At 67.9% G+C, this 57,070-nt stretch carries 55 protein-coding genes (1 of these 55 cut by a window edge); 16 read left to right on the forward strand and 39 right to left on the reverse strand.

The genetic code is table 11. The annotated features are described in order from the left end of the window. Positions 1-129: 129 nt before the first annotated feature. Entirely contained in the window at positions 130-1,662 is a 1,533-nt protein-coding gene (gene hflX / locus QCD70_RS07560; RefSeq protein ID WP_301214762.1) for a GTPase HflX, read from the reverse strand. 41 nt (positions 1,663-1,703) lie between these two features. Here hflX and QCD70_RS07565 point away from each other — a divergent pair, with 41 nt between their 5' ends. Next, positions 1,704-2,315, forward strand: coding sequence for a class I SAM-dependent methyltransferase (locus QCD70_RS07565; RefSeq protein WP_301214763.1), 612 nt, complete (start codon positions 1,704-1,706; stop codon positions 2,313-2,315). 7 nt (positions 2,316-2,322) lie between these two features. Here the strand turns inward: QCD70_RS07565 and dapF are convergent, their stop codons facing one another. The 10 genes from dapF to QCD70_RS07615 form a co-directional block, all read right to left on the reverse strand. Beyond that, positions 2,323-3,204 (reverse strand): diaminopimelate epimerase, encoded by an 882-nt coding sequence (dapF, locus tag QCD70_RS07570; protein ID WP_301214764.1) that lies wholly within the window; start codon positions 3,202-3,204, stop codon positions 2,323-2,325. Continuing rightward, the gene (gene miaA, locus QCD70_RS07575; protein WP_301215262.1) at positions 3,194-4,126 is read right to left on the reverse strand and encodes a tRNA (adenosine(37)-N6)-dimethylallyltransferase MiaA; all 933 of its coding nucleotides are present in this window, start codon (positions 4,124-4,126) and stop codon (positions 3,194-3,196) included. Before miaA ends, dapF begins: the two co-directional genes overlap by 11 nt. Before the next feature lie 22 nt (positions 4,127-4,148). Beyond that, a complete protein-coding gene (gene miaB / locus QCD70_RS07580; protein WP_301214765.1) occupies positions 4,149-5,693 on the reverse strand; it encodes a tRNA (N6-isopentenyl adenosine(37)-C2)-methylthiotransferase MiaB in 1,545 nt (514 codons plus the stop codon). Between the two features lie 46 nt (positions 5,694-5,739). Further along, positions 5,740-6,423, reverse strand: a complete 684-nt coding sequence (locus QCD70_RS07585) for a regulatory protein RecX (protein WP_301214766.1) — start codon at positions 6,421-6,423, stop codon at positions 5,740-5,742. A 40-nt stretch (positions 6,424-6,463) separates the two neighbouring features. Next, a complete protein-coding gene (gene recA / locus QCD70_RS07590; RefSeq protein ID WP_301214767.1) occupies positions 6,464-7,531 on the reverse strand; it encodes a recombinase RecA in 1,068 nt (355 codons plus the stop codon). 261 nt (positions 7,532-7,792) lie between these two features. After that, positions 7,793-8,017, reverse strand: a complete 225-nt coding sequence (locus QCD70_RS07595) for a DUF3046 domain-containing protein (RefSeq protein ID WP_301214768.1) — start codon at positions 8,015-8,017, stop codon at positions 7,793-7,795. Between the two features lie 100 nt (positions 8,018-8,117). Continuing rightward, complete coding sequence (locus QCD70_RS07600; RefSeq protein WP_055932059.1) at positions 8,118-8,426, reverse strand: helix-turn-helix domain-containing protein; 309 nt, start codon at positions 8,424-8,426, stop codon at positions 8,118-8,120. Positions 8,427-8,658: 232 nt separating this feature from the next. Next, positions 8,659-9,174, reverse strand: a complete 516-nt coding sequence (locus QCD70_RS07605) for a CinA family protein (protein ID WP_301214769.1) — start codon at positions 9,172-9,174, stop codon at positions 8,659-8,661. Then, positions 9,171-9,761, reverse strand: a complete 591-nt coding sequence (gene pgsA, locus QCD70_RS07610) for a CDP-diacylglycerol--glycerol-3-phosphate 3-phosphatidyltransferase (protein WP_301214770.1) — start codon at positions 9,759-9,761, stop codon at positions 9,171-9,173. The genes QCD70_RS07605 and pgsA overlap by 4 nt, the downstream gene beginning before the upstream one ends. A gap of 6 nt (positions 9,762-9,767) precedes the next feature. Then, positions 9,768-12,635: an FtsK/SpoIIIE family DNA translocase gene (locus QCD70_RS07615; protein ID WP_301214771.1), complete on the reverse strand. Its 2,868-nt coding sequence runs from the start codon at positions 12,633-12,635 to the stop codon at positions 9,768-9,770. Between the two features lie 77 nt (positions 12,636-12,712). Here QCD70_RS07615 and QCD70_RS07620 point away from each other — a divergent pair, with 77 nt between their 5' ends. After that, on the forward strand, positions 12,713-13,357 hold the full coding sequence (locus tag QCD70_RS07620) for a hypothetical protein (protein WP_301214772.1): 645 nt from the start codon (positions 12,713-12,715) through the stop codon (positions 13,355-13,357). Here QCD70_RS07620 and QCD70_RS07625 read toward each other — a convergent pair. The 10 genes from QCD70_RS07625 to hrcA form a co-directional block, all read right to left on the reverse strand. Beyond that, positions 13,344-15,020, reverse strand: coding sequence for a ribonuclease J (locus QCD70_RS07625; RefSeq protein ID WP_301214773.1), 1,677 nt, complete (start codon positions 15,018-15,020; stop codon positions 13,344-13,346). The genes QCD70_RS07620 and QCD70_RS07625 overlap by 14 nt on opposite strands. Positions 15,021-15,055: 35 nt before the next feature. Further along, on the reverse strand, positions 15,056-16,033 hold the full coding sequence (dapA, locus tag QCD70_RS07630) for a 4-hydroxy-tetrahydrodipicolinate synthase (RefSeq protein WP_301214774.1): 978 nt from the start codon (positions 16,031-16,033) through the stop codon (positions 15,056-15,058). A 48-nt stretch (positions 16,034-16,081) separates the two neighbouring features. Then, the gene (gene era, locus QCD70_RS07635) at positions 16,082-16,999 is read right to left on the reverse strand and encodes a GTPase Era (protein WP_301214775.1); all 918 of its coding nucleotides are present in this window, start codon (positions 16,997-16,999) and stop codon (positions 16,082-16,084) included. Beyond that, complete coding sequence (locus QCD70_RS07640) at positions 16,996-18,285, reverse strand: hemolysin family protein (RefSeq protein ID WP_301214776.1); 1,290 nt, start codon at positions 18,283-18,285, stop codon at positions 16,996-16,998. Before QCD70_RS07640 ends, era begins: the two co-directional genes overlap by 4 nt. Further along, positions 18,282-18,749, reverse strand: a complete 468-nt coding sequence (gene ybeY / locus QCD70_RS07645; RefSeq protein WP_301214777.1) for an rRNA maturation RNase YbeY — start codon at positions 18,747-18,749, stop codon at positions 18,282-18,284. The genes QCD70_RS07640 and ybeY overlap by 4 nt, the downstream gene beginning before the upstream one ends. Next, the gene (locus QCD70_RS07650) at positions 18,746-19,729 is read right to left on the reverse strand and encodes a PhoH family protein (protein WP_301215264.1); all 984 of its coding nucleotides are present in this window, start codon (positions 19,727-19,729) and stop codon (positions 18,746-18,748) included. The genes ybeY and QCD70_RS07650 overlap by 4 nt, the downstream gene beginning before the upstream one ends. Positions 19,730-19,775: 46 nt before the next feature. Continuing rightward, positions 19,776-20,138 (reverse strand): histidine triad nucleotide-binding protein, encoded by a 363-nt coding sequence (locus QCD70_RS07655; RefSeq protein ID WP_301214778.1) that lies wholly within the window; start codon positions 20,136-20,138, stop codon positions 19,776-19,778. A gap of 83 nt (positions 20,139-20,221) precedes the next feature. Beyond that, complete coding sequence (locus QCD70_RS07660; RefSeq protein WP_301214779.1) at positions 20,222-20,962, reverse strand: 16S rRNA (uracil(1498)-N(3))-methyltransferase; 741 nt, start codon at positions 20,960-20,962, stop codon at positions 20,222-20,224. A 2-nt stretch (positions 20,963-20,964) separates the two neighbouring features. Next, complete coding sequence (gene dnaJ / locus QCD70_RS07665; RefSeq protein ID WP_055932023.1) at positions 20,965-22,071, reverse strand: molecular chaperone DnaJ; 1,107 nt, start codon at positions 22,069-22,071, stop codon at positions 20,965-20,967. Positions 22,072-22,167: 96 nt separating this feature from the next. After that, a complete protein-coding gene (gene hrcA, locus QCD70_RS07670) occupies positions 22,168-23,190 on the reverse strand; it encodes a heat-inducible transcriptional repressor HrcA (protein ID WP_301214780.1) in 1,023 nt (340 codons plus the stop codon). A gap of 188 nt (positions 23,191-23,378) precedes the next feature. Here hrcA and QCD70_RS07675 point away from each other — a divergent pair, with 188 nt between their 5' ends. After that, positions 23,379-23,933 (forward strand): DUF4870 domain-containing protein, encoded by a 555-nt coding sequence (locus QCD70_RS07675; protein ID WP_301214781.1) that lies wholly within the window; start codon positions 23,379-23,381, stop codon positions 23,931-23,933. Positions 23,934-24,014: 81 nt separating this feature from the next. Further along, positions 24,015-24,395 (forward strand): DUF4870 domain-containing protein, encoded by a 381-nt coding sequence (locus tag QCD70_RS07680; RefSeq protein WP_301214782.1) that lies wholly within the window; start codon positions 24,015-24,017, stop codon positions 24,393-24,395. 16 nt (positions 24,396-24,411) lie between these two features. On the opposite strand, the gene hemW is transcribed toward QCD70_RS07680, so the two are convergent. From hemW to lepA, 3 genes are read right to left on the reverse strand one after another with little or no spacing between them, the layout of a single operon-like run. Beyond that, complete coding sequence (hemW, locus tag QCD70_RS07685; protein ID WP_301214783.1) at positions 24,412-25,635, reverse strand: radical SAM family heme chaperone HemW; 1,224 nt, start codon at positions 25,633-25,635, stop codon at positions 24,412-24,414. A 28-nt stretch (positions 25,636-25,663) separates the two neighbouring features. Continuing rightward, positions 25,664-26,317 (reverse strand): DUF1990 family protein, encoded by a 654-nt coding sequence (locus tag QCD70_RS07690; protein WP_301214784.1) that lies wholly within the window; start codon positions 26,315-26,317, stop codon positions 25,664-25,666. A 4-nt stretch (positions 26,318-26,321) separates the two neighbouring features. Beyond that, positions 26,322-28,175: a translation elongation factor 4 gene (gene lepA / locus QCD70_RS07695; RefSeq protein ID WP_301214785.1), complete on the reverse strand. Its 1,854-nt coding sequence runs from the start codon at positions 28,173-28,175 to the stop codon at positions 26,322-26,324. Between the two features lie 115 nt (positions 28,176-28,290). On the opposite strand from lepA, the gene QCD70_RS07700 reads away from it, so the two are divergent. Continuing rightward, complete coding sequence (locus QCD70_RS07700) at positions 28,291-29,184, forward strand: NAD-dependent epimerase/dehydratase family protein (protein ID WP_301214786.1); 894 nt, start codon at positions 28,291-28,293, stop codon at positions 29,182-29,184. Between the two features lie 34 nt (positions 29,185-29,218). Here QCD70_RS07700 and QCD70_RS07710 read toward each other — a convergent pair whose 3' ends face one another. Then, positions 29,219-30,877, reverse strand: coding sequence for an aminotransferase class I/II-fold pyridoxal phosphate-dependent enzyme (locus tag QCD70_RS07710; RefSeq protein WP_367316705.1), 1,659 nt, complete (start codon positions 30,875-30,877; stop codon positions 29,219-29,221). A gap of 213 nt (positions 30,878-31,090) precedes the next feature. Here QCD70_RS07710 and rpsT point away from each other — a divergent pair, with 213 nt between their 5' ends. Beyond that, positions 31,091-31,351, forward strand: a complete 261-nt coding sequence (gene rpsT / locus QCD70_RS07715) for a 30S ribosomal protein S20 (protein WP_055774365.1) — start codon at positions 31,091-31,093, stop codon at positions 31,349-31,351. 74 nt (positions 31,352-31,425) lie between these two features. Here the strand turns inward: rpsT and holA are convergent, their stop codons facing one another. The 3 genes from holA to QCD70_RS07730 are packed head-to-tail and all read right to left on the reverse strand — an operon-like array spanning position 31,426 to position 35,575. After that, a complete protein-coding gene (gene holA, locus QCD70_RS07720) occupies positions 31,426-32,412 on the reverse strand; it encodes a DNA polymerase III subunit delta (protein ID WP_441004931.1) in 987 nt (328 codons plus the stop codon). Then, positions 32,304-34,922 (reverse strand): ComEC/Rec2 family competence protein, encoded by a 2,619-nt coding sequence (locus QCD70_RS07725; RefSeq protein ID WP_301214792.1) that lies wholly within the window; start codon positions 34,920-34,922, stop codon positions 32,304-32,306. Before QCD70_RS07725 ends, holA begins: the two co-directional genes overlap by 109 nt. Beyond that, a complete protein-coding gene (locus QCD70_RS07730; protein ID WP_301214794.1) occupies positions 34,919-35,575 on the reverse strand; it encodes a ComEA family DNA-binding protein in 657 nt (218 codons plus the stop codon). Before QCD70_RS07730 ends, QCD70_RS07725 begins: the two co-directional genes overlap by 4 nt. A gap of 353 nt (positions 35,576-35,928) precedes the next feature. Here QCD70_RS07730 and QCD70_RS07735 point away from each other — a divergent pair, with 353 nt between their 5' ends. Beyond that, positions 35,929-36,141 (forward strand): hypothetical protein, encoded by a 213-nt coding sequence (locus QCD70_RS07735; protein WP_301214796.1) that lies wholly within the window; start codon positions 35,929-35,931, stop codon positions 36,139-36,141. Positions 36,142-36,171: 30 nt separating this feature from the next. Here the strand turns inward: QCD70_RS07735 and leuS are convergent, their stop codons facing one another. Next, positions 36,172-38,652, reverse strand: coding sequence for a leucine--tRNA ligase (leuS, locus tag QCD70_RS07740; RefSeq protein ID WP_441004932.1), 2,481 nt, complete (start codon positions 38,650-38,652; stop codon positions 36,172-36,174). 252 nt (positions 38,653-38,904) lie between these two features. On the opposite strand from leuS, the gene QCD70_RS07745 reads away from it, so the two are divergent. Continuing rightward, positions 38,905-39,504 carry a DNA-3-methyladenine glycosylase I gene (locus tag QCD70_RS07745; RefSeq protein WP_301214798.1) on the forward strand — a complete coding sequence of 200 codons (600 nt, stop codon included), beginning with the start codon at positions 38,905-38,907 and terminating at the stop codon, positions 39,502-39,504. Positions 39,505-39,516: 12 nt separating this feature from the next. Here QCD70_RS07745 and pabB read toward each other — a convergent pair whose 3' ends face one another. After that, a complete protein-coding gene (pabB, locus tag QCD70_RS07750) occupies positions 39,517-40,875 on the reverse strand; it encodes an aminodeoxychorismate synthase component I (RefSeq protein WP_301214800.1) in 1,359 nt (452 codons plus the stop codon). A gap of 18 nt (positions 40,876-40,893) precedes the next feature. Here pabB and QCD70_RS07755 point away from each other — a divergent pair, with 18 nt between their 5' ends. Then, positions 40,894-41,679, forward strand: coding sequence for an aminotransferase class IV (locus QCD70_RS07755; protein ID WP_301214802.1), 786 nt, complete (start codon positions 40,894-40,896; stop codon positions 41,677-41,679). Positions 41,680-41,686: 7 nt separating this feature from the next. On the opposite strand, the gene cydC is transcribed toward QCD70_RS07755, so the two are convergent. From cydC to QCD70_RS07775, 4 genes are read right to left on the reverse strand one after another with little or no spacing between them, the layout of a single operon-like run. Beyond that, complete coding sequence (cydC, locus tag QCD70_RS07760; RefSeq protein ID WP_301214804.1) at positions 41,687-43,342, reverse strand: thiol reductant ABC exporter subunit CydC; 1,656 nt, start codon at positions 43,340-43,342, stop codon at positions 41,687-41,689. Further along, positions 43,342-45,030, reverse strand: coding sequence for a thiol reductant ABC exporter subunit CydD (gene cydD / locus QCD70_RS07765; RefSeq protein WP_301214806.1), 1,689 nt, complete (start codon positions 45,028-45,030; stop codon positions 43,342-43,344). Before cydD ends, cydC begins: the two co-directional genes overlap by 1 nt. Before the next feature lie 4 nt (positions 45,031-45,034). After that, the gene (gene cydB / locus QCD70_RS07770) at positions 45,035-46,045 is read right to left on the reverse strand and encodes a cytochrome d ubiquinol oxidase subunit II (protein WP_301214808.1); all 1,011 of its coding nucleotides are present in this window, start codon (positions 46,043-46,045) and stop codon (positions 45,035-45,037) included. A gap of 2 nt (positions 46,046-46,047) precedes the next feature. After that, a complete protein-coding gene (locus QCD70_RS07775) occupies positions 46,048-47,484 on the reverse strand; it encodes a cytochrome ubiquinol oxidase subunit I (RefSeq protein WP_301214810.1) in 1,437 nt (478 codons plus the stop codon). A gap of 96 nt (positions 47,485-47,580) precedes the next feature. Between QCD70_RS07775 and QCD70_RS07780 the strand changes: the two genes are divergently transcribed. The 3 genes from QCD70_RS07780 to QCD70_RS07790 are packed head-to-tail and all read left to right on the forward strand — an operon-like array spanning position 47,581 to position 49,629. After that, positions 47,581-47,961, forward strand: a complete 381-nt coding sequence (locus QCD70_RS07780; RefSeq protein WP_301214812.1) for a BlaI/MecI/CopY family transcriptional regulator — start codon at positions 47,581-47,583, stop codon at positions 47,959-47,961. A 2-nt stretch (positions 47,962-47,963) separates the two neighbouring features. Next, positions 47,964-48,908 (forward strand): M56 family metallopeptidase, encoded by a 945-nt coding sequence (locus QCD70_RS07785; protein WP_301214814.1) that lies wholly within the window; start codon positions 47,964-47,966, stop codon positions 48,906-48,908. 49 nt (positions 48,909-48,957) lie between these two features. Further along, complete coding sequence (locus tag QCD70_RS07790; protein WP_301214816.1) at positions 48,958-49,629, forward strand: DedA family protein; 672 nt, start codon at positions 48,958-48,960, stop codon at positions 49,627-49,629. A gap of 52 nt (positions 49,630-49,681) precedes the next feature. Here the strand turns inward: QCD70_RS07790 and QCD70_RS07795 are convergent, their stop codons facing one another. From QCD70_RS07795 to QCD70_RS07815, 5 genes are all read right to left on the reverse strand, one after another. Next, positions 49,682-50,608, reverse strand: coding sequence for an ABC transporter substrate-binding protein (locus QCD70_RS07795; RefSeq protein WP_301214818.1), 927 nt, complete (start codon positions 50,606-50,608; stop codon positions 49,682-49,684). A 2-nt stretch (positions 50,609-50,610) separates the two neighbouring features. After that, a complete protein-coding gene (locus QCD70_RS07800) occupies positions 50,611-51,348 on the reverse strand; it encodes an ABC transporter permease (protein WP_301214820.1) in 738 nt (245 codons plus the stop codon). Then, the gene (locus QCD70_RS07805) at positions 51,345-52,031 is read right to left on the reverse strand and encodes an ABC transporter permease (RefSeq protein WP_301214822.1); all 687 of its coding nucleotides are present in this window, start codon (positions 52,029-52,031) and stop codon (positions 51,345-51,347) included. The genes QCD70_RS07800 and QCD70_RS07805 overlap by 4 nt, the downstream gene beginning before the upstream one ends. Beyond that, a complete protein-coding gene (locus tag QCD70_RS07810; protein ID WP_301214824.1) occupies positions 52,028-52,873 on the reverse strand; it encodes an ABC transporter ATP-binding protein in 846 nt (281 codons plus the stop codon). The genes QCD70_RS07805 and QCD70_RS07810 overlap by 4 nt, the downstream gene beginning before the upstream one ends. 136 nt (positions 52,874-53,009) lie before the next feature. Then, positions 53,010-53,669 carry a TetR/AcrR family transcriptional regulator gene (locus QCD70_RS07815; RefSeq protein ID WP_301214826.1) on the reverse strand — a complete coding sequence of 220 codons (660 nt, stop codon included), beginning with the start codon at positions 53,667-53,669 and terminating at the stop codon, positions 53,010-53,012. A 67-nt stretch (positions 53,670-53,736) separates the two neighbouring features. Between QCD70_RS07815 and QCD70_RS07820 the strand changes: the two genes are divergently transcribed. From QCD70_RS07820 to QCD70_RS07835, 4 genes are all read left to right on the forward strand, one after another. Beyond that, on the forward strand, positions 53,737-54,474 hold the full coding sequence (locus QCD70_RS07820; protein WP_301214828.1) for an SOS response-associated peptidase: 738 nt from the start codon (positions 53,737-53,739) through the stop codon (positions 54,472-54,474). A gap of 88 nt (positions 54,475-54,562) precedes the next feature. Continuing rightward, entirely contained in the window at positions 54,563-55,579 is a 1,017-nt protein-coding gene (locus QCD70_RS07825; protein ID WP_301215278.1) for an App1 family protein, read from the forward strand. 136 nt (positions 55,580-55,715) lie between these two features. Further along, positions 55,716-56,042, forward strand: a complete 327-nt coding sequence (locus tag QCD70_RS07830; RefSeq protein ID WP_301214830.1) for a DUF6504 family protein — start codon at positions 55,716-55,718, stop codon at positions 56,040-56,042. A 5-nt stretch (positions 56,043-56,047) separates the two neighbouring features. Then, a protein-coding gene (locus QCD70_RS07835) for a DNA polymerase III subunit alpha (protein WP_301214832.1) crosses the window boundary here: on the forward strand, positions 56,048-57,070 show its 5' portion. The gene runs 2,427 nt beyond the window's last position; the window shows 1,023 of its 3,450 coding nt (coding positions 1-1,023); the start codon lies at positions 56,048-56,050; its stop codon lies beyond the right edge, outside the window.

The raw sequence follows: 57,070 nt of genomic DNA on the forward strand, positions 1-57,070 counted from the left end.
GCCCGGTGCAATACCGGACCCAGGCCCTCGCGGCCTAGACTTTCAATTGGCCAGTCCAGCAATCCGGGACCAGTCCATGATCGGCGGGGCCCTTGTCGAGAGAGAAGCACACCTCGTGAGTTCTGCGAGTCAGCGGGCGACCGCGAACTCCTCGAGAGCCTGCTCGTACTCCGGGTTGACGAGCGCGCGCACCCGCGTTCCGCCTTCTTCGTAGTCGGTGCTCAGCACGGTGTTGTGGTCGTGCAGCAGCGCGACCAGGTCGCCACGCTCGTACGGGAGCAGCACGTCGACGGTGATGGTCGGTCGCGGCAGGGCCTGCTCGACCATCTCGAGCAGCTCGGAGATGCCCTCGCCCGTTCGTGCAGACACGAACACGCTGCGGGGTTCGAGGCCGCGCAGCACGATGCGATCGCTGTCTGAGATCAGGTCGCTCTTGTTGAAGGCCACGATCTCGGGGATGCCCCGCGCCCCGACTTCGCCGATCACGTCGCGCACGGTGGCGAGCTGGCTCGCGGGGTCTGGATGCGCGCCGTCGACGACGTGGATGATGACGTCGGCGTCGGCGACCTCCTCGAGGGTCGACCGGAAGGCCTCGACGAGCTGATGGGGCAGATTGCGCACGAAGCCCACGGTGTCGGCGAAGGTGTACTGCCGCCCGTCCTTCGCCGTGGTCTTGCGCACGGTCGAATCGAGCGTCGCGAACAGGGCGTTCTCGACCAGGACACCGGCGCGGGTCACCCTGTTGAGCAACGACGACTTGCCGGCGTTGGTGTACCCCGCGATCGCCACGGACGGCACAGCGTTGCGCTTGCGATTCGCGCGTTTCGCGTCGCGCGCCGGCTTCATCTCGACGATCTGCTTGCGCAGCCTCGACATGCGCGTGTGGATGCGGCGACGATCGAGCTCGATCTTCGTCTCACCGGGTCCACGCGATCCCATTCCGGCGCCCGCGCCTCCCACCTGGCCACCGGCCTGACGGGACATGGAGTCACCCCAGCCCCGGAGTCTCGGGAGCAGGTACTCGAGCTGCGCGAGTTCGACCTGCGCCTTGCCCTCACGGCTCTTCGCGTGCTGACTGAAGATGTCGAGGATCACGGCCGTACGGTCGATGACCTTGACCTTGACCACGTCCTCGAGCGCACGCCGCTGGCTGGGAGCGAGCTCGCTGTCGGCGATCACGGTGTCGGCGCCGAGGGACTGCACGAGGTCACGGAGCTCCTGTGCCTTGCCCTTGCCGAAGTAGGTGCTGGGGTCGGGTGTCGGCCGGCGCTGCAGGAGACCCTCGAGCACGACGGCTCCGGCGGTCTCGGCCAGTGCGGCCAGTTCGTGCATGGAATTCTCGGCGTCGGTCAGGCTGCCCTGGGTGTAGACGCCGATGAGAATGACGTTCTCGATGCGGAGCTGTCTGTACTCGACCTCCGTGACGTCTTCGAGCTCTGTCGACAGACCTACGACACGGCGAAGCGCCTGGCGGTCCTCGCGCTCACTCTGGTCGCCGTCGAATCCGGACTCCCGGCCCGTGGTATCACGCTGCAGCGCCTGCGCGGCGGAGTTGGTGAACAGCGAATAGCCGGCCGCCCGCGTATCCGCTCTGGCGAGCACCCTCGCGACCACGTCATCGGTGTCGCGAGCCTCTGTTGTTGCTTCAGTGTTTTCGGTCATCTGACTCAAGGATATCCCTCCCGGTTTGCTACTGTCCCTCTATGACGAATGAGCACTATTTCTCGGCCACCCCGGGGAGTCCGCTCATCCCGCGAGAGATCTCGGTGCGCCTCGCCGATACGGATTACTCACTCGTCACCGCCGGTGGCGTCTTCAGCCCCGACCGCATCGATACAGGCACCCAGGTGCTGCTCGCCAACACCCCTGCTCCCCCGCCCGGTGGCAATCTGCTCGATCTCGGGTGCGGCTGGGGCCCCATCGCCTTGACCCTCGCCCTGCTGTCGCCCCGAGCGCAGGTCTGGGCTGTCGACGTGAACGAGCGGGCTCTCGATCTGGTGCGCACGAATGCCGAGCGCCTCGGCCTCACCAATATCAACGCCGTGCTTGCGTCGGATGTTCCCGTGGACGTGCAGTTCATGACGATCTGGTCGAACCCGCCGATCCGCGTCGGCAAGGCCGAGCTGCACACCATCATGAAGACGTGGCTTCCCCGTCTCGAGGCCGGCTCGGATGCCTGGCTCGTCGTGCAGCGCAACCTCGGCTCCGATTCCCTGCAGCGCTGGCTTCAGGCGGAGTTCCCCGACGAGCTCCAGGTGACTCGAGCCGCCACGAACAAGGGCTACCGGGTTCTGCGGGCTCGCGCGTCGTCCTGACCGCGCATCACGCCAGTGACAGGTCGCCCTCGAACACGAGTTCCGCCGGTCCTGACAGCGACACGTGTTCGCCGTCTTCCGCCGCGAACATACGAACACCCACCGTTCCACCCGGCACATCGACTCGCCAGATGCTCGGCGCCCCGCGGCCGGCCCAGTGCCTCGTGGCGAGTGCGGCAGCCGCGATCCCCGTGCCGCAGGACAGCGTCTCTCCACTGCCGCGTTCGTGAACACGCATGGTGATGCGACCGACTCCGTCGGCGACCAGAGGCTCGTGGGGAACGACGAATTCGATGTTCGCTCCGTCAGCAGGCTCCGGATCGACCTGCGGGATGTAGGTCAGGTCGGCCGACGCGAGTTCGTCGCCGTCGGCGAGGGCGACGACGATGTGCGGATTGCCCACGTTGATTCCCTGCCCCGGCCGGGCCACCGCCAGGTTGCGGGCGCGCACGAGAGGTTCGCCCGACTCGAGTCGCCACCGCCCCAGGTCGACCTGGAAACCGGTGGTGCTGCGCTGCACATCACGGACTCCCGCCCGCGTGCCGATTGCGAGCGTGTCTCCGGTGTTCAGCTCGACGAGCCCGTTGTCGATGAGGTAACGGGCGTAGACCCTGATGCCGTTGCCGCACATCTCGGCGATCGAGCCATCGGCGTTGCGGTAGTCCATGAACCATTCGGCCGCGGGCTCTTCGGCGAGTGCGGCCTCGCCGTCGACGATGCTGCGTGATCGAACCGCTCGGATCACCCCGTCGGCGCCGACGCCGAAGTGTCGATCGCAGATGGCCGCAACCTGGGCGGGCGTCAGGTCGTTGGTGCCGTCGGCGTCGGTATAGAGCACGAAGTCGTTGCCGGTGCCGTGCCCTTTGGTGAAATGGAGTTCAGTCGCCATCATGCAAGCCTAGGGTCTCGTCGAGCGCACGGGCCGACGCGGCCGGGTCGCGGGCATCCAGTGTCAACGCGGAATCGTACCGCCGGAACCAGCCCACCTGACGGCGCGCGTATCTCCGCGTGAGCGCCTGAGTCGATTCGATGGCCTCCGCGGCCGTGAGGTCGCCGGCCAGCTGTGCAAGGGCCTGGGCGTATCCGATCGCCTTTCCCGCCGTGGTCCGAGGGTCGAGGCCTGCCGAGCGCAGCTGGTGCGCCTCCTCGACTATTCCGTCTCGCCACATGCCCTGCACCCGCTCGTCGAGGCGCACGACCAGCTCGGGTCGCGGCATCTCGAGCGCGATGATGGTCGAGCGGCGCCAGGCAACGGGAGCATCGGGAAGCGTTCCCGTCAGCGTGCTTCCCGTCATCTCGAGCACCTCGAGGGCTCGGACCAGGCGGCGACCGTTCTGCGAGCCGATGGCCTCGGCGGCAGCCCGATCACGGTTCGCGAGCCGCCTGTAGAGCGTTCCCGGCCCGTCGGAGACGAGCTCGGCCTCGAGACGCGCTCGGATCACAGCGTCCGTGCCCGGGAAGGTGAAGTCGAAGATGACGCTCGAGACGTACAGGCCCGAACCGCCGACCAGGATCGGAACGTGGCTCCTCATCAGGATCGCATCGATCGTGCTGCGAGCGGCCGCCTGATAATCGGCCACCGAGTTCTCGGCGGAGACATCGAGCACATCGAGCATGTGGTGCGGAATGCCTCTGCGCTCGCCGACTGGCAGCTTCGCTGTTCCGATATCCATGCCTCGGTACAACTGCATCGCATCGGCGTTGACGATCTCGGCCGTCAGCCCACGACGCGCGAGACCGTCTGCGAGGTCGAGCGCGAGCGCGGATTTTCCCGTGCCCGTCGCCCCGACGACCGCGATCACGTCTGCTATGGTCGCGTCACCGCTCGGACGGTTACCGCTCACCGTCGGCGAGGTCGTAGATGGGGACGGTGCCCACACGGAGAGTCGGGAGACCGAGCGACACAGGCCGCGGCCCGGCTGAGGCCGATCCGATCGGCTGCGCCGGGACTCCGCAGGAATCCGCCGCCGCGCGATCCCACGCGTCACCCGACCTCGTGCGGCGCACGCGGAGCGGTCGCCCATCGGAGTCGGCGATGAGGTGGAACGGCGCCGCCTCCGTCACGACGACGGTCACGACGTCTCCGGGCCGGGGAACCGCCGATTCGGCCGTGACTTCGAAGTGCACCAGACGGGAGTCCTCGGCCCTGCCGCTGAGACGATGGGTGTCGGAGTCCTTGCGACCCTCGCCGTTCGCGACGAGCACCTCGACCTCTCGGCCGATGACTCGCTGGTTCTCCTCCCAGGAGATGCGATCCTGCAGGGCCGCCAGCCTCTCGTAGCGCTCCTGCACCACCGCCTTCGGAACCTGGTCGGGCATGGTCGCCGCAGGCGTACCGGCACGCACCGAGTACTGGAACGTGAAGGCCGTGGCGAATCGCGCCTCTTCGACGACCCTCAGGGTCTCTGCGAAGTCCTCCTCTGTCTCACCGGGGAACCCGACGATGATGTCGGTGCTGATCGCGGCGTGCGGGATCTGCTGCCTCACCCGGTCGAGGATGCCCAGGAACTTGGCCGAGCGATACGAACGCCTCATCGCTTTGAGGATGCGATCCGAGCCGGACTGCAGGGGCATATGGAGCTGGGGCATGACCGACGGAGTCTCGGCCATCGCGTCGATCACGTCGTCGGTGAACGCCGCGGGGTGCGGGCTGGTGAAGCGGATGCGCTCGAGGCCGGGAATGGCCCCTGCCGCCCGCAGGAGCTTGGAGAAGGCGAACCTGTCGCCGAACTCGACACCGTAGGAATTGACGTTCTGCCCGAGCAGGGTCACCTCGACGGCGCCGTCGTCGACGAGGGCTTGGATCTCGGCCAGCACGTCTCCTGGACGCCTGTCTTTCTCCTTGCCTCGCAGCGCGGGCACGATGCAGAACGTGCAGGTGTTGTTGCAGCCGACCGAGATCGACACCCAGCCGCTGTAGGTCGACTCCCGTTTCGTGGGCAGGGTCGAGGGGAAGGTCTCGAGCGAATCGAGGATCTCGATCTGCGCCTCACCGTTGTGGCGGGCGCGTTCGAGCAGGCTGGGGAGAGATCCCATGTTGTGCGTGCCGAAGACGACGTCGACCCAGGGGGCCTTGGTGAGGATGGTGTTCTTGTCTTTCTGGGCGAGGCACCCCCCGACGGCGATCTGCATTCCGTCGTGTCGGCGCTTCACACTCGCCAGGTAGCCGAGATTGCCGTACAGCTTGTTGTCGGCGTTCTCGCGCACGGCGCAGGTGTTGATCACGACGGTGTCGGCCTCGGTTCCGGGGTCGGCCTTCACGTAACCCGCCGCCTCGAGCGACCCGGACAGCCTCTCGGAGTCGTGGACGTTCATCTGACACCCGAAGGTTCGAACCTCGTACGTTCGTGTGCGGGGCGGTGCGGTGACGCTGCTCATGGTGTCAGTTTACGTTCGACGCGGCGCGCGGCAGGCCCGGCCCTCGTCAGCGGAAGCGAACCGTGCTCGTGCCGGCCACCAGCGTCTTGGAGACGGCATCACGAACGACGCTGGACGGATATCCCTTGCGCTGCAAGAAGCTGCTGAGACGGCGCTCCGCCGTCGCCCGGTCGAGACGCAGGAGACTGGGAGCCTTCTTCTCTGCGAGCTCGAGAGCGCGGGCCAGTTCGTCGTCGTCGTCGAGGGCGGTCAGCAGATCGGAGACGATCTCCTGGCTGATTCGCTTCGCGCCGAGTTCACGCTGGATCTGGCTACGGCCGAACCCCTTGCGCCGGTGAAGTCGCTCGATCTCGCGTTCTGCGAACGCGTAGTCGTCGACATACCCCTTCGACCGGTAGATCGTGAGGAATCCCTCGAATGCAGAGGAGTGCACCCCGTTCGCGGCGAGGATCTCGGTGACCTGCCATTCGGACAGGTCTTTTCTTGCCAGGGCTCGCACCACCAGGTTCTCGAGATCGGCGAGCTGCAGTTCTTGTTCCTCCGCCTGCTCCGGGGTAAGCCCGGCAGTGTCGAGAACAGGAACGGCGACCGGACCGGAAGGGTGACGACCGGTCTGGCTCTGTTCGTCGGGCGAACCGAACAGAAAGGCGACCGGAGCCATCGTCTTCTCAGGGACGTCGCCCTCGGGACCATCGACTGTCTCGTCGGGGGATGGGGTGAATCTGACCACGGTCGCGGCCTTTCTGTTCGGTTCGATGAACGACGAAGGGTCAGGCGCCCTTGCGCGCCGGCGTCTTCGAGGCCAGGGCCACGGGCGCAGCCGGAGCGGCAGCAGTCTTCTCGGCGCCGATTCCGAGCTTGGTGAGGATCTTCGTCTCGATCTCTGCGGCGACCTCGGGATTCTCGGTGAGGAATCGACGGGAGTTCTCTTTGCCCTGGCCCAGCTGCTCGCCCTCGTAGGTGTACCAGGCACCGGATTTGCGAACGATCTCGTGCTCGACACCGAAGTCGATGAGGCTGCCCTCGCGGGAGATGCCGATGCCGTAGAGGATGTCGAATTCCGCCTGCTTGAAGGGCGGCGCCATCTTGTTCTTGACGACTTTCACCCGGGTGCGGTTGCCGACCGCGTCTGTTCCCTCTTTCAGGGTCTCGATACGCCGGATGTCGAGGCGGACCGACGCGTAGAACTTGAGCGCCTTGCCACCCGCGGTCGTCTCGGGACTGCCGAAGAAAACACCGATCTTCTCACGCAGCTGGTTGATGAAGATCATGGTGGTGTTCGTGGTGCTGAGGCCACCCGTGAGCTTGCGGAGAGCCTGGGACATCAGTCGTGCCTGCAGACCGACGTGGGAGTCACCCATCTCTCCCTCGATCTCTGCACGCGGAACGAGGGCTGCGACGGAGTCGATGACGATGAGATCGATGGAGCCGCTTCGCACGAGCATGTCGGCGATCTCGAGTGCCTGCTCACCGGTGTCGGGCTGAGACACGAGAAGAGCGTCGATGTCGACACCGAGCTTCTGTGCGTAGGCCGGGTCGAGCGCGTGCTCCGCGTCGATGAATGCGGCGATTCCGCCGGCCTTCTGGGCGTTGGCGATCGCGTGGAGCGTGAGCGTGGTCTTTCCCGAGGATTCCGGGCCGTAGATCTCGACGATACGACCCCTGGGAAGTCCTCCGACTCCCAGTGCGACGTCGAGTGCGATGGACCCCGTGGGGATGACCTCGACCGGCGCACGATCGTCGCTGCCGAGGCGCATGACGGACCCCTTGCCGAACTGTCGGTCGATCTGTGCAAGTGCGGTTTCGAGTGCCTTTTCTCGTGTGGCATCTGATGGCATTGCTGTCTCCTTCTGTCGTGCGCGGAATCCGTCGCGTGAGTTTTTCGCCTATAGGCTGTCGCGCCGGCGGACCGGGTGTCGACAAGGCGTTCGCATCGTGGTGTGCGTGTGATCCGACTGTAGACACGACCACCGACACGGGGTCGGGACGGGGCCTGACAGTGGACAACACAGCCAACACTTCTGCTGTGAAGGAGACTACACAGGTCTAGAACATATATTCGAGCGGCACGGGGCGTGTCGCCGCGAATCGATGAGGAATCAGGAGCGCGGGGCGGGCAGGCCGACACCGTGCCGGCGCGATTCGGGCACCCCGCTTGCGCGGCAGAGAGCCAGCCAGACCTGTCGCACCGGTACACCCTGCTTCAGCGCGTCGTCGGCTGTTCTGTCCGAGAGCTCGGCGATCACGAGGTCGCCCGTGACCACCCGGCCGTATGCCACACCGAACTCGTCGGCGACAGCCTGTCGGAATTCGCTCAGTCTCATGATGCCTCACTGCCCGGCTGCACCTACGGGCATAGCGAAGGGCCTCGTCACTTCAGTCGTGACGAGGCCCTCGCATGGTCGATCTCGTGCCGGAGTCGGACTACCGGGCGAGAAGTTTTGAATCGTAGCCCGCGACGAATTCGTCGGGGACGGTGTCGGGAATCGTGTCGATTCCCTCGATCACGGCGAGTCGGTCTCCGACCTCGCGCATGATGACGGAGATCGGCGTGTCGAGGGCCTCGGCCACCGACGCGAGGATCTCACTCGACGCCTCTTTCTGTCCACGCTCGACTTCGCTGAGGTACCCCAGGGCGACACTCGCCTTGCTGGCCACCTGCCGAAGGGTGCGACCCTTCTGGAGACGAAAGTCTCGCAGCACGTCGCCGATTTCTTGGCGAACTAAAATCACTGGACCCCTCCTTGCTGTTTGTCTTGCGTCAATACGATGCGACCGATCGGACAAAGCCCGACCGGTACTGTCTGAAACTCTAAACGACACTGAACCGTCTTTTCTGTGAATGACATCAGTTGTAACGAGATGGAAATGCCGTTCATTCCCGACTCCGACGAATGCCGCTTCCGGATAGTTGTCATCGGGTATTCGAGGCGGTCGGGCAGACGGATTGGACGAACGCCTCCGATCATGCTTCATCGGAGGACGTCGCGCGCACCGCATCGAGCAGCAGACGGACGGCCGCGGTCACCGTCTGCTGTCGGACGGCGTCGCGGTCGCCACGAAGCTGCAGCCCATGTGAGGACTCCGCACCGCGAGCGGCCAGACCGATGAACACCGTGCCCGCCTCATGGCCGTCCTGGGCGCCGGGGCCCGCCACGCCCGTGGTCGACAGTCCCCAGTCGGCGGGCCGCCCTTCTCCGAGGCGATCCCGCACTCCGGATGCCATCTGCACGGCCACGTCGGCATCGACCGGTCCGCGGGCTGCGAGGAGACGGGCGTCGACACCGAGCAGCGCGCTCTTGAGGTCTGTGGCGTACGCGACCACTCCCCCGCGCACCACATGCGACGCGCCCGGGATACGGATGAGCTCGGCCACCAGGAGGCCGCCGGTCAGCGATTCGGCCACCGCCACCGTGAGTCGCCGCGCGCGGAGCTCCTCGATCAGTGTGCGGGTCTCGTCAGGCCCGGCGAGGTCGGTCACGACGCCGCTCTGGCCGATCTGCTGAGGCGACGCGCCTGCACGAGGTAGTCGATTCCCGTGATGACCGTGAGCACGAACGCGATCGACATCGTGACGATGTTCACCCAGTCGAACCAGCTGCCGAGCAGCGAGGGGAACGGCACCAGGGCGAGCGAGATGGCGATGGACTGCGCCAGGGTCTTCAGCTTTCCCCCACGCGACGCAGGGATCACCCGATCGCTGAGGACGGCGAAGCGGAACACGGTGATGCCCACCTCACGCACGAGGATGATCGCCGTGACCCACCAGGGAAGCTCGGCCAGGATGGACAGTCCGACCAGAGCGGCACCCGTGAGGACCTTGTCGGCAATGGGGTCGAGCAGTTTGCCCAGGTCGGTGACCTGGTTGCGGGAACGGGCGATGTGTCCGTCGATGCCGTCGGTCGCGATCGCCACGATGAACAGGGCGGCCGCGGCGTAGCGCAGCGGTGTGTCGGCGCCGCCGTCGGCGAGCAGCATCCAGAAGAACACCGGCGCCAGCAGGATGCGGACGACCGTGATGATGTTCGGGAGATTCCAGTTGCTCACCCGCGGAGCGGCCTCGGTCACGTTCGTCTACTCTCTGCCGGTCAGGCCCCAGGCGTCCTCGTCTGAATCGCCCTCCTCCTCAGGGTACCGTTCCAAGCCTCTCGCAACGGGGTCGTCGGCGTAGGGGTCGTCGGCCGCGACTCCCGCCGGAGCCGATGCGGCGACGGACGCGGGCGCGGCGGACACAGCCGACGCGGGTGCACCACGCAGCATCGCGAGGATCTCGGGCAGCTGCTCGGCGGTCACCAGAACGTCGCGAGCCTTCGAGCCCTCCGACGGGCCGACGATCTCGCGCGACTCCATCAGGTCCATCAGGCGCCCGGCCTTCGCGAAGCCGACCTTGAGCTTGCGCTGGAGCATGGAGGTCGATCCGAACTGGGTGTTCACGACGAGTTCGGCAGCGGCCAGAAGGATCTCGAGGTCGTCGCCGATATCGGCGTCGATGTTCTTCTTGACGGCCTCGACCGCCACGTCGTCACGGTACTCCGGTCGCGCCTGGTGGGTGACGTGCTGAACGACGGTCGCGATCTCGGCCTCGCTCACCCACGCGCCCTGCACGCGGATGGCCTTGGACGAGCCCATGGGGAGGAAGAGCCCGTCGCCCTGGCCGATCAGCTTGTCGGCACCGGGCTGGTCGAGGATGACCCGTGAATCGGTGACGCTGGTGACCGCGAAGGCGAGACGGCTCGGCACGTTCGCCTTGATCAGTCCGGTGACGACGTCGACGCTCGGCCTCTGCGTGGCGAGCACGAGGTGGATGCCCGAGGCGCGCGCCAGCTGCGTGATCCGCACGATGGAATCCTCGACATCGCGGGGAGCCACCATCATCAGGTCGGCGAGCTCGTCGACGACGATGAGCAGGTAGGGGTAGGGCTTCAGCTGCCGGAGACTGCCCGCGGGAAGGATGATCTCGTTATTGATGACGGCCTTGTTGAAGTCGTCGATGTGCCGGAAGCCGAAGCTCTCGAGGTCGTCGTACCTCATGTCCATCTCTTTGACCACCCAGGCCAGCGCTTCGGCCGCCTTCTTGGGGTTCGTGATGATGGGCGTGATGAGGTGGGGCACGCCCTGGTAAGCGGTGAGCTCGACGCGCTTGGGGTCGATGAGCACCATGCGCACCTCGCTGGGCTTCGCGCGCATCAGGATCGACGTGACCATCGAGTTGACGAAGCTCGACTTTCCGGAACCCGTCGAGCCGGCCACGAGGAGGTGGGGCATCTTGGCCAGGTTCGCCATGACGAACTTTCCTTCGACGTCCTTTCCGACACCGATGGTCATGGGGTGGTTGTCGGAGGCGGCCTTCGACGAACGCAGCACGTCTCCGAGCGAGACGATCTCCCTGTCTGTATTGGGAATCTCGACACCGATGGCGCTCTTGCCCGGGATGGGCGAGAGGATGCGCACCTCGTTGCTCGCGACGGCGTACGACAGGTTCTTCGACAGTGCCGTGACCCGCTCGACCTTGACGCCCGGACCCAGTTCGATCTCGTAGCGGGTGACCGTGGGGCCACGCGAGAAGCCGGTGACGGTCGCGTCGACCGAGAACTGCTTCAGCACTTCGGTGATCGCGGCGACGATCTCGTCGTTCGCGGCCGAACGTGCCAGCGAGGGACCGCCCACCTTGAGGCTGGCCGCGGCGGGAAGCCTGTAGTCGGCGGCGGGTGTATCGATCTCGATACCTGACCCGACGGAGTCGTCGTCGAGTTCGAGCTCCGGCTGCACGACGCGAACCGGGGGCGGCGGATACGCCGACGACGACTCGGTGGCAGCGTCGTCGAGGAGGCTCGTCTGCGGAGCGGCACCCGGGCGGACCTCTCCGGTGAACCGTCGGACGGCGCGTTCGGCCGCCTTCATGTCGTTGAGAAGGCCGACCTGAGCCGCCTCGTCGTCGTCGGGGTCGGCCACGCTCGCAGCGCTGGCGAACGGCTCGTCCGACGCAGGAGTCCGGTCTTCGACACGGGGCGCCATCGCGGGTGCGTCGAACTCCGGGTCTTCTTCACGTTGGGAGGAGTTGCGCCTCCACCACGGGAGCCCGTCCGAGCCGACCTCACGGGCGGCGAGATCGATCTGTTCGGTCGTCAGCACGTCGGCCTCGGCTGCTTTCGACGCCTTCTCGGCCTTCGCGGCCCTCTTCGCCTCGCGGTGCTCGGCCTCGTCGGGGAACGCCGCTCCGAACAGGTATGCGTACAACTCTCGGAGACGCGATCCGATGCGGTTCGGAGGAGTCTTGGTGAGGATGAAGACGCTCAGGAGCAGGAGGGCCGACACGACGATGGTCGCGCCGATGGGGGTGATCAGTGCGACCAGTGGCGCCGCGAGGACCCACCCCAGGATGCCGCCTCCCGTGGCCAGCTGCCCACCCGATGGATTGGGCTGCCCGCCGTAGATGTGGCAGAGCGACGACACCGTGATGAGCATCAGCCCGAGTCCGATGCCGATGCGGCCGTTGTTGTGCACCGAACTCGGATGCCGGAACAACCAGGCGGCGAGCAGGAGCAGCACCACCGGCAGGGCGTAGGCCACCCGTCCGAACAGCAGCCCGAAGGTCCACGCCTCGACGGCGACGGCCACGGTGTTGGAGACGAGGAACCACTCGACGACCGCGCCGGCGATAGCCAGCAGCACGAGCAGGAACGGCAGTCCGTCGCGCCGCTCGGCCTTGTCGAGTTCTGCCGGCGAGAACGCTCGGAATGCGCCGCCGACGACGTGGGCCATGCCCAGCCAGGCACGCGTCACGAGTCCGGGGCCGTGATCGTCTTTCGCGGCGGGGTTCAGGCGCACGGTCTTCTGGGTCGCCGCAGCGCGCGTGGGCGTCTTTCGTGCGCCCGTGGACGCACCCGCGCGGCCGGAGGATGCACCGCGTGCGCGGGAGGTCGACTTGGTACTCGTAGCCATGGTGTCACGCTACCCGGGGGTGCCGACGATCGCCGGTTGCGCGGGCCGGGTGTCTGATTTCGGCGTAGCCTCGAGCCATGTCGCCTCGCCTCCGTCTCGTGCTGCTCGTCTCGGTTCCGGCCATGGCGTGCGCGCTCATCGGTCTGCTGCATCCGCACCATCTGACGGCCGACACGGCGGCGCGCTGGCAGCTGATGCACCTCGTGCTCATCCCCGTCTTTCCGTTGATCGGCTTCGCCCCGTGGCTGATCGCGCGTCGCACGAGCAGGGTGCTCGCCATCGTCGCCGCCGTGGCGGGATACGGGTTCGCCACGTTCTACACGTCGCTCGATCTCCTGGCCGGCGTCGCGGCCGGCACGCTCCAGCTGGCCGGCGTGACGGAAGGCAAGGCCCCGGTGTACGAGATCGCCCGTGAGGTCGGGCTCGTCGGCGTCGTCTCGCTCGTGCTCGCCTGCCTCGCTGCGACCGCCGCGGTCTTCGTGGCGCGACGGCTGCGCGCGCTCCCCGGTGGCGCTCTCGCCGTCGCGGGCGCCGTGCTCGTGCAGCCCGGCCACATCTACCCGGGTCTCGGAACCCTGGCCATGCTCCTCCTCGCCGCGGGCTTCATCGCACTCGCGGTCGAGATCGCACCCACGAGACGCGCCGCCCCCACGCCGGGAACGACCGAGGGCCCGGCGACGATCGCCGGGCCCAAAGTGAAGCGGAGCGCTACGCCTCGATGACGAGCGGCACGATCATCGGGCGGCGGCGGTACGACGTGTTGACCCAGCGACCGACCGTGCGACGCACGACCTGCTGCATCGCGTGCTGGTCGTGCATGCCGTTCTTGGATGCCTCGGCCAGGGCCGCGACGATCTTCGGCTTCACGTCGTCGAAGACGGACTCGTCTTCGGCGAAGCCCTTCGCGTGGATCTCGGGGCCGACCACGACGCGGCCGGTCTGCGCCTCGATCACCACGATGATGGAGATGAAGCCCTCCTCACCGAGGATGCGGCGATCCTTGAGATCGGCATCCGTGATCTCGCCGACGCTGGATCCGTCGACGTAGACGAAGCCCAGGTCGTACTGGCCGACGACGGAGGCGACGCCGTCTTTGAGGTCGATGACCGTACCGTCTTCGGCGATGATCGTGTTCTCTTCGGGGATACCGGTCTGCTGCGCCAGCTTCGCGTTCGCCACGAGGTGACGCTGCTCGCCGTGCACGGGCAGCACGTTCTTGGGCTTCAGGATGTTGTAGCAGTAGAGCAGCTCGCCGGCGGCCGCGTGACCGGAGACGTGCACCTTCGCGTTGCCCTTGTGCACCACGTTGGCGCCGAGCTTCATGAGTCCGTTGATGATGCGGTAGACCGCGTTCTCGTTGCCGGGGATCAGGCTCGAGGCGAGGATGACGGTGTCGTTCTCGCCGATCTCGACCTGGTGCTCGCCGTTGGCCATGCGGCTGAGCACGGCCATCGGCTCACCCTGCGAGCCGGTGGACATGTAGACGATCTTGTTGTCGGGGATGTCCCCCGCCTTCTTGAAGTCGATGAGCACGTTCTCGGGCACCCGCAGGTATCCGAGTTCTGCCGCGATCTGCATGTTGCGCACCATCGACCGACCCAGGAGGGCGACCCGACGGCCGTTGTTGTGCGCGGCATCCAGAACCTGCTGCACGCGGTGAACGTGGCTCGAGAAGCTGGCCACGACGACGCGGCGGGGAGCACGGCGGATGACGTCGTCGAGGACGGGACCGATGGAGCGCTCGAGCGCCGTGAATCCCGGGACGTCGGCGTTCGTCGAGTCGACCAGGAACAGGTCGACCCCCTCTTCGCCGAGGCGGGCGAACGCACGCAGGTCGGTGAGCCGATTGTCGAGCGGAAGCTGGTCCATCTTGAAGTCGCCCGTGTGCAGCACCGTGCCGGCGACCGTCTTGATCGCGACCGCGAGGGCGTCGGGGATGGAGTGGTTGACGGCGACGAACTCGAGTTCGAACGGCCCGAACTGCTCGATCTGGCCCTCGGCCACGGTCAGCGTGTAGGGCTTGATGCGGTGCTCTTTGAGCTTCGCCTCGATGAGCGCGAGCGTGAGGCCCGAGCCGATGAGGGGGATGTCGCGCTTCAGGCGCAGCAGGTAGGGCACGGCGCCGATGTGGTCTTCGTGACCGTGCGTCAGCACGATGCCGAGAACGTCGTCGAGGCGATCGCGCACGATCGAGAAGTCGGGGAGGATCAGGTCGACCCCTGGCTGGTGCTCTTCGGGGAAGAGCACTCCGCAGTCGACGATCAGCAGCTTGCCGTTGATCTCGAAGACGGTCATGTTGCGGCCGATCTCGCCGAGGCCACCGACCGGAATGATCCGGAGGGTGTCAGGGGCGAGGGCGCGCGGTTCGTATGCGGTGTTGGGCATGTGCCCTCCTAGCTCGTGGTGCCGACCCCGAAGGGTCAGCGTGTTGTGCCCGCGACCTTCGGCAGTGCGCCGCCGGCGGCGGCGTTGCGGTCGGGGCGGAAGTTGGTGAAGTCGATCGAGGGGATTCCCTTGACCAGGTCGATCTCGTTCTCGATCTGCGCGGCTTCCCACTCCTCGGGGCCGACGAGCGGCAGGCGCACCCGTGGGCTCGAGATGCGGCCGAGGCCATGCAGGATGTACTTGGCCGCGACGGTGCCGGGAACGTGGGTCATCACGGCGCGCACGAGCGGCTCGAGAGCCTGGTGCGCCGCTGTCGCCGTGGCGAGGTCGCCCGCGTTGACCGCGTCGACCATGACCCGGTACGGACCCGAGGCGATGTTGTTCGTGACACCGATGAGCCCGGTCGCGCCGATGGAGAGGTGCGGCAGCACGTTGGCGTCGTCGCCCGAGAAGTACATGAGGTCGGTCTGGTTGATGACCCGGCTCACCTCGCTGAAGTCGCCCTTGGCGTCTTTGATGGCGAGGATGTTCGGATGCTTGGCGAGGCGGAGGATCGTCTCGTACTTAATCGGCACGCCGGTGCGGCCCGGAATGTCGTAGAGGATGACAGGGAGGTCGGTCGAGTCCGCGATCATGCGGAAGTGCGTGAGGAGCCCGGCCTGGGTGGGCTTGTTGTAGTAGGGGGTGACCACGAGGTTGCCGTCGGCGCCGGCCTTCTCGCTCTGGCGGGCGAGCTGCATGGCGTGGGCCGTCTCGTTCGAACCGCCTCCGGTGAGCACCTTGGCGCGACCGGCCGAGACCGACTTGGCGACCTGAACGAGCTGCAGCTTCTCGGCGTCGGTGAGGGTCGAGGTCTCCCCCGTCGTTCCCGACACCACGATGCCGTCGGCTCCATGGCTGATGACGTTGTCGATGTGCTTCTCGACGCTGGGCCAGTCGACCTCGCCCTCGGCGGTGAACGGGGTGACGAGGGCCACGAGCACCTGGCCGAACGGATTCTCTTTCGTTATCACGGGTTACAGGCTACCGGTCGCGTTGGCATGCGCGCCGACAGAGGGTGCTCAGAATCCGAGTCGTCCGAGCTGCTTCGGATCGCGCTGCCAGTCTTTGGCGACCTTGACGCGCAGGCTGAGGAAGACCTGCTTGCCGATCAACGGCTCGATCTGCTCGCGGGCGGTGGCGCCCACCGCGCCGAGCCGCGACCCGCCTTTGCCGATGATGATGGCCTTCTGGCTGTCGCGTTCGACGAACACGTTGGCGTAGATCTCGACCAGCTCGCGGTCGTCGCGCTCGATGATGTCGTCGATGGTGACGGCGAGCGAGTGCGGCAGTTCGTCGTGCACGCCCTCGAGTGCGGCCTCGCGGATGAGTTCGGAGATGCGCGCTTCGAGCCCTTCGTCTGTGGTCTGCTCGGCCGGATACAGCCGGGGAGAGACGGGAAGGAGGCGGATGAGCTCGGTCGAGAGGGTGTCGAGCTGGATGCGACTCTGGGCAGACAGGGGAACCACGGCCTCCCAGTCGCGCAGCTCCGAAACGGCGAGGAGCTGTTCGGCGACCGCGGGCCGCGAGGCCGCGTCGATCTTCGTCACTATCGCGACCTTCTTGGCTTTGGGAAAGCTCTCGAGCTGCTCGTTGATGAAGCGGTCGCCCGGGCCGAGCTTCTCGTTCGCCGGAATGCAGAAGCCGATGACGTCGACATCGCCCAGGGTGGTCTGCACGATCGCATTGAGTCGCTCGCCCAGAAGGGTGCGCGGCCGGTGCATGCCCGGGGTGTCGACCAGGATCAGCTGCCCGTCCGCGCGGTGCACGATGCCGCGGATGGCGCGGCGTGTCGTCTGCGGTTTGGAGGAGGTGATCGCAACCTTCTCGCCCACGAGGGCGTTCGTCAGGGTCGACTTTCCCACGTTGGGACGACCGACGAACGAGACGAATCCCGCCCGGAAGTCGCGTGTCGGGCTGTCGGTGCCGGGGTCGGTCACTCGGGTCCTCTCTCTGAGACGAGCGGCTGCGCCGACTGGTCTCGTTGCACCAGGACGGTGCTGATTCGTTTGCGGCGGCCTTCGGTGCGTTCGGCTGTGAGCACGAGGCCCGATGTCGTGACCCGGGAACCGCTCGAGGGCAGACGTCCGAGCTCCTTGGACAGGAGACCTCCCACGGAGTCGACGTCGTCGTCGTCGAGCTCGAGGTCGAAGAGTTCGCCCAGTTCGTCGACGGGAAGACGCGCGCTGACGCGATAGACGCCTTCCGACACGTTCTCCACCTCCACGATCTCTCGGTCGTACTCGTCGGAGATGTCTCCGACCAATTCCTCGATCAGATCCTCGAGGGTCACGAGACCGGCGATTCCGCCGTACTCATCCACAACCATGGCGAGGTGATTGGAGTCGAGCTGCATCTGTCGCAGCGTGTCGTCAACTTTTTTCGACTCGGGAACGAAGAGCGCGGGGCGTGCGAGCTTGCCCACGGTGCGCTTGTCGAGCGCGGCCGGCTTCTCGTAGGCGAGACGGGCCACATCGCGCAGATACAGGATGCCGACGATCTCGTCGACGTCATCGGCGACGACGGGCATACGGGAGACGCCGGTGCTGAGGAAGAGTCCCATGCCCTGACCCACGGTGGCCGTGGAGTCGACAGTCACCATGTCGGTGCGCGGAATCATGACCTCGCGCACGACGGTATCGCTGAAATCGATGATCGAATGGATGAGCTCTCGGTCCTCCTCCTCGAGCACATCGAGCTCGGTCGCCTCGTCGACCATGCTGAGAAGCTGCTGCTCCGAGGTGAACGCGGCGGAACGCGGACGCCCGGGAGTGACGCGATTGCCGAACGCCACGAGCGCGCCCGCGATGGGCCCGAGCACGACCCGCAGGCTGTGCACGAGCAGCGCAGTGAGTCCCACGACCGCCTGCGGGTGTGCCCGGCCCACGCTGCGCGGGCTCGACCCCACGAGAACGAACGACACGACGGTCATGATCAGCGCGGCGAACAGCAGAACGAGCCACGGGCCCTCGATCCACACCGACAGCACGATGGTCACCAGCACCGCGGCGGTCGTCTCCGAGACGACGCGGGCGAAGTTGACCACGTTCATGTGGGGACTGGGGTCTGATGCGATCGCGCGGAGCGACCTCTTCGCCCGGTACTTCTCGGCCAGTTCGGCGATGTCGGCGCGCGACAGCACCACGAGGGCCGCGTCCGTCGCGGCGAAGAGCCCGCCCAGGGCCACGAGCACGAATGCCGCGACCAGGAAGAGTGCTGTGATCATGTACGGCGGCGGCGCTCAGTGGCCGCGAAACCGGTGAGGATGTCTCGTTGCAGACCGAACATCTCCTTCTCCTCGTCGGGTTCGGCATGGTCGAAGCCGAGGAGGTGGAGAACGCCGTGGGCTGTCAGGAGCTGCAGCTCGTCGAGGGTGGAGTGCCCAGCGCCGACCGCCTGCGCCTCGGCCACTTGAGGACACAGCACGATGTCGCCGAGCAGTCCGGGAGGGGTGGGGGCGTCTTCGGTTCCCGGACGCAGCTCGTCCATGGGGAAGCTCAGGACGTCGGTCGGACCCGGCTCGTCCATCCACTGAACGTGGAGCTGCTCCATGGCGGCCTCGTCGACGAGCACGATCGCCAGCTCGGCATCGGGGTGCACGTGCAGCTGGTCGAGGGCATAGGTCGCGAGCCTCAGGATCGCCGTCTCGTCGACTTCGATCGCGGACTCGTTGTTGATCTCGATGGTCATCGCTGCTTCTTATACCTTTGGTCTCGCTCGGAGGCGCCGACCTTCTCGCCGGCCTTCCGCGCCATCTGGATCTGGTCGTACTTCGTGTACGCGTCGACGATCTGACCCACGAGTGTGTGTCGGACGACGTCGGCGCTCGTCATGGTGGCGAAATGGATGTCGTCGATGCCCGAGAGCACACGCGTGACGAGCTGGAGCCCGCTCGTTCCGACCGGCAGGTCGACCTGGGTGATGTCACCCGTGATCACCATGCGCGATCCGAATCCGAGTCGCGTGAGGAACATCTTCATCTGCTCCGGGCTCGTGTTCTGCGCCTCGTCGAGCACGATGAACGAGTCGTTCAGTGTTCGACCGCGCATGTAGGCGAGAGGGGCGACCTCGATCGTGCCGGCGGCAAGGAGCTTGGGAACGACCTCGGGATCGAGCATCTCGTTCAGGGCGTCGTAGAGCGGTCGCAGGTAGGGATCGATCTTGTCGGTCAGCGTTCCGGGCAGGTAGCCGAGGCGCTCCCCCGCCTCGACGGCCGGTCGCGTGAGGATGATGCGGTTGACCTCTTTGCGCTGCAGGGCCTGGACGGCCTTGGCCATGGCCAGGTACGTCTTGCCCGTGCCGGCCGGGCCGATGCCGAAGACGATGGTGTTGAGGTCGATCGCGTCGACGTAGGCCTTCTGACCGGCGGTCTTGGGCCGGATGCTCTTGCCCCGCGTCGACAGGATGGCCTGGCCGAGCAGGTCGACAGGGCTCGCGGTCTTGTCGGCGTCGAGGATGGCTGCGCTCGACGTGACTTCGGTGGAGGTCAAATCTTGTCCGTTCTTGATCATCACGAGGAGTTCGTCGACGAGACGTCGAGCCGACTCGACCTCGTCTGCGTCGTCGCCGGTGAGGGTGACCTCGTTGCCGCGCACGTGCACGTCGACGCCCGGATACTGCTTCTCGATCGTCGACAGGAGCCTGTCCTGGGGGCCGAGCAGGCGCACCATGGCGATGCCGTCGATGAAGAGTCTGGCTTCGCCCGGTGTGGAATTCTCAGCCGTCGGCAAGGGAATCCTCTCCGAGTCCTCCGGCGAGAATGTGCGCGTGCACGTGGAATACGGTCTGGCCCGCGGCCTCACCGGTGTTGAAGACCAGTCTGAATTCTCCGCCCGCGCGCTCGTCGGCGATGCGGGATGCGAGCGCCACGACCTCGGCCAGCAGGGCAGGGTCGCCCTCGGCCAGTTCGACGACGTTGCGGTACGCCTCGGTCTTCGGAACCACGAGAACGTGCACGGGCGCCTTGGGGGCGATGTCTTCGAACGCGATCACGGTGTCGGTCTCGGCCACGATGGTGGCGGGGATCTCGCGCGCGACGATGCGCGAGAAGATCGAGGGCGAGTCGTCTGTGGGTGACATGCGTCTATCTTAAGAGCGCGGAGGCCGCCGTCGCGGATGCCGACGGATACGTTCGCTCTCGGCACAGTTCACCCGCAGGCCGGTCACCAGCGCTTCAGTCTCACGTTGAGCACGGCGAGCGCGGATGGGCCGGCCGTCGAGGTGCGCAGGATCTCGTCGCCGAGGCGCACCCGCACGGCGCCCTGGCGCTCGAAGAGGTCGAGCTCGTGGGGGGCGATGCCGCCCTCGGGACCGACCACGAGAACGAGGATGCGCGCATCCGGCGGCAGCACGACGTCGGACAGGCGGGCCTCGGCCGTGGGGTCGAGCACGAGCACGGTGGCGTCGTCGGCCAGCCGGGCGAGCTGCTTCGTTGTCATGTGCTGCTCGACGGCCGGCACCCACGACCGGATCGACTGCTTCGCCGCCTCGCGCACGATCGCGCCCCAGCGCTCCATGCCCTTGGCGATCTTCGCGCCCGACCACTTCGAGATGGAGCGCTCCGCGGCCCAGGGTATGACGCCCGAGACGCCGAGCTCCGTCGCCGCCTGAACGGCGAGTTCGTCGCGATCGCCCTTGGCGAGGGCCTGGGCGAGCCAGACCTCGGGAACCGGCGCCTCATCGAGGGTCGACGACTCGACCCGGATCTCGAGCGCTGCCGCCTCGACGACGGTGATGGGGCCCCGAACCACGAGCCCGGCGCCGTCGCCGATCGAAATGACCTCGCCCACACGGAGCCGATTCACGGTCACCGCGTGCCGCGCCTCGGGACCCGCCAGCGCCACGCCGTCGCCGACCGCGTGCGGCACGGCTGCCAGGTCGGAGCGCAGGAAGAGCGAACTCATGCTCAGACGTTGAGGAAGCGGTCGCGCAGTTTGGCGAACAGGCCCTGCTGGAAGTGACCGAGGTTGGGAGCCGGGTACTTGTGGGCCTGGGCGAGCTGCTTCATGAGCTCCTTCTGCTTGTGATCGAGTTTGGTCGGCGTCGTGACCTGCACGCCGATCTTCAGGTCTCCCCGACCCTGCCCGCGCAGGTGGGTGATGCCCCGGCCCTTGACCGTGATGATCTCGGCGCTCTGGATGCCGGGCTTGATCTCCACCTCGATGTCGCCGTCGAGAGCCGTGACCGTCGACGTGGTGCCGAGCACCGCGTCCCACATGAAGACCTCGAGCGTGCACAGGATGTCGTCGCCGTTGCGGCTGAAGACGTCGTGGTGGCGCACCTTCATCTCGAGGTACAGGTCGCCGTTGGGTCCGCCCGCGGGGCCGACCTCGCCCTGTCCGATGAGCTGCAGGCGCAGGCCCGTGTCTACGCCGGCGGGGATGTCGACGGGGATCGACCGACGGGCGCGCACGCGGCCCTGGCCCTGGCAGGTGACGCAGGGCGCGGGGATGACGGTGCCGTAGCCGCGGCAGGTACCGCAGGGTGCGCTCGTCATGACGTTGCCGAGCAGCGAGCGCACGGCACGCTGGATCTGGCCGCTGCCGCCGCAGATGTCGCAGGTGACCGGAGAGGTGCCGGGCTGGCAGCACGACCCGTTGCAGGTCTCGCAGACCACGGCCGTGTCGACCTCGAGGTCGCGGTGGGTTCCGAAGATGACCTCGCCGAGGTCGATCTCGACCCGGAGCAGCGCGTCCTGGCCGCGTTCCTCGCGGGACTTCGGACCCCGCGAGCCGCCCTGGGCACCGAAGAAGGTCTCGAAGATGTCGCCGAAGCCGCCGAAACCGCCGGCCCCGCCCGGGAAGCCCTGCTGCGGACCGCGATCGTAGTCGCGCCGCTGGCCGGGGTCGCTCAGCACGTCGTAGGCGTGGGTGACCGCCTTGAACTTCTCCTCGGCATCCGGCGCCGAGTTGACGTCGGGGTGCAGCTCTCGAGCGAGCCGTCGGTAGGCCTTCTTGATCTCTTCGGGCGTGGCACTCTTGTCCACACCCAGCACGTCGTAATGGTCAGCCACGCGGGCGTCTCCTTATGATTCGGGATTCGCTGGCCGTGGGACGGCAGCGTTCTGTCGGATCGGGTCGTCGCCGGATCGGCGCGAGAAAGTACAGGATCAACTCTCCCCGAGTGCTCGGGAGAGATATCGGGCCACCGCGCGCACCGCGGCGATGTTGCTCGAATAGTCCATTCGTGTCGGGCCGAGCACACCGAGGTGGGCGAGCGATCCGCCCTGCGCGCTGTACCCGCTCGCCAGGATGGACGTCTCGCCCAGCCCGAATGGAGCGTTCTCGCGGCCGATGCTCACGGAGACGCCGCGCTGGTCGGCCTCGAGCTCGCTGAACAGCCGAAGCAGCACGACCTGCTCCTCGACCGCTTCGAGCACGGGCAGGATGCTTCCGTGGAAGTCGTTTTCGGTGCGCACCAGGTTGGATGCCCCGGCGATCACGAGCTTGTCGTGTCGCGTGGCCGCCACGTGCTCGGCGATGGCCGCAACGATGGCCCGCACCACGGGCGTGCGGGAGGCGGCGAACATGCCGGGAAGATCTCCGAGCCGGGCCGCGGCCTCGACGACGCCGACGCCCGCGAGCGCGGTGTTGAGCTTTGCCCGGATCTCGCCGATGAAGTCGACATCGACCTCGCCCGGCACGTCGACGACCCGCTGGTCGACGTGGCCGGAGTCGGTGATCACGACGAGGAGCAGCTTCTGGGGAGCGAGGGCCACCACCTCGAGGTGGCGGAACCGGGCCTGCTGCAGCGAGGGGTACTGCACCATGGCGACCTGCCGGGTGAGCTGAGAAAGGAGGCGCACGGTGCGGGCGAGCACGTCGTCGAGGTCTGCGGACTCGCCGAGGAACGTCTCGATGGCCTGCCGCTGGGCCGGAGTGAGCGGCTTCAGATCGGCGAGATGGTCGACGAAGAGCCGGTATCCCTTGTCGGTGGGTATGCGGCCCGACGAGGTGTGCGGCGCGGTGATCAGTTCTTCTTCTTCGAGGAGCGCCATGTCGTTGCGGATGGTGGCCGCCGAGACACCGAACGAATGCCGGTCGACGATCGACTTCGACCCCACCGGCTCGCGCGAGGCCACATAGTCCTGCACGATGACGCGGAGCACTTCGAGGCTGCGGTCCGAGACCATGTCGTCACCTCTCTCTCGTCTGCACTCTGTCGCGTGCGTCGTGTGCACAGGCTCGCGAACGATTGGCACTCCGAGATCCTGAGTGCCAATTATATCTTGCCCGCGGACCATGGGGATCATTGCCCGCCGAACCCGTTCCGCAGTATCTTGTGCTGAAGCCCACATCCAGTGACGAAAGGCCGCGACTCATGTCCGATCCCAACTCGACGCCGCAGAACAATCCGGGCTCGGGCGAGCCGACACCTCCCCCGTACACCCCACCGGCAGGGCAGGTTCCGCCCGACTTCGGAACACCGGCCGGCGGCTCCGTTCCGCCGCAGTACGGCTCGCCGCCTGCAGGCCAGACGCCGCCTCCCGGATACACGCCGCAGCCGGCCGCGGCGCCGGGTGCACCACTGAGCCAGTCCGACGACAAGCTGTGGGCCTCGCTCGCGCACTTCGGAGGCGTGCTGAGCTTCATCCCTCCCCTCATCATCTGGCTGGTCTTCAAAGACCGCGGCCCCCTGGTCAACCAGGAGGGCAAGGAGTCGCTCAACTACCAGATCACGATCGCCATAGCGTGGGTGGCGTATGCCATCCTGAGCGCGATCCTGGCGTTCATCCCCATCCTCGGTCCGATTCTCGCCCTGATCCTGGTCCTGGCGATCTGGGCGGCCCAGATCGTCTTCCCGATCATCGGCGGCGTGAAGGTGAACGGCGGCGGCACCTACCGCTACCCCTTCGCCATCCGCCTCATCAAGTAATCCCCCATCAAGTAGCCCATTCCGCACCGAGCGCCGGTCGACACCTCGTGTCGGTCGGCGCTTGTTGGTTTAATGGGTGACATGACTGCAGCCCCGCCTCCGTTCGAGACCGCATACCAGCCCCAGCCGCCTATGACGCCGCAAGACCAGCGCCTCTGGGCGACGCTCATCCACCTCGGAGGAATCCTGTTCGGATTCCTGCCCGCGCTCGTGGGTTACCTCGTCCTGAAGAGCCGCGGCGAGTTCATCCGGCAGCACACCCTCGAGGAGCTGAACTTCCAGATCTCCCTGGCCATCTACATGGCGGCCCTCGTGCTCATCGGCATACCCACGTTCTTCATCGGCACGATCCTCGCCCTGCCGCTGGCAGTCGCCGCGATCATCTTCATGATCATCGCCGCCGTGAAGTCGAACGCGGGCGAGTTCTACCGTTACCCGCTGATCTTCCGCTTCGTCAAGTAGCCGTGTCGCCGGCTCGCTAATCGGTGAGTCGGCGCACGACGGCGTCGGCGAGAAGCCGACCGCGCAGCGTCAGCACCACGGTGCCCGCGATGGCCGAGCGCCCGTCGATGAGGCCGTCGGCGATCAGGCCTGCGACCTCTCGCCTCGGCTCCGCCGCGAGCGAGTCCACTCGCAGGCCTTCCCGGATGCGCGTGAGGAGCAGAACCCGCTCGGTCTCGCGCGTCGCGGCATCCAGTGTCTCTCTGCCGGCGGCCGGCGAATGGCCTGCGGCGATGCGCTCGGCGTACGCGGCCGGATGCTTCACGTTCCACCACCGGGTGTCGCCGACGTAGCTGTGCGCTCCGGGGCCCACGCCCCACCAGTCGTGACCCTGCCAGTAGGCGAGGTTGTGCCGCGACACGTACCTCTCGTCGGCGGCCCAGTTGCTGACCTCGTACCAGGAGTATCCGGCTGCGGCGAGCATGGCGTCGGCCAGTTCGTACATGTCGGCCTCGAGGTCGTCGTCGGGCTCCTCGACCTCTCCCGACTTGATCTGCCGCGCGAGCTTCGTGCCCTGCTCGACGATGAGCGCGTAGGCCGACAGATGATCGGGAGCCGACGCGAGGGCGCTCTCGAGCGAGGTGCGCCAGTTCTCGAGCGACTCCCCCGGCGTTCCGTAGATGAGGTCGAGGCTCACCTGGAGCCCGGCCTCGCGCGCCCACTGCACGACCAGCGGAACCCGCTCAGGGTCGTGGGTGCGGTCGAGTGTGCGCAGCACGTGCGGCACGGCGGACTGCATGCCGAAGCTGACCCTGGTGAATCCGGCGTCGGCGAGGGTCTTCAGGTAGTCGGCGTCGACGCTGTCGGGGTTCGCCTCGGTGGTGACCTCGGCCCCCGGCTGGAACCCCCAGGCGTCGCGAACCGAGCCGAGCATGCGCACGAGGTTCTCGGCGGGCAGGAGCGTCGGCGTGCCTCCCCCGAAGAAGACCGTCGACACGGGCCTGGCCGGCACGCCCGACTCGTCGAGCACGCGACGGGCGAGGTCGACCTCGGCGACGGCCTGCGACGCGTAGTCGGACTGCTTGGCACCCCGCAGCTCGGTGGCCGTGTAGGTGTTGAAGTCGCAGTAGCCGCAACGCACCCGGCAGAACGGCACGTGCAGGTAGACGCCGAAGTTGCGGGAGGCCGCATCCCGTGCGGAGTCGGCGGGCAGCATGCCGTCGAGGGGGGCGGGATCGCCGAGGGGAAGCGCGGCACCCATCAGAGCGCTGCAGACGCGCGGGAACTGCTCACGCCGCGCGTCCGGGAAGAAGAGCCCGCAGATAGCGTTTCGTCATCAGTCGCTGCTGACGACGGAGCAGCGGAGCCACCGCCCGGTAGAACGGCGTGCTGCCCCTGGAGAAGGCGCGAACAGTGAACCAGACCGAGTCGTCGGGCTCGTGGGTGACGACGAAGCTCTCCTCGCCCTCCTCCGGATGCCCGGGGAGCGTTCCGTAGGCGAAGCCCGCCTCGTTCGGCTCGTCGATCACGAGCACCACGCGCACGGGTGCCGTGACCTCGCGGCCGTAGGCCCGGATGCGCAGGTCGGCCGTGACCCCGGCCGAGATCTGCGGCGTGCCGTCTTCGGAGTAGGTGAGCTCGGGATTGACGTCGCGCGGGGCCAGGGGCGTGCCGTCGGCGTCGTAGACGAGTCCGGCGTAGTCGGTGTCGCTCGGCGTGGGCAGTTCGATGTTCGACACCACGATGCCGCTGTTCTTCTGCACGCCCCAGGCGAGCAGGGTCGCCGCGGCGGCCTCGAAGCGGTCGCGACCGGAGCCGATGCGGATGCTGTCCTCGGCCGGCCTGTACCCCTTGGGCGGGTAGAACATGAGATCGTCGGCCTGCGAGGCGCCGACGGCCGCGTAGGTGAGGGACTCGCCGGTGTGGGTGGAGCGCTGTGCCATCGGGCTACTTCTTGTCTTTCTTCGTCTCCGTGTCGCCGGAGAGGGCGGCGATGAAGGCGCCCTGGGGCACCTCGACGCGGCCGACCATCTTCATGCGCTTCTTGCCCTCCTTCTGCTTCTCGAGGAGCTTGCGCTTGCGGCTGATGTCACCGCCGTAGCACTTGGCGAGAACGTCTTTGCGCATGGCCCGGATCGACTCGCGGGCGATGATGCGGGCGCCGATGGCCGCCTGGATGGGGACCTCGAACTGCTGGCGCGGAATGAGCTTGCGCAGGCGCTCCGTCATGAGGGCGCCGTAGGCCTGGGCCTTGTCGCGGTGCACGATCGCGCTGAACGCGTCGACCTGCTCGCCCTGCAGCAGGATGTCGACCTTCACCAGGTCGGCCTCCTGGTCGCCGACGGGCTCGTAGTCGAGCGAGGCGTACCCCGCGGTCTTCGACTTGAGGCTGTCGAAGAAGTCGAAGACGATCTCTGCGAGCGGCATGGTGTAGCGGATCTCGACGCGGTCCTCGCCGAGGAACTCCATGCCCAGGAGGGTGCCCCGACGGCTCTGGCAGAGCTCCATGATGACGCCGACGTAGTCTTTCGGCGCCAGGATGGCGGCCTTGACGATCGGCTCGTGCACGCTGGTGATCTTGCCCGACGGGAACTCGCTCGGGTTGGTGACCGTGACCGTCTTCTTGTCTTCGGTGGTCACCTCGTAGATGACGCTCGGCGCCGTGGCGATGAGGTCGAGCCCGAACTCGCGCTCGAGCCGCTCGTTGATGATCTCGAGGTGCAGCAGGCCGAGGAAGCCGCAGCGGAAGCCGAAGCCGAGCGCCACGGAGGTCTCGGGCTCGTAGACCAGCGACGCGTCGCTGAGCTTCAGCTTGTCGAGGGCTTCGCGGAGGGCCGGGTAGTCGGTTCCGTCGATCGGGTACAGACCCGAGAAGACCATCGGTAGGGGCTCGGTGTATCCGGGCAGCGCCTCGGTGGCCGGCTTGGCGTGCGTGGTGACCGTGTCGCCGACCTTCGACTGGCGAACGTCTTTCACACCCGTGATCAGGTAGCCGACCTCGCCGACACCGAGACCCTTGCTGGGCGTCGGCTCGGGCGAGGAGACGCCGATCTCGAGGATCTCGTGCGTGGCGCGCGTCGACATCATCTGGATCTTCTCGCGGGGCGAGAGCTTGCCGTCGATCATGCGCACGTAGGTGACGACGCCGCGGTAGGAGTCGTACACCGAGTCGAAGATCATGGCGCGAGCCGCGGCATCCGGATCGCCCTGCGGGGCGGGAACCAGGGCGGTGAGGCGATCGAGCAGCTCGGGCACACCCACGCCGGTCTTGCCCGAGACGCGTAGCACGTCTTCGGGCTTGCCCCCGATCAGGCTCGCCAGTTCTTGCGCGTACTTGTCGGGGTCTGCCGCGGGCAGGTCGATCTTGTTGAGCACCGGGATGATCGTGAGGTCGTTGTCGAGCGCGAGGTAGAGGTTCGCGAGGGTCTGCGCCTCGATGCCCTGCGCGGCGTCGACGAGCAGGAGAGCACCCTCGCACGCCGCGAGCGATCGGGACACCTCATAGGTGAAGTCGACGTGCCCGGGGGTGTCGATCATGTTCAGCGCATAGGTCTGGCCGTCGAGCGACCAGGGCATGCGCACGGCCTGGCTCTTGATGGTGATGCCGCGCTCACGCTCGATGTCCATGCGGTCGAGGTACTGGGCGCGCATGTCTCTGTCGCTCACCACGCCGGTGATCTGCAGCATGCGGTCGGCCAGCGTGGACTTGCCGTGGTCGATGTGGGCGATGATGCAGAAATTGCGAATGAACGCGGGGTCGGTGGATGCCGGCTCCAGGGCCTTCGTAGCTAACGGGCTCACACGTTCCTCTTGTGTCGTACGGCAGGTAAGCGCCCATTCTCTCACGTTGTTCGAGGCCGACGCTTTTCGTCACGGAGAGGAGGCGGTCGGTTCTCCGGCGCGGTTGAATGTGGTCATGAGTATTCTCCTTACCGGCGCCTCCGGCTACATCGGGTCCGCAGTCCTCCGCCAGCTCCGACTGCAGGGGCGCGATGTGACCGCCCTCGTGCGTTCGCCCGAGAAGGCCGCCAAGGTCGAGGCTCTCGGAGCCGCAGCGATGATCGGCGACATCACCGACTCGGAGCTGGTGACGGAACTGGCGATCGCGAGCGACGGCGTCATTCACCTCGCCTCTCCCGGCGACGACTCCAGCCGCGACGTCGACGATTCATTCGTGACAGCCGTCTTCGCCGGACTCGAGGGCAGCGACAAGCGCTACGTGCACACCGGCGGAATCTGGGTGTGGGGCAGCAACCCCGACATCACCGAGGACTCTCCCCGCGATGCCCCGCCCATCACCGCGTGGCGCTGGGAGATCGAGAAGCGCGTGCTCGAGGCCCAGGGCGTCTCCACCACCCTGATCGCGCCTGCCATCGTCTTCGGGCACGGTGCAGGCATCCCGAGCATCTTCATCGCCGAACAGGACGGCCAGGGAACGGCGCCCGCCGTGCAGCTCGTGGGCGACGGCTCGCAGCACTGGACGACGGTGCACGTCGACGACCTGGCCGAGCTGTACATCCTCGCCTTCGATCTCGGCGAGTCCGGCTCCACCTACATCGGCGCCAGTGGCGAGAACCCCACCGTGCGCGAAATCGGCGAGGCCGCCGCGTTCGGCCAGAAGCTCGACTCCCGCGTCGAGGAGCGCACGATCGAGGAGACCCGGGCCCGTCTCGGAGAGGCGTTCGCCGACGCGCTGTTGCTCGACCAGCAGGCGCGCGGAAGCGCCGCACGCATCGATCTGGGCTGGGAGCCGAACGGTCCGAGCCTCCTCGACGAGCTGCGCACCGGCTCGTACGCATCGAAGGGCTAGCCGACCTCGCACACGGGCCTGCGGCCTCGACTGCTCAGAGGTCGAGGCCGTAGGCGCGCGACGGCTCGATCCCCGGAGGGTTCTCGCGATCCGGCATGCGCGAGAAGCCGCGCCTCTCGTACAGCCCGTGCGCCGTCGTCATCTCGGTTCCACTGTTCATCACCACGCGCCGGGCGCCGCGCTGCCTCGCGAGCTCGATCACGAAGTCGGTGAGGATGCTGCCGATCCGGCGGCCGCGCGCCGCCGGGTCGACCGCGAGCAGCCGGAAGTCGAACTCGCCCGGTCGTCCGAGCGGCGTGAGGAGCTCGCCGGGCCGCGGCGTCGTGACCGACCCGAGGATGCTGCCGGTCGCGTCGTCGACGGCGACCCAGACCTCGCCGACGGCCGCGTGGTGCGGCACGTCGAGGATCTGCACGGCGTAGTCGTCTCCGATCGTGAACTCGAGCCGATAGGCGTCGAGACGCTGGCGGCCGATCAGGTCGTGCTCGTCGGGGCGGGCGAGACGCACGGTGACGCCCTCGCGTTCGGCCGCGTGCGCATCCGGTCGGCGGCGCACGGGCTCGGGCAGGCGCCGGATGCCCTCGAGCAGGTCGTCGAGGCCCGCAGCGACACAGATGCGGATCCAGCCCTCTCCCCCGCGTCCGAACGCGCTACCGGGCGCGACGGCGACGCGCTTCTCGAGGAGGAAGCGCTCGGCCCATCCGGCGACGTCGCCTCCAGTCGCGTAGCCGACGTTGATCCACAGGTAGAACGCTCCCGACGGCTGGAGGTACTCGATGCCGCGCTGCTGGAGAAGAGCGGTGGCCGCGTCGAGGTTCTGCCGGTAGTGCACGCCGGCGGCTGCCACGTGCGCCTGGTCTCCCTCGACGGCTGCGAGCGCGGCGAGCTGGGCGGGCGTGTTGACGCAGCTGATCATCGCCTCCTGCGCCGTGCGCATGGTGGTCGCGAGGCCGGGAGGCGTCACGAGGTACCCGACCCGGGCGCCGGTGAGCGCATAGGTCTTCGACAGGGAGAAGACGGAGAACACCCTGTCGTCGGCGTCGAGGCTGGCGACAGAGACATGGGGAGCCTCATAGCTGAAGGCCTCGTACACCTCGTCGCTCAGAATCCAGAGATCGTTCTCGCGGGCGAAGTCGACGAGCGCCCGCAGGGTCTCCACCGGGAAGATCGCGCCCAGCGGATTCGACGGCGAGTTGATGACGATCATGCGCGTCTTCGGCGTGACGAGCCGTCGCAGCTCGTCGAGGTCGGGCAGGAACGCGTTGTCGCGGCGCAGGGGGTACGGAACGGAGACGGCCGAGATCATGGCGGCATTCATGGCGAAGGTCGAATACCCGGGATCGGGGATGAGCACCTCGTCGCCGGGCGCGAGCGTGAGGCTCATGGCGAGGTAGAGGGCCTGCATACCGCCGCAGGTGACCCAGACCTGCTCGGTGTCGACCACGACGTCGTTCTCGCGGGCGAGCTTGCGCACGAGCGCCTCCCGAAGGGGAAGCAGTCCGCCGTTGGGCCCGTAGTCCGTCTTATCGGCGAGCCACGCATCCGACCCGGCCTTCAGGATCTCGGCGGAGACGTCGACATCGGGCTCCCCCACGGCGAGCATCAGCACGTCGTCGAGCGACAGGGCCATCTCGAAGATGCGGCGGATTCCCGACGGGGGAACGGAATCGATGTGGGATGCGAGCTGTGGCATGAGACCATTAACGCTACGCCTCGGTCGGGGTACGGTGAAACGCCGCAGTCCGCACACGCAGCACGCCTTTCGGGTCGCCTCGATATTGTCGAGACGGCACCCGTCTGGTAACGTTGCCTGTTGGCTTACGCTTCCGTCCTACTATGCGGAGCGAACTCGCGGTCGCCGGTCGATCGCATTGCATTCATCCGAACACATACAAGAGGTTATTTCGTGGCAAACATCAAGTCGCAGATCAAGCGCATCGGCACCAACAAGAAGGCCCAGGAGCGCAACAAGGCCGTCAAGAGTGGGCTGAAGACCGCCATCCGCGCCACCAAGACCGCTGTCGCCACGGGCGACAAAGACAAGGCCCTCGCCGCGCTGACCGCAGCGGGCAAGAAGCTCGACAAGGCCGCCTCGAAGGGCGTCATCCACAAGAACCAGGCCGCGAACCGCAAGTCGGCTCTCGCGAAGACGGTCGCCTCCCTCTAGAGAGGCACGCGCACGAAAAGAGCCCCGCGATTGCGGGGCTTTTTTCGTGCCTGAAGCTCATTCGTGCCTGAAGCTCAACGGGGCGATTCGCCGCGTTCGGCGATGACTCCGATCATGCGCTCGAGCGAGTAGACCGGGTCGCGACTGCCGCCCTTGATGTTCTCGTCGGTCTCGGCGAGCATCTGGATGCTTCGCCCGAGACCCGCGCCCGACCAGCCGGCCAGGTCGCGGCGGGCCCGGTCGATCTGCCAGGGCGCGAGGCCCAGCTGGCCGGCGAGCTGGCCTGATCCGCCGCGCGTACCGAGCACCTTCGCCATGGTGCGCAGCTTCATGGCGAACGCGGCGACCATGGGCACGGGATCGGCCCCGGATGCCAGGGCGTGCCGGGCGAGGGCGAGGGCTTCGCCATGCCGGCCCGCGATCGCCATGTCTGCCACAGCGAATGCGCTGGCCTCGACGCGGCCGCCGTAGTAGCGGTCGACGGTTGCCTCGGTGATCTCGGCCGACGCATCGGCGACGAGCTGCTGGCAGGCGCTGGAGAGCTCGGCCAGGTCGTCGGAGAATGCGGCGACGAGGGCCCTGAGCGCACCGGCCGACACGCGACGACCGGCCGCGCGGAACTCGGAGGTGGCGAACTCGTAGCGTTCGGCGTCTTTCTTGAGCTCGGCGCAGACGATCTCGATGCCGCCGCCGGAGCCCGATCGAATGGCGTCGAGAAGTCTCTTGCCGCGCACGCCACCGCCGTGCCGCAGAACGAGGTAGGTGTCGTCGGCGGGGTTCTCGAGGTAGGAGATCGTCTCGCTGAGGAAGTCGTCGGTGCACTTCTCGACGGAGGACACACGGATCATGCGCGGCTCGGCGAACAGCGAGGGACTGGCCATCGTGAGGAGCTCGCCGGGAGCATACGACGACGCGTCGATGTCGGAGACCTCGATGCTGGGGTCTTCGAGCTTCAGCAGGTCTCGCAGCTGCCGGATGCTTCGCTCGGCGAGGAACGACTCCGTGCCGGACACCAGAACGACCGGCGCAGGGCGCACCTGCTCCCACGAGAGTTGCGGGATGGCGGCCTTCGCCGATGGTTTTGCGCCGCGTGCAGTCGCCACGTGTCCTCACTCCGTCGATCGTCGTGATCGAGCCTAGTCGCCACTGCCGACAGCGCGGACGCGCCGACCGCCGACGGTGTTCGCTCGCTCCAGGCCACCAGTTCGTCGCCCTCGACGGAGATGACGATCAGCCCCATCCGGTCTGTTCTGAAGACCTGCGTCGCCGCGTCGGCGAGGATCGCGAGGATGCGGTCGTTCGGATGCCCGTAGTCGTTGTCGGCGCCCACGGAGATGATGCCGGCGCGGGCGTGGATGCGATCGTAGAGCTCGGCGCTCTGGTCGCCGGAGCCGTGGTGCGCCACCTTCACGACGTCGACCGGAGCGAGCGGCCCCTCGGACAGGAGCTGCAGCTGATCGCTCTCGCCGAGGTCGCCCAGGAAGAGGGCGTCGAGATCTCCTGAGAAGCGAAGGGTGACGCTCGCCCCGTTGCCTCGCAGCGTCGTGCGCTCGAGAGGCCACAGCACGCCCCATGTCAGGGTGCCGAGCGTCCCCTGATCTCCCCGCGCCGCCTCGTGCACGGCCGCGCCGGAATCGATCACCCGTCTCACCACGGCCTCATCGGCGGGCCCGTCGGTCGGTCCGACCAGTGCGGTGTCGACCATGCCCGCCACCGCGGCGACACCGCCGATGTGGTCGAGGTCGAAATGCGTGAGCACCAGCAGATCGATGCGGTCGATCTGCATCCTGTCGAGGCACGATCGGAGGGCCTCCGGCTCCGGGCCGGTGTCGATGAGGGCGACGGAGTCGCCGCTCCTCACGAGCACTGCGTCGCCCTGACCGATATCGCAGGCCGCGATGCGCCAGTTCTGCGGCACGGAGAGCCGGAGTGCGATCGTGCCCCCGACGAGCACGCCACCGTAGACCCCCACGACCGCAGTGACCAGCAGCACTCCCGCCGCACGGCGGAGTCGAGGTGCGCGGGAGGCGAGCACGACCCAGAGCGCCAGCGCCGTCAGTGCGAGCACGAGAAGGGCGCCGACGACGCCGGGCACCCAGGGCAGCCGGGCACCCGGTGCGTCCGAGAAGAAACGGGCGACGGCCCCGATCCAGGCGGCGGGAAGCCAGCACAGCCAGGCCGCCGGAACGGCGAGAGGAGGCACGATTGCACCGAGGAGACAGGCCAGCAGCCCGACGACGGTGGCGACCGGCGCCGCCGGAGCCGCGAGCAGGTTCGCCGGGATGCTGTACGGCGCGATCGTGGGCGTGAGCAGGGCGAGCACGGGCTGGCAGGCGATCTGGGCCGCTAAGGGAACGGCGATGACGGCGGCGAGCCATGAAGGCATCCACCGACGCAGCGCCGCGGTGAGCGGTCGGGTGAGCACCAGCAGGCCCGCCGTCGCGAGGGTCGACAGGGCGAAGCCGAAGCTGTGCGAGAGCCACGGGTCGGTGACGATGAGGCTCACGACAGCAAGGCAGAGCACGGGCATCCCTCGCGCAGATCTCGATGCGCCGATCGACAACAGCACGATCGCCGCCATGGCGGCCGCACGCACGACACTCGGCTGCGGAGTCACGAGCACCACGAAGAGCACGAGCACGGCCCCGGCCGCGCACAGTCGCGCCACCCGACGGAGCCCGGCGAACCCTGCAAGCAGCAGCGCGCCCGCGATGACGATGGCGCAGTTGGCACCGGACACGGCCGTGAGGTGGCTGAGTCCGCTGTCTTTCATCGCCTGATCGAGCGATGCGTCGACGAGCGAGTCGTCGCCCAGCGCGAGCCCGGGAACCAGGTCGGCACCGTCGCCCGGGAGACTGCGCGCGGCGTCGGTGAACCCGGCACGAAGTCCCGCCGCCCAGGCGAGGTGCCAGCCCGGCTGCCGGATGAGCTGGGGATGACCCTCGACGAACACCAGCCAGGAGGTCTGTGACCCGTCGTCAGTGGCACGGAAACGGCCCTCGACGCGGATAGTCGACCCGATCGCGGGGGCGTCGGCCGTGTCGAGGCCATCGACGAAGAGCAGGACCCGCGTCGACGTCACGTCGCTGCGGCCGCGACCGTCGTCGATGCGTTCGAGGGTCGCCTCGAACCGCACCCCCGACACGGCCTCTCCCCCGAATCCCGAGTGCGTCGTCTCGGACGGCGTACCCGTGACCGAGAGCTGGGCCGTCAACGCACTCTGCGCCGAGTCGACGAGCAGCGGGGGCTCTCGTGCCGGCTGCATGACCAGCACGCCCGCGGCCACGCACGAGCAGAGCGCGGCGCACACCATCACGGTGGGGAGGGCACGGAGCAGACCGACGCCGACTCGGCCTGATGGCGACCGGCGGCGTCTCGCGCTCAGTCCGCGCCAGAGCAGCAGGCTGACGAGCAGCGCGGCGACGGCGCCCACGAGAACGGCTGCGGCGTCGTGCGGTCGTGCGACGATCACGAATGCCGCAGCCCAGGTGCCACCGGCCGGAACCGTGAGGCGGTGATCGGCGAATCGCGAGCCCGTCGAACGCTGCTCCCCCGCCGCCGGCCGGGTCATACGACCGCCGCATCGCGAAGACCGTCGAGCGTCTTCTGCCCGATTCCCGGCACCTCGAGCAGCTGGTCGAGCGAAGTGAACGGGCCGTGCTCGTCGCGGTAGTCGATGATCTTCTTCGCCGTCTCCGGCCCGATGCGGGGCAGGGTCTCGAGGGCTGACGCGTCGGCGGTATTCAGGTCGACCGCGGCAGGCGCCGAACCGCTCGCATCGGTCGCCGATCCCTCTGGCGGCTGCGGCGGCACCTCGCCCACAGCCGGGGCGTAGAGCTGCTCGCCGTCGACGACGATGCGGGCGAGGTTCAGCTGCGCCTGGTCGGCCTCCGCCGTGTATCCCCCGGCGGCGGCGATGGCGTCGACGACGCGGGCGCCCTCGCGCAGCTCGTACAGCCCCGGCTTCGCCACCGAGCCGAGCACGTGCACGAAGATGACCGACGCGCTCGCCTGGCCACCGGCATCCGGCAACGGATCACCCGTGCCGCCCGCCGTCGACCCGCTCGTGCCGCCGGGGTTCGTGACGAGGACCTCGCTGCTGCCCCGCGGTGCCAGCGCCGACACGAGCACGGCCACGACGAGCACCGCGAGCACGATGACGATGCCCGCGCCGACCCCGATGCCGAGCCGAGCCCGCGCCGGGGGCGGCGATTCGGCATCCATGCGACCACGCTAGGTGTGCGACCCAAGACGACGATCGCCCCGGAACCACGCTGTGAACACCGCTCATGCTGCGGCGATTGGTGAGGAGAGGTCGGTAGACGGTACTTGTGCCGCATCTGCGACAGACTGTTCAGGAGACACTCTGAACGAATGCGGCGGAGATGAGGCGAGAGCCTCACCGTCCTCCTCAACCAGTCAGGCGAGACATGGAACCTATAACGTACGACAACTCACGCGGACTGTCATTCCCCCGGCTGCGAACTGCACTCTGGGCCGTGATCGTCGTGTCAGCGATCGCGTCCCCGGCTATCGGCCTATCGCAATCGCTGAGCCACCCGTACGATCCCTGGTACATGCATGGGTGGCCGATATTCGCGGTCTTCGTGGCGACACTCGTGCTCGTCGGCGCCGCCAATGTGCTCGCCTGGATCCGTGTCGCCCGCTGGTTGGCACGCCAGGAGATCGTCTACCGCGTGGTCGTGATCATCTGCCTTGCGGTGCTCTTCGCGCTGCTCAGCTTCTTCGCGATTCTGGGTCTGCTCTGGCTGCAGTTGGCCGTCTACTGATGCCGGCGCCGTTCGCGCCGTGAGCTGCTACTAGGCAAGCGGCTTCGTCGCGATACTCACGACGCGCGGCGCGCGCACTACCACGTTGACGATCTGGCGGTCGCCGATCGCCCGCTGAACGGCGGCGGATGCCCGTGCCAGCGACTCGAGGTCGCTGCCGGCGATCGTGGGCGCCACCTCGAGGCGGTCACGCACCTTGCCGTCGACCTGCACGACCGCGGTCACCGACTCCTCGGTGAGCAGGGCGGGATCTGCTCCGCGCCAGCCGTAGGCCGAGACGGAGGCCGGGTAGCCGAGCCGCTCCCACATGTCCTCCGCCGTATAGGGCGCGAACAGGCTGAGGCCGAGGGCGATCGTCTCGACGGCCTCGCGCACGGCGGGGTCTGCGCCGCCAGGGCCCGAGTCGACGGCCTTGCGGGTCACGTTGACGAGCTCCATGATGCGGGCCACGACCACGTTGAACTTGAACGCCTCGATGAGCCCGGGAGCCTCGGCCAGGAACCGGTGCGTGACCCGGCGCAGGGCGATGTCACCGTCGCGCCAGTTGACCTCGGGCCGGCTGGTGACGTCGCCGGCCAGGCGCCATGCGCGAGCCAGGAACTTGGAGGAACCGGCGGGCGAGACGTCTGCCCAGTCGATGTCGTCTTCGGGCGGGCCGGCGAAGGCCATGGTGAGGCGCACGGCGTCGACGCCGTGCTCGTCGAGCTGGTCGCTCAGCTGCACGATGTTGCCCTTGGACTTCGACATCGCCGAGCCGTCCATGAGCACCATGCCCTGGTTCAGCAGCGCGCTGAAGGGCTCGGTGAACGAGACGAGGCCGAGGTCGAACAGCACCTTCGTGATGAAACGGGCGTAGAGCAGGTGCAGGATCGCGTGCGTGACGCCGCCCACGTACTGGTCGACGGGCGCCCACTTGTCGACGTCTTTCGGGTCGAACGCCTTCTCGCTGTCGTGCGGGTTGAGGAAGCGCAGGAAGTACCACGAGCTGTCGACGAAGGTGTCCATCGTGTCGGCGTCGCGCAGCGCCGGCGTTCCGTCGACGGGGTTGGTCACGTTGACCCAGTCCTCCGCTGCGCCGAGCGGCGAGCTGCCGCGCGGCTTCAGGTCGAGACCGTCGCTCGGCGGCAGCAGCACGGGCAGCTGGTCTTCGGGAACGGGGATCTCCTCGCCGTTCTCGCCGTGGATGATCGGGATGGGCGTGCCCCAGTAGCGCTGGCGCGAGATCAGCCAGTCGCGGAGCCGGTAGTTCTTGGCCGGCCGGCCTGAGCCCTGCTGCTGCAGGATCTCGATGGCCTTCTTGATGGCGTTGACCTTGGAGAGACCGTTGAGCGGGCCCGAGTTCATGAGCCTGCCGTCGCCGGCGAGCGCGATGCCCGTGACGGCGGGGTCGTAGCTGCCGAAGTTCGGGTCGTCGAGCATCTCGTCGGTGATGATCGGGATGGCGCCGGTCGCCGGAGCGGTGACGTCGACGACCATGCGGATCGGCAGGTCGAAGGCGCGGGCGAAGTCGAGGTCGCGCTGGTCGTGCGCGGGCACGGCCATCACGGCGCCGGTTCCGTAGTCGGCCAGCACGTAGTCGGCCGCCCAGATGGGCATGCGCTCTCCGTTGACCGGGTTGATCGCGTAACGCTCGAGGAAGACGCCGGTCTTGGGCCGGTCGGTGGCCTGCCGCTCGGTCTCGGTGCTCTTCTGCACGGCGGTCAGGTACTGCGTGAAAGCGGCCTGCACCTCGGGCGTGGATTCGGCCGCGAGTTCGATGGCGAGGTCGGAGTCGGGGGCGACGACCATGAAGGTCGCGCCGAAGAGCGTGTCGGGCCGCGTGGTGAACACCGTGACGGGCTCGTCGCGGCCCTCCACGGCGAAGTCGACGTCGGCGCCGATCGAGCGGCCGATCCAGTTGCGCTGCATGCTCAGCACCTTCGACGGCCATGAGCCCTCGAGCTGGTTCAGGTCGTCGAGCAGGCGGTCGGCGTAGTCGGTGATCTTGAAGTACCACTGGGTGAGCTTCTTCTTCACGACCACGGCGCCGCTGCGCTCGGAGGTGCCGTCGGGCAGCACCTGCTCGTTGGCGAGCACGGTCTGGTCTACCGGGTCCCAGTTGACCCAGCTGGCCTTGCGGTACGCGAGGCCCTTCTTGTACATCTGCAGGAACAGCCACTGGTTCCACTTGTAGTACTCGGGGTCACTGGTGTGCAGCACGCGATCCCAGTCGAACGAGGCGGCGTAGCGACGCATGCTGCGCTTCTGCTGCTCGATGTTGTCGTAGGTCCACTGGCGCGGGTCGAGGCCGCGCTTGATGGCGGCGTTCTCCGCCGGCAGGCCGAAGGAGTCCCAGCCGATGGGGTGCAGGACGTTGAATCCCTGCTGGCGCCAGTAGCGGGCGATGACGTCTCCGAGTGCGTATGCCTCGGCGTGACCCATGTGCAGGTCTCCCGACGGGTAGGGGAACATGTCGAGCACGTACTTGCGCGGGCGCTTGTCGCCGTCGAGGTCGGTCTTGAACGGCTGCATCTCGTCCCAGCGAGGGAGCCACTTGTTCTGGATGGCTGCGAAGTCGTAGTGGAGGGCCGGGTCGTTGCGGGGATCGTACTGCTCGGCGCTCGTCGTTTCGATGGTCACGCGACTCTCAATTCTTGCTTGGGTTCGGCTGCTGGGGCCAAGATCGCCGCGGTGGACACCGGTGGACGCACGGCTTCTTCCGTGGCACCGGGGCGCGGCAGCAATCCATCGTACTAAACCTGCTCGCCGCGTATCGTTGAAGGCGTGGATGCGACCATCACCGATGCCGACGGAACGACCCGCTGCGGATGGGCCCACTCGGCACCCGAGATGCTGCCGTATCACGACGAGGAGTGGGGCAGGCCCCTGCACGGCGACCAGCCGCTCTTCGAGAAGCTCTGCCTCGAGACGTTCCAGGCCGGACTGTCGTGGATCACCATCCTGCGCAAGCGGGAGGCCTTCCGCGCGGCGTTCTCATCGTTCGACATCGACCGTGTGGCAACCTTCGACGACGGTGACGTCGACCGGCTGCTGTCGGATGCGCGGATCGTGCGCAACCGGGCGAAGATCAGCGCCGCCATCTCGAACGCCGGGGCCACGAAGCGGCTCATAGAGCACGACCCCGGCGCTCTCGACTCCCTTCTCTGGGGCTTCGCTCCCCCGCGGCGCACGGTCGCCCCCGAGTCCTACGCCTCCATCCCCGCGTCGACGCCGGAGTCCGCATCCGCGAGCGCCGCCCTCAAGAGGCTCGGCTACCGCTTCGTCGGTCCGACAACGCTCTATGCGCTCATGCAGTACGCGGGTCTCGTGAACGACCATGCGGCGGGATGCCATCTGGCCGTCGGCGAACCCGGCGCGCTGTAGCCGTACCGCCGCCTACAGGCCGAGCGCATCCAGCAGGGGTGCGGCCTTGAGACGCGTCTCCTCGACCTCGTCTTCGGGCACCGACAGGGCCGTGATGCCCCCGCCCGTGCCGATGGATGCGCCGTCGGCGGTGAGCACGATGCTGCGGATCACCATGGCCAGGTCGAGCGCCCCGTCGAGACCGAGGTAGCCGAAGACTCCGGCGTAGACCCCGCGCGGGCCTTGCTCGAGCCTGTTCAGGATGCGCATGGCGCTGATCTTCGGGGCTCCCGTCATCGAGCCGGCGGGAAAGAGCGCGGCGACGGCATCGAGGGAGTCGGCGTCCGGCGCCAGCTGCGCGGTGACCGTGCTGACGAGCTGATGCACCGAGCTGTAGCTCTCGATGGCGAGCAGACGGGTGACCTCGACCGAGCCGAGCAGCGCCACTCGCGAGAGGTCGTTGCGCATCAGGTCGACGATCATGAGGTTCTCGGCGCGTTCCTTGTCGCTGGAGAGGAGCTCGGCGCGCAGGCGGGCGTCGTCGTGGTCGGTCTCGCCTCGCGGACGGGTGCCCTTGATCGGCTTCGTCTCGACCGAGCCGCCCGCGTCGACCCGCAGAAACCGCTCGGGGCTCGCGCTGACGAGCGCCACCCCGTCGATGCGCAGGTAGCCGCCGTGGTGACTCGGGTTCGAGGCGCGCACCGCGAGGTAGGTCGAGAGGGGGTCGGGATGCACGGCCGCGGTGATCTGATTGGTGAGGCAGAGCTGGTAGGCGTCGCCCTGCCTGATCGACTCCTGGCAGTCGCGCACGAGACGCTCGTAGTCGTCGGCGCTGCGCCGCCACTGCGCCCGGGGCGCCCGCTCGAGAGCCCGGATGCCGCGGGGTCCCGGGAGCGGGAACGGCGCGGCAGCGGCGGCGCGGCCCAGCCGGGCCGTGTCGATCAGCCGGGCCGTGCGATCGAGCCAGCCCGCGGCATCCGGTTCGCCGTCGAGCGCGAGGAGCGTGATCGTGCGGGCATCGTGATCGAACGCGATCGCGCGGGTGACCCAGAGCAGGGCGGCACCCGGCAGCCCCGTCGGCTCGGTGTCGACGCCGTGCTGGGCCGCGCCGAGCTCGTAGGAGAGCCACCCCACCCAGCCGAGGGCGAATCCGTCGGCCGGACGGTCGGCGAGGTCGATCTCCTTCCGGCGGCCTCGGAGCTGCTCGACGAGCCCGTGGATGTCGTGCGGCGACGCGATCGGTTCGCCCGCCCCGAGATAGCTCGTGCCCGTGGTGGCATCGATGCCGGAATCGAGCCAGAAGGAGTTCGGCTCCCGACCGTAGACCTCGACGAACACCCGCTCGGGATCGACCCAGTGCTGCAGTGCTCTGGTGAGGAGGCGGCGGGACACTGTAATAGCGTAGGCCGTGTGATCACGCCCCGCCTTCTCGTCTGGACCGGGGCGGATCTGGTCGAGACCGAGTCGGAGCCTGCTCATCAGGGCGTGCAGGTCGCCGACAGCTGGCTCGTCGCGAGCGGCGGCGTGCGTGCCCTGCAGCTGCACCACGACAGGTTCCTGGCCGGGCTCGCGTCGGAGACCCGCATCGACCCCTCCGCGGCCGAGCGGTTCTGGAACGCGGCGGTCGCCGAGCTTCCCCGCACAGGCGACTGGTTCCCCCGGGTCGACGCGATGCGAACGGGCGACGGGACGACCCTCGCCCTGCGCGTCCGCCCCGCTCCACCGCTCGGCGCCTCCGTGCGCGTCGCCTCGCTCGACGGGGGCGACCCGAGGACGGAGGCCGCGGTGAAGGGCCCCGACATCGAACGCCTCGGTGCGCTGAAGCGCGATGCCGCCCTCGACGACATCGACGAGCCCGTGATCGTGTCGGCCACGGGTCACGTCGTCGACGGCGCGACGAGCGCCCTGCTGTGGTGGAGGGGCGACAGACTGTTCGCGCCGTCGGCCTCCCTTCGCCGGGTCGACAGCGTGACGGCGAAGTCCATACGGCTGCTGGCATCGGCCACCGCGACGGAGTCGGGCGAGGAGTTCGCGACGGCGGCGCAGCTCGCCGGATGCGAGGTCTGGGTCGTGAACGCGCTCCACGGAATCCGTGTCGTCACCTCGTGGAGGAACGGCCCGAGGCTCACTCGCAACCCGCGCCGCGCCGCACTCTGGCAGCGGCGCCTCGACGCGCTCGTGCGCCCCTTGCCCTAGCGGGGACTCAGCCCAGTCGCAGGTGCGAGGTGATGAGGTGGCCGGGCACCGGCAGGTGGCTGATGATCACGACGGCCCGGCGACCGTCGGGGTCGGTGGATGCCGCCAGCAGGTCGGCGATGAGCGCGTCGGCCCGGTCGGGGTCGACGTTGGCCGTGGGCTCGTCGAGCACGAGCACGGGGAAGTCGGCGAGGAGGGCTCGTGCCAGGGCGATGCGCTGGGCCTGGCCCCCCGAGACGAGCGAGCCGCGCTCGCCGACCCGGGCATCCAGACCACCTCGACCCTCGACCCATTCCGACAGCCCGACCCTCTGGAGAACCGCGAGCAGCTCGGTGTCGCTCGCATCGTCGCGGGCGAAGAGCAGGTTCTGCCGGATCGACTCGTCGAACAGGTACGGGATCTGCTCGGACAGCCCGACGACCCGGCGCACGTCGACGAGCGGCAGGCTGCGCACGTCGACGCCGCCCAGGCTGTAGGAGCCCTCGAACTCGAGGAACCGCACGAGCACGTGCGCGAGCGTGGTCTTTCCCGAGCCGCTCGCCCCCGTGACCAGGATGCGGTCGCCCGGCGAGATGGTGAGGTCGACTCCCCGGATCGCCGGCGATGCCGCCTGCGGCCACGTGGCCGAGACGCCCCGGAGTTCGATGACCGTGCCCGTCGGCTCGGCGGTGCGGGTGTCGACGGCAGGCCCGTCGACGGGAATCTCTGGGGGCACGGTGTCGGGAACGACGGAGGCGACCCGCTCGGCGCTCGAACGCACCTGACGCAGGGCAGCGAGGGCGAGGGGCACACTCGACACGACCTCGAAGACCGCGATGGGCACGAGGGCGATGATCGCCAGCACCGGTCCGTTGAAACCGGGCGTTGCCAGCGCGGGGATGCCGACCAGGAGGGCCGCGACGCTCGCGGCACCGGCGAGAAGCGACAGAATGCCCGTGGCGACCCCCGAGCCGGCGGCGCTCGAGAGCACGGCGCGGGTCAATCGACGGTCGGCGGTCTCGACGGCGGCCAGGCGGGAGCCGGTCGCGTCGAACGCGGTGAGCACGTCGAGGTTGACGACGGTGTCGAGCACCTCGTCTGCGAAGGCGCCCCGGAGCGGCGCGATCGACCGCTCCGACCGTGCCGCGATGACGCTGTTGACCACCGTGCCGACGAGGGCGGCCAGCAGGAGGGCGACGAGGAGGGCGATGCCGGCCGCCGGCAGGAGTATCCAGACCGTGACCACGCTGGTGGCGGCGACCGCGCCCGAGATGAGCAGGGGCTGCACGACGCGCAGGGGCAGGTTCTGCAGCTCGTCGACGTCGGCCGTGAGGCGGGTCAGCAGGTCTCCGCGCCGGGTGCCCGACAGGCCGTCGGGCGCCAGCGGAACGAGGCGTTCGTAGATGCCGACGCGGAGCGTGGCCAGGGTGCGGAACGCCGCGTCGTGGCTGGCGAGACGCTCCGCGTAGCGGAAGCCCGCCCTGCCCAGCGCGAAGGCCCGCACCCCGACGATCGCCATGTTGAGGTAGAGGATCGGCGGCATCTCGGCCGCCCGGGTGATCAGGTAGGCCGAGGTGGCGATCAGTCCGACGGCGCAGAGGGCGCTGAGCAGGCCGAGCAGCGCACCCGGGGCGAATCGGCGCGCCCGCGGCTGTGCGAGGCGCAGCACCTCTGTCGTGCGCATCAGGCCACCATCGTTGCGGGCTCGAGCGCGAGGATGCCGTCCGCGGCGCGGGCGATCGCCTCGCGGTGCGTCACGACGATCAGGGCCAGACCCGTGCTCTCGACGAGGCCTTCGAGCCCCCGCACCAGCCGCGCCTCGGTCTGGTCGTCGAGGGCCGAGCTCGGCTCGTCGAGCACGAGCACGGACGACCGCCGCTCGAGGGCCCGGTAGACGGCCCGCGCTATCGCGACGCGCTGCGCCTGCCCGCCCGACAGTCCGGCACCGGCCACGCCGAGCGGTCGATCGAGGTCGATCTCGTCTGCGGCGGCGATCTCGAGGGCGCGCGCCGCTCGGGCCCGATCGGGGGCGGCGCTGCCCAGGGTCACGTTCTCGAGCACCGAGCCCGCCATGAGCCCCGGGCGCTGGCCGCACCACGAGACCCAGTCGAGACCCGTGTCCCCCGGTGCGATCTCGTCGCCGCCCAGCGTCGCGCGACCGGTGTGCGGAACGAATCCCAGCAGGGCGGCGACGAGGGTGGACTTGCCCACGCCGGAGGGGCCCATGACGGCCGTCAGCCTTCCGGGGGCGAACTCCGCATCGATGGGACCGATCACCGCACGGCCGTCGTAGCCCGCACCGAAGCCGGAGAGCACGAGCGACCGGGACGACCGGGGCTCCTGAAGATGGCCCGGGTGCGGGCCGACGGTGCCGTCGAGCTCGTCCTCCGGATCGACGACACCTTTGTTCGCTGCCGCTGCCGCTGCATCGAGGATGTCGAACACGTCGTCGGCGGCCGCGACCCCGTCGGCCGCGGCGTGGAACTGGATGCCCACCTGCCTGAGCGGAAGGAACGCCTCGGGCGCGAGGAGCAGCACGAACAGTCCGACGGAGAGGCCGAGCGACCCGTCGATCAGCCGGAGGCCCACCGACACCGCGACGACGGCCACCGCGAGGCTCGAAACGAGCTCGAGCACGAATCCGCTGAGGAACGACACGCGCAGCACCTTCATGGTCTGAACGCGATACTGCTCGGTGACATCCCGGATGCGCCCGGCCTGGCGTTCGGCCCGTCCGAAGAGCGTCAGCGTCGAGAGACCACCCACGATGTCGAGGAATCCCGTGGACAGCCTTGTGAGCAACTGCCACTGCGTCTTCTGCACGGTCTGGGTCGCCCAGCCGATCAGGATCATGAAGACGGGGATGATCGGCAGGGTCAGAACGACCCCGAGGGCGCTGGGCCAGTCCTGCAGGAAGATGACCAGCACGACGACCGGCGTGGCGATGGCCGTGAGGATGAGCTGGGGAAGGTAGCGGGAGAAGTAGGTGTCGAGGGCGTCGAGGCCTGGTCCGGTGACGGTGGCGACCGACGTGGCGTTGCGCCCGGCCATCCACCCCGGTCCGAGGTCGACGACGGCTCGGAGGACGCGAGCGCGCAGCTGGCTCTTGACCCGCGCGGCCCCGCGGGTGCTGGTGACCTCGGCGAGCCAGAGCAGCGCGGCCCGTGCGACCACGACGCCCGCGAGCGCGACGATCGTCGGCGTCAGCGCGGCCAGACTCTCGCCGGCGATGGCGCGCACGATCGTCTGGCTCAGGAGCCAGGCGAACGCGACGATGCAGGCCGTCTGGGCCAGGCCGATCACCGCGCCCGCCGCCAGGAATGCCCGGGCCGCCCGGGCGTAGGCGAGCAGCCGGGGGTCGAGAGGTTTCACTCGTCTAGTGTGCCGCCTGTGCACCCTCGATGTGCGCACGGGTCACCCGCTTGCGGAACACCCAGTAGGTCCAGCCCTGGTAGGCGAGGATCAGGGGAAGCGCGATGAGGGAGATCCAGCTCATCACCTGGAGGGTGTACGGCGTCGATGAGGCGTTCACGATATTCAGGCTGTTGGCGGGATCGTTCGACGCCGGCATCACATCGGGGAACAGCGACAGGAAGAGGCTCAGCACGGCGAACGCGACGGTCGCGGCCATCGAGGCGAAGGCTGCGCCCTCCCTGCCGCGGGAATTCGCGAGCACGGCTGCGATGAGGGTGACCGCGGCGACCGCCGACAGCACCGCGGAGAAGAAGCTGCCGTATGCCAGGGTCGTCCAGAGCAGGAAGGATGCCGCGACGACGATGGTCAGGATGCCGGATCGTGTCGCCAGTCTGCGCGCTCTCTGCCGCAGGGCGCCGTCCGTCTTGAGCGAGACGAAGATCGTTCCGTGGGTGAAGAACAGCAGCAGCGTGGTGAGGCCTGCGAGCAGCGCATACGGGTTCAGCAGGTCGAAGAAGGTACCTGTGTAGTTGAAACCGTCATCGAGGGGCACCCCGCGAATGATGTTGCCGAAGGCCACCCCCCACAGGAATGCGGGAACAGCCGAACCGATCACGATCATGGCGTCGAAGCGACGCTTCCACGAGGCCTCGGGCCGCTGGTGCCGGTACTCGAACGAGACGCCGCGCAGGATCAGCGACAGCAGGATCACCAGCAGGGCGAGGTAGAAGCCGGAGAACAGCGTGGCGTACCACTCGGGGAACGCCGCGAACATCGCGGCTCCGGCGACGATCAGCCACGTCTCGTTGAGATCCCAGATCGGCCCGATCGTGTTGATGATCACGCGGCGGTCGACATCGTCCTTGCCGAGGAAGGGGATGGACATGCCGACGCCGAAGTCGAAGCCGTCGAGAACGAAGTAGCCGATGAAGAGGAATGCGATGATTCCGAACCAGAGGGTGGGAAGGTCCATGGTCAGTACACCGTCGTTTCTACTCGGCGGACGCCGGTCTCCGGGTCGGGCTGCGGCAGATCGTCCGGACCCTTCTGGGCGGCCTTCTTGATGAGCTTGAACTCGACCACGGCGAGCGTGCCGTAGATCAGGGTGAAGGCGATCAGCGAGATCAGCACCTCGAGTCCTGAGACATTCGGCGACACTCCGTCGGCCGTCTTGAGCAGGCCGAAGACGAGCCAGGGCTGGCGGCCCATCTCGGTGAAGATCCAGCCCATGATCATGGCGCCGAGCGAGAGCGGGAACGCCCAGATCGCAGCCTTCCACACCCACTTCGACCAGCGGCCGGACAGGGTCTTGGCGCCGAAGACGCTCTTCTTGCGGGTCAGGACCAGTCCGACGAACGCGGTGAAGACGTGCAGCACGCCGAGGGCGATCATCCAGCGGAACGCCCAGTAGGTGACCCAGATGGTCGGCGTGTAGTCGCCGGGGCCGTATAGCTGCACATACTGGGCCTGCAGGTCGTTGATGCCCTCGACCGTGCCGTCGAACGTGTGCGTCGACAGGAATGAGAGCAGGTACGGGATGCGGATCGAGAACAGTTCGCTCGATCCGTCCGGCGTTCCGAGCGTGAAGATGCTGAACGAGGCGTCGGCTCCCGTCGACGTCGTGTACATCGCCTCGGCCGCCGCCATCTTCATGGGCTGGGTCTGCACCATGGCGAGGCCCAGCGAGTCGCCGGTGAAGACGGTGAGCGCTCCGGCGATCATCATCATCCACAGGCCGAACTTGAGGGCCGGTCGCATCGTGTCGAGGTGCTGGTTGCGTGAGAGGTGCCAGGCGGCCACCGTGACGATGAGGCCCGCAGCCACCATGAAACAGGCGAAGATCGTGTGCGGGAACGCCGCGAGCGCCACCTTGTTCGTGAGCAGGGCCCAGATGTCGGTCAGCTCTGCGCGCCCTTTCTCCTCGTTCATCTGGAAGCCGACCGGGTTCTGCATGAATGCGTTGGCCGCGATGATGAAGTAGGCCGAGAGAATGCTGCCGATGGTCGTCGCCCAGATCGTGGCGAGGTGCAGGCCCCGGGGAAGCTTGTCCCAGCCGAAGATCCACAGTCCGATGAACGTCGCCTCGAAGAAGAAGGCCAGCAGCCCCTCCATCGCCAGTGGCGCACCGAAGACGTCTCCGACGAATCTCGAATAGTCGGACCAGTTCATGCCGAACTGGAACTCCTGCACGATGCCCGTGACGACGCCCATGGCGAAGTTGATGAGGAAGAGCTTGCCGAAGAACTTCGTCAGTTGGAGGTACTTCTCCTTGTCGGTGCGAACCCACGCCGTCTGAAAGAGCGCGACGGTGAGCGCAAGGCCGATCGTGAGCGGCACGAACAAGAAGTGATACACCGTCGTGAGACCGAACTGCCAGCGCGACAGGAGAAGTGGATCGAGCCACTCGTTCATCTGGGATTCCCCTTCGGAAGTAGACTTCTACACAACGTAGAAATCCTTCTTCTACAGAGCGTAGAACATACTCGAACGAAAAGGTAGTCTGGATCCATGATCACTCTCGGCGTCCTCGAGCGTTCCGTCATGAACGCACTCTGGGAATCGCCCGACGGCCTCTCCGCACCCGAGCTCGGTGAACGACTGGTGGCCGCCGAGGCCCCGGCGAAACGACGCGAACTCGCCACCACCACCCTCCTCACCGTGCTTTCACGGCTCGAGAGCAAAGGGTTCGTCTCGCGCACCCGCGCCACGAGGCCGCACCGCTACCACGCGGTCAACTCGCGATCGGAGCACACGGCCGAGCTCATGCACGAGGTGCTGCAACTGGCACCCGATCGAGACGACGCGCTGGCCCGTTTCGTCGGAAGCGTCTCGCCGACCGAGGCCGAGACTCTTCGCCGACTGCTCGCATCCCGCGGCACCGGGAACTAGCCGTGCTCGGAGCCTGGACCGGGCTCGCGATCCTCGCCCTCGCCTTGGCGTGGCCCGTTCCCATCGCGCTGTCGAGGGCCGCGTGGCCCGCCCGCGCGCCCGGCACGGCACTCGCGCTCTGGCAGGCCATCGCGCTCGCCGGGGGCCTGTCGATGATCGGCGCCCTGCTCGCGTTCGGACTGACGCCGTTCGAGAACGACGCGGGCGTCGCATCCACCCTGCTGTCGGGCCACCTGCTCGACGGCCCCCTCCCCTCGCAGACCGGCGCACTGCAGATCGTCTCGCTGGCCGGAGCCGTGGTGCTCGGAGCCCATCTCGTGCTGAGCCTCGCCACGACCGCGGTCAGCACCGCGCGCGAGCGTCGGCGGCACAGGGCACTGATCGCCCTGCTGAGCTCTCCGGTGCAGGGCAGCCCGGGAACGCGCATGCTCGACTTCCCCGCCCCCGTGGCCTACTGCCTGCCCGGGGTGCGCTCGATCACCGTGCTCACCGAAGGGCTCGTGCGGGTTCTGGATGCCGCACAACTGCGCGCGGTGCTGGCCCACGAGCGGGCCCACCTGCGCCAGTACCATCACCTCGTGCTGCTCGCCTTCAAGGCGTGGAACATCGCCCTGCCCTGGTTTCCCATCGCGAATCGGGCCGAGAAGGCGGTCGCCACGCTCGTCGAGATGCTCGCCGACGACGACGCACGGCGCGAGGTCGACGATGCGTCCCTCGCCACGGCGATCGCGATCGTCGGGTCGCCCTGGCGCGACGGAGACCCGGCGTCTGCACCCGTCGCATCCGACGAGATCGTGCCCGAGGCCGACCCTGAGACGCTCGGGGCGCGGGTGTCACGCCTCATCTCCCCGCCGGGACCCCTCTCCCCCGCGGCCCGCGCGCTCGTGCTCGGCATGGGCGTCGCTCTCGTCGCGGCGCCGGTCGCCGTGCTCGTCACCCTGTTCTAGACCGGCGCATGCCCAGCCGCTATCGACGCCCAGGTCATAGGCTCGAGGCGTGAACGAGATTCTCAGCTGGATCCTGGACACGGTGTCGAGTGTCGACCCCGTCTGGCGCACCCTCATCGCCGGTGTCGCCATGCTTCTCGAGACGAGCATCCTGCTCGGTCTCATCGTGCCCGGAGACACCGTGCTGCTCGTCACGGCGACCGGTGTGCAGGGTCCCGTGCAGTATTTCGCTCTCGCCCTCGCATCGATTCTCGGCGCCCTCGCGGGCGAGAGCATCGGGTTCATGCTCGGTCGCTACTTCGGACCGCGCATCCGTCATTCCCGCCTCGGCAGGCGCATCGGCGAACGGCACTGGCAGCGCGCGGAGCGCTACCTCGATCGCCGCGGCGGCATCGCCGTGTTCCTGTCGCGCTTCCTGCCCGTGCTTCACTCGCTGATCCCCGTCACCGTGGGCATGAGCACGATGGCCTATCGACGCTTCATCGCGTGGACGCTGCCCGCATGCGTCCTCTGGTCGTTCGCCTACGTCACCGCCGGGTCGGCAGCCGCGGGCGGATACAGGGAACTGGCGGACCAACTGCACTTCGCCGGGTACATCTTCGTCGGGGTCATCGTGGTGTTCGTGATCGTGGTGATCGTGGTGAAGAAGCTCATCGCCCGCGGCGAGGAGCGGCACATGGACGACGCGCCCGAGAAGGAACCCGCGCCGGAACGGGAATGAGAACGGGCCCGCCGACCGAGGTCGACGGGCCCGTTCACTCAAAGATCGGCGACTAGAAGAGCTTCTTGTCGTCGAGCCAGGCCTTCGCGATGACCTCGGCGGACTTCTGGTCGTTGACGCTCTGCGAGTTGAGCTCGACCAGATCGTCTTCCGTCAGAGCCGCGCTGACCTTATTGATGATGTCGGCCGCCTTGTCGTCGACCTTGGTCGATGCGACGGGAACGACATTGTCGGCCACGAACAGTCCGTCGGGGTCGGTGAGGGCCACGAGGTTGTTGGACTTGATGTTGGGGTCGGCCGTGTAGATGTTGCCCAGCTGGATCGTGTTGTCGACGAGCGCTTTCACGGTCAGCGGTCCGCCGGAGTCCTCGATCGACTGGAACGTCGTATCGATGCCGTACTTCTCCTTCAGCGTGGCGGGACCGTAGGGACGGGTCTCGAGTTCGGCGTTGCCGCCGACGACGATCGGCGTCGTCACGTTCTTGAGCGACGCGATGTCGGTGAGGTTGTTCTCGGAGGCATAGGCCTCGGTGACCGTGTAGGAGTTCTGGTCGGACGCCTCCGACTTGTCGAGCACGCGAAGGCCCTCGGGCAGGGCCGACTCGAGCGCGGTGTAGACGTCGTCGCTCGTCGTGGCCGTCGTGTCGGGCTCGAGCGCCTGCAGCAGGCTGCCGGTGTACTCGGGGAACAGGTCGATCTTGCCGGCCTCGATCTCGGGCAGGTAGACCTCGCGCTGGCCGATGCGGAACTGGCGATCGACGGTGTAGTCGTTGGCCTCGAGCGCCTGGGCGTAGATCTCGGCGATGATCTCGCTCGAGTAGTAGTCCTGCGAACCGATGACGATGGAGTCGGTGCTGGCCGAGTCACTCGATCCGGCGTCCAGCGGATCGCTCGTTGCGCACCCTGCCAGTGCCACCACGGCACCGACCGCGATAACGCCTGCGGCGATCCGGCCCTTCCTAATGTTTGCTGTGAACATCGTTATTTCCTCTCTTCGGTGGGAGACCCCACCACCGCGACGCGTCGGGGTGACGACGTGCGGACATCTGTGTTCTGGTTCGCGACGACGCCGCGTGGTACGACCAACTTCTGGATGATCGCGAAGATTCCCTCGCTGAGCAATGCGAGCGCGATCACGAGAAGGGAACCCGCGAGCATCTGCGGATAGTCATTGGACTTCAGGCCCACGAAGATGAACCGTCCCAGCCCGCCGGCACCCACGTAGTCGGCGAGAGTCGCCGTCGCAATGATCTGCAAGGTCGCCGAGCGGAGGCCGCCGATCAACAACGGAAGGCCCAGCGGCACCTCGACCTTGCGCACGATCTGCCACTCCGTCATTCCGACAGCCCTGGCCGAGTCGATCGTGCGACGATCGATCGCCTCGAAACCGGAGTAGGCGCCGGCCAGGATCGGTGGGACCGCCAGCACCACCAGTGCGATAACGGGGGCCTCCACCCCGATTCCGAGCCAGAGCGCGAGAACGATGAGCAGTCCGAGGGTCGGGAGCGCCCTGAACCCACCGGTCAGGCTCACGGCGAGGCTCCGGCCGCGGCCGGTGTGGCCGATGAGGTATCCCAGCGGGATCGCGATCACGCTCGAGATCACCAGCACGACGAGACTGATCGTGAGGTGCTGCACGAGACGGATCGGGATACCGTTCGGTCCTCCGAGATGCGCGGGATCGAATATCCAGGCGAATGCCTCGACGAGGAGGTTCACGATGCGGCCGCCTCTGCGGTCAGACGTGCGCGGCGTGTCGAAGCGACGCGTGTCGCCCGCGTCCACGGCATGACCAGTCTGCCGATGAGCACGAGCACGGCGTCGATCAGCAGGGCCAGCGCGATGGTGGCGACCATGCCGGCCAACACCTCCGCCACGATGTTGCGCTGCAACCCGTCGGTGAAGAGCAGCCCGAGGCTCTTGATGCCGAGGACCGCGCCGACGGTCACCAGGCTGACGGTGCTGACCGCCACGACACGGATGCCGGCGAGCAGCACCGGCCCCGCCAACGGGAGATCGACCTTCCAGAAGCGCGTCCAGGGCGAGAATCCCATCGCGGTGGCCGACTGGCTGATGTCCGACGAGACCGAGCCGAGCGCATCCGACGTGGTGCGCACCATCAGCGCGATGCCGTAGAGGGTGAGCGCGACGACGACGTTGATCGAGTCCCTCGCGCCGGTTCCGAGGATGATCGGAAGAACGATGAGCAGGGGAAGCGACGGAATCGCGTACAGCAGGCCGAGCACGGTGAGCAGCACGCCGCGGCTCGGGCGGTAGCGGTTTGCCAGCCAGCCGAGCGGCACCGAGAGCACGAAGCTCAAGACGATGGGCGGGATGCTGAGGGCGAGATGCTCGAGGGTGCGCTGGCCGATGAGGGGCAGGTTCTCGATGATCCAGTTCATGCGGGTGCGTCTTTGCTGCCGCCGGTCGGGCCGTCCACCAGCACTCCGGCCGCGCGACCCTCGCTGTCGAGCACGATTTCGCGGCCGTCCCGCCGGTCGATGTGCAGCGCCCGCTTGCCCTTCGTCGCCCCGATGAAGTCGGCCACGAAGTCGTTCGCGGGGGCACTGAGGATCTCGGTGGGAGACCCCTTCTGCACGATGACGCCGCCCTTCTGCAGGATGACGACCTGGTCGCCCAGGAGGAAGGCCTCGTCGATGTCGTGGGTGACGAAGACGACGGTCTTGTCGAGTTCGCGCTGCAGGCGGATGAGCTCCTGCTGCAGTTCGGCGCGCACCAGGGGGTCGACCGCGCCGAAAGGCTCGTCCATGAGCAGGATGTTCGGGTCGGCCGCGAGCCCGCGCGCGACGCCCACACGCTGCTGCTGCCCGCCCGAGAGCTGGCTCGGGTAGCGGTTCGCGAGCGAACGATCGAGGCCGACCGTGTCGAGCAGCTCGAGTGCGCGTTCGTGAGCCTGCTTCTTCGGCACGCCGTTGAGCAGGGGCACGGTCGCCACGTTGTCGATGACCTTGCGGTGGGGCAGCAGGCCGGAATTCTGCATGACGTAACCGATGCGCCGACGGAGCTTCACCTTGTCGAGTCCGACGATGTCTTCGCCGTCGATCTCGATCGAGCCCGAAGTGCGGTCGATCATGCGGTTGATCATGCGGAGGATGGTGGTCTTGCCACAGCCCGAGGAGCCCACGAAGACCGTCGTCTTGCGCGAGGGGATGACGAGGCTGAAGTCATCGACGGCGAGTGTGCCGTCGGGGAACTGCTTCGACACCTGACGGAACTCGATCATGTCTTGGCCCGTTCGTCTGGCGCGCCCGAGTGCACGCGTGTATGACCAGCCAAACACGGAGCGCCGCGATAGGCAAAGCACACCCGTTGGGCATGACGAATTGTGTCCGGCAGGCTAAGGTGCAGCCGATCGCACGTCAGACGGTCTGAGAGTCGCTCTCGTAATGCCCCGTGAGGTAGTCGCGAACGATCTGCTCGCACTCGCCGATGATCGTCTCGTCGCCGGTGCCCCCGAGCATGAACGCGCGCACAAGAAGGGCGTCCATGACGGTGACCGCGATCTCGAGACGCGTGAGCAGGGCGGCGTCCTGCGGCATTCCGTAGTTGTCGACCAGCACGTCGCGCAGGGTCTGGGCGATGCGGTGCGACTTGATGCGCGACACGTCGGTCTCGGGAGAGGAGACGAGGTCGCCGAGACGGATGGAGGTGAAGCCCACCTCGCCACGGTGCATCGCCACGGAGGTGCCGATCGACACGACGACGGCGTCGACCCACCCGGCGGGCTTCTTCTCGGCCAGGTCTGCCTCGAACTGGCGGAGGAAGCGCTCGACGCTGCGCGTGCCGAGGGCGGTCAGCACCGCGATGCGGTCGGGGAAGTAGCGGTAGACGGTGCCGATGGATGCTTCGGCGCGATCGGCGACGAGGGCGGTCGTGAGGCGCTCGATGCCCACCTCGTCGACCACGGCCGCGGCGGCGTCGAGCAGGGCGGCGATGCGGTCGGAGCTGCGGGCCTGGATCGGCTCGTTGCGCACCTGCACGGCCTCGGCGCGGGTTTCCTCGAAGACGTTGTTAGGCACGGCGCCGATCCTTTCATAAGGGATGTCGTGATCATACTAGTTGGGCGGGGGCGGCAGAATAGAGCACATGTGTGGTCGTTTCGTCGTGTCTCGTGCAGCCGGTGACCTCGTCGCCCTCTTCGATGTCGATGTGGAGGGAGCGGACCTGCCGGAGCCGTCATGGAACGTCGCGCCGACCCAACGCGTCCCGGTGATCATCGACGCCGTCAACCGCGCCGCGGCGACCGACGAGAACGCCCCCGAGGTGCTGAGACGGCTGGAGGCGGCGCGCTGGGGACTGGTGCCGTCGTTCGCGACCGAGCCCACGGCATCCGCACCCCTGTTCAACGCGCGCATCGAGACGGCCGCCGAGAAACCGGCCTTCCGCGAGGCCGTCGTCTCGCGCCGTGCTGCGATCCCGGCCTCGGGATACTACGAGTGGCTGATCGCGCCCGACGGCGGCAAGACCCCGCAGTTCGTGTCGTCGAACGACGACGAGCCCATCCTCTTCGCGGGCCTGTACGAATGGTGGCGCAACCCGGCCGCTGCGGCCGACGACCCCGCGCGCTGGCTGCTGTCGACGACGATCCTCACCCGGGAGGGCGCCGGGCCGCTCGCCTCGCTGCACGAGAGGATGCCGGTGTTTCTCGAGCCGGGCCTCATGGAGGACTGGCTCGATCCGCGCACCGCCGGAGACGCACGGCTGCTGGCGGAGATCTCGCTCGCGGCCGAGGAACTCGCCGACGACATGGTGTTCCACACGGTGGGCACGGCCGTCGGCACGGTCGGCAACGACTCTCCCGAGCTCGTCCTTCCGGTGCACTGACCCCGACCCCCGAGGGGGATGCGTGCAACACTGGGGTGTGCGGAAAGCAGACAAGACACTCTCGGCCAAGCAGGGTGCCGAGGTCATCATGCACCGCGCGGCACGCATCGAAGACGCCGTGCACGAGTTCCGGCAGAAGCGTGCGCAGGCCAGCGGCAAGGTCCCCACGATCATCCCCTACGCGGGATACGGCTCGACCACGTGGCTCCGGGTGCTCGCCCGCGTGCTGCTCACGACGCCCGCTCGCCCGGGCTCGCGAGCGGATCGCAAGGCCCAGAAGCACATCGAGAGCGTCAGGGGATGGCGCAGCTTCACGAGCGTGCCGTTCGGCAACGTGCCGGTCACGATCCAGGCGGGCGGCCGCTCGCACACCGTCTCGGCCGACCGCGGCGGGGTCGTGGATGTCGTCATCGAGGTCGCGCTCGAGCCCGGCTGGCAGACGGTCACGATCGGAGCGGAGGGCGGCAAGACCGTCGAGGCCCCCGTGTTCGTGCTCGAGGACTCGACCCGCTTCGGCGTGGTGAGCGACATCGACGACACGGTGATGGTCACGGCGCTGCCGCGTCCGCTGCTCGCCGCATGGAACACCTTCGTGCTCGACGAGCACGCCCGAGTGCCCACGCCCGGCATGGCCGTGCTGCTCGAGCGCCTGACCACGGAGAACCCGGGCTCTCCCGTGATCTACCTCTCGACGGGCGCCTGGAACGTCGCCCCCACCCTCACGCGTTTCCTCTCGCGCAACCTCTACCCCGCGGGCCCGCTGCTGCTCACCGACTGGGGGCCGACCCACGACCGCTGGTTCCGGAGCGGGCGCGAACACAAGCGCGAGAATCTGCGCCGGCTCGCCCGGGAGTTCCCCGACGTGCGATGGCTGCTGATCGGCGACGACGGCCAGCACGACGAAGAGATCTACGCCGAGTTCACCACCGACTTCCCCCAGAACGTCGCCGCCGTCGCTATCCGGCAGCTCTCGAACAGCGAGGCCGTGCTGGCCGGCGGGCGCTCGAAAGACGAGGTGCACACCGAGCGCACCGGCGCGACCTGGGTCTATGCACCCGACGGCGCCGGCCTCTCGGCACAGCTCCACGACGCCGGCGTGCTCTGACGCTCTGCGACCACTGATCGTCTGCCGCCACTGACCGTCTGCCGCCACGCCGGTTCGACTGGCGCATGTCGGTGCTGCTTCGTACACTTCGAATATAGAAGATATATTCGAATGTCTCCCGAACGGAGAGCGGCCTATGAACATCGACGAACCCGTGAGCGTCGAGCTGTCCGACGACGGCTCCCCCGTGCGCTTCGTGTGGCGCGGTGTCGTCTACGGGGTCATCAGCGCGCCGGAACGCTGGTTCGCGCGGCGTCCCTGGTGGCAGCTCGACGCCCGGGCGCCGCGCGGCGCGGGTGACACACTGATCGATCGTGAGATGTGGAGGGTCGACGCCCTCCCCCTCACCGACGGCGCCTCGCGACTCGACGGCACGTTCGACCTCGGCCTGCACGCCGCCACCGGCGTCTGGAGCCTGAGCCGCGCATCCGACGACGTGCTCGACGCACAGCTCTTCGTCTGACGGCCATGGCCCGGTTCACCCATCTGCATGTCGCGTCGGCCTATTCCGCGCACTTCGGCACATCGCAGCCCGAGGCCCTCGTGGCCGCCGCGGTGCACGACGGCGCCGAGGCCGCGGCCATCACTGATCGAGACGGCCTCTACGGCGCGATCCGCCACGTGCGCGCCTGCCTCTCCGCGGGCATCGACGCGATCGTCGGCGTCGATCTCGCGCTGCTGCCCGAACGACGACGCGGTTCAGCCGACGTCGCCACGCCCTCCGCCGCGTCGCCGGCCCGCATCACCGTGCTCGCCCACGGCCAGAACTCCGGCGAGGGCTGGGCCGCGCTCTGTCGTCTCATCAGCGCCGCCCACAGCCCGGCCGCCGACGGCATGCCCCGGCAGCCGGGCGATGTCGGCGTGCAGAAGTCCAGGCCGGGCGGGTTCATCCTCGGCGAATCCGGCCCCGTCGCGACCGTGCTGCTCGGGCCCGACTCCGATGTGGCGCAGGCCGTCGCCGCCGCAGACCTCTCTCTGGCGGCGTCGCTCCTGGCCGAGTGGAAGCGCCTGCTGCCGGGAGCGCTCGCGGTCGAGATCGTCTGCCACCTCACCGAACCGGGCGACCGGGCGAGCATCCGCCATGCCGCGCGCCTGCTCGAGCTCGCCGACACGGTCGGCGTGCCCGCCGTGCTCAGCAACGCCGTGCGCTATCTGCAGCCCGACGACGCGGTCACGGGCGACGTGCTCGACGCGGCCGACAGGCTGCGCCCCCTCGGGGCCTTCCAGCCGCAGGCCAATGCCCAGGCCTGGCTCAAGCCCGCCGAGACCATGAGGCGGATCGCCCTGCTCGTCGTCGACCACTCGGCTCTGCCGCGGTCCGCCGCCGAACAACTGCTCTCCGCCACCGAGCGCCTCGCAGACGCCTGCCGGCTCGACCCGCACGCAGACCTGGCCTGGCGTCGTCCCAAGATCCCCTCCCCGGCCGTGCTCGGCATCGAGGGCGACCCGGTCGTCGAACTGCGCCGCCGCAGCGAGTCCGGGCTGCTCGAG

It is taken from the genome of Agreia sp. PsM10, assembly GCF_030433855.1.
Classification (GTDB): Bacteria; Actinomycetota; Actinomycetes; order Actinomycetales; family Microbacteriaceae; genus Agreia.

Excerpts from the sequence above, each read along its gene's own strand:
- hrcA (WP_301214780.1), bottom strand. The coding sequence starts at position 23,190 with ATGGTCTCGGACCGCAGCCTCGAAGTGCTCCGCGTCATCGTGCAGGAC.
- miaB (WP_301214765.1), bottom strand. The coding sequence starts at position 5,693 with ATGAGCAGCGTCACCGCACCGCCCCGCACACGAACGTACGAGGTTCGA.
- QCD70_RS07565 (WP_301214763.1), top strand. The coding sequence starts at position 1,704 with ATGACGAATGAGCACTATTTCTCGGCCACCCCGGGGAGTCCGCTCATC.
- QCD70_RS07780 (WP_301214812.1), top strand. The coding sequence starts at position 47,581 with ATGATCACTCTCGGCGTCCTCGAGCGTTCCGTCATGAACGCACTCTGG.
- QCD70_RS07615 (WP_301214771.1), bottom strand. The coding sequence starts at position 12,635 with ATGGCTACGAGTACCAAGTCGACCTCCCGCGCACGCGGTGCATCCTCC.
- QCD70_RS07725 (WP_301214792.1), bottom strand. The coding sequence starts at position 34,922 with ATGACCCGGCCGGCGGCGGGGGAGCAGCGTTCGACGGGCTCGCGATTC.
- QCD70_RS07820 (WP_301214828.1), top strand. The coding sequence starts at position 53,737 with ATGTGTGGTCGTTTCGTCGTGTCTCGTGCAGCCGGTGACCTCGTCGCC.
- QCD70_RS07805 (WP_301214822.1), bottom strand. The coding sequence starts at position 52,031 with ATGAACTGGATCATCGAGAACCTGCCCCTCATCGGCCAGCGCACCCTC.
- recA (WP_301214767.1), bottom strand. The coding sequence starts at position 7,531 with ATGCCATCAGATGCCACACGAGAAAAGGCACTCGAAACCGCACTTGCA.
- QCD70_RS07690 (WP_301214784.1), bottom strand. The coding sequence starts at position 26,317 with ATGGCACAGCGCTCCACCCACACCGGCGAGTCCCTCACCTACGCGGCC.
- cydC (WP_301214804.1), bottom strand. The coding sequence starts at position 43,342 with ATGCGCACGACAGAGGTGCTGCGCCTCGCACAGCCGCGGGCGCGCCGA.
- QCD70_RS07675 (WP_301214781.1), top strand. The coding sequence starts at position 23,379 with ATGTCCGATCCCAACTCGACGCCGCAGAACAATCCGGGCTCGGGCGAG.
- QCD70_RS07625 (WP_301214773.1), bottom strand. The coding sequence starts at position 15,020 with ATGCCCAACACCGCATACGAACCGCGCGCCCTCGCCCCTGACACCCTC.
- QCD70_RS07735 (WP_301214796.1), top strand. The coding sequence starts at position 35,929 with ATGCATGGGTGGCCGATATTCGCGGTCTTCGTGGCGACACTCGTGCTC.
- QCD70_RS07730 (WP_301214794.1), bottom strand. The coding sequence starts at position 35,575 with ATGGATGCCGAATCGCCGCCCCCGGCGCGGGCTCGGCTCGGCATCGGG.
- QCD70_RS07710 (WP_367316705.1), bottom strand. The coding sequence starts at position 30,877 with ATGCCACAGCTCGCATCCCACATCGATTCCGTTCCCCCGTCGGGAATC.
- QCD70_RS07650 (WP_301215264.1), bottom strand. The coding sequence starts at position 19,729 with ATGGTGCGCCTGCTCGGCCCCCAGGACAGGCTCCTGTCGACGATCGAG.
- QCD70_RS07825 (WP_301215278.1), top strand. The coding sequence starts at position 54,563 with ATGCACCGCGCGGCACGCATCGAAGACGCCGTGCACGAGTTCCGGCAG.
- QCD70_RS07775 (WP_301214810.1), bottom strand. The coding sequence starts at position 47,484 with ATGAACGAGTGGCTCGATCCACTTCTCCTGTCGCGCTGGCAGTTCGGT.
- QCD70_RS07700 (WP_301214786.1), top strand. The coding sequence starts at position 28,291 with ATGAGTATTCTCCTTACCGGCGCCTCCGGCTACATCGGGTCCGCAGTC.
- QCD70_RS07660 (WP_301214779.1), bottom strand. The coding sequence starts at position 20,962 with ATGAGTTCGCTCTTCCTGCGCTCCGACCTGGCAGCCGTGCCGCACGCG.
- QCD70_RS07810 (WP_301214824.1), bottom strand. The coding sequence starts at position 52,873 with ATGATCGAGTTCCGTCAGGTGTCGAAGCAGTTCCCCGACGGCACACTC.
- QCD70_RS07640 (WP_301214776.1), bottom strand. The coding sequence starts at position 18,285 with ATGATCACAGCACTCTTCCTGGTCGCGGCATTCGTGCTCGTGGCCCTG.
- cydB (WP_301214808.1), bottom strand. The coding sequence starts at position 46,045 with ATGGACCTTCCCACCCTCTGGTTCGGAATCATCGCATTCCTCTTCATC.
- dapF (WP_301214764.1), bottom strand. The coding sequence starts at position 3,204 with ATGGCGACTGAACTCCATTTCACCAAAGGGCACGGCACCGGCAACGAC.
- hflX (WP_301214762.1), bottom strand. The coding sequence starts at position 1,662 with ATGACCGAAAACACTGAAGCAACAACAGAGGCTCGCGACACCGATGAC.
- QCD70_RS07655 (WP_301214778.1), bottom strand. The coding sequence starts at position 20,138 with ATGTCACCCACAGACGACTCGCCCTCGATCTTCTCGCGCATCGTCGCG.
- leuS (WP_441004932.1), bottom strand. The coding sequence starts at position 38,652 with ATGCAGCCGTTCAAGACCGACCTCGACGGCGACAAGCGCCCGCGCAAG.
- QCD70_RS07680 (WP_301214782.1), top strand. The coding sequence starts at position 24,015 with ATGACTGCAGCCCCGCCTCCGTTCGAGACCGCATACCAGCCCCAGCCG.
- QCD70_RS07620 (WP_301214772.1), top strand. The coding sequence starts at position 12,713 with ATGTCGCCTCGCCTCCGTCTCGTGCTGCTCGTCTCGGTTCCGGCCATG.
- QCD70_RS07830 (WP_301214830.1), top strand. The coding sequence starts at position 55,716 with ATGAACATCGACGAACCCGTGAGCGTCGAGCTGTCCGACGACGGCTCC.
- ybeY (WP_301214777.1), bottom strand. The coding sequence starts at position 18,749 with ATGACCATCGAGATCAACAACGAGTCCGCGATCGAAGTCGACGAGACG.
- QCD70_RS07795 (WP_301214818.1), bottom strand. The coding sequence starts at position 50,608 with ATGTTCACAGCAAACATTAGGAAGGGCCGGATCGCCGCAGGCGTTATC.
- QCD70_RS07595 (WP_301214768.1), bottom strand. The coding sequence starts at position 8,017 with ATGAGACTGAGCGAATTCCGACAGGCTGTCGCCGACGAGTTCGGTGTG.
- hemW (WP_301214783.1), bottom strand. The coding sequence starts at position 25,635 with ATGGGTGCCGCGCTTCCCCTCGGCGATCCCGCCCCCCTCGACGGCATG.